This window comes from Formivibrio sp. oc-25 (assembly GCF_055810895.1).
The window spans coordinates 1-54272 of sequence record NZ_JBVVOL010000011.1; the positions used below are offsets into that span (position 1 = coordinate 1).

At 55.3% G+C, this 54272-nt stretch carries 58 protein-coding genes, 1 tRNA gene, 2 pseudogenes and 1 riboswitch (1 of these 62 running past the window's edge); of the genes and pseudogenes, 34 read left to right on the plus strand and 27 right to left on the minus strand.

Annotated features, from left to right (window positions below; translation table 11 throughout):
* A riboswitch (TPP riboswitch) is annotated at window positions 1-83 on the minus strand. This riboswitch is flagged as partial in the annotation.
* Between the two features lie 133 nt (window positions 84-216).
* From rfbB to rfbC, 5 genes are read left to right on the plus strand one after another with little or no spacing between them, the layout of a single operon-like run.
* Window positions 217-1281: a dTDP-glucose 4,6-dehydratase gene (gene rfbB, locus AC0KVQ_RS09125; protein WP_473420842.1), complete on the plus strand. Its 1065-nt coding sequence runs from the start codon at window positions 217-219 to the stop codon at window positions 1279-1281.
* Between the two features lie 30 nt (window positions 1282-1311).
* Window positions 1312-1647: a four helix bundle protein gene (locus AC0KVQ_RS09130; RefSeq protein WP_473420941.1), complete on the plus strand. Its 336-nt coding sequence runs from the start codon at window positions 1312-1314 to the stop codon at window positions 1645-1647.
* On the plus strand, window positions 1644-2561 hold the full coding sequence (gene rfbD, locus AC0KVQ_RS09135) for a dTDP-4-dehydrorhamnose reductase (RefSeq protein WP_473420843.1): 918 nt from the start codon (window positions 1644-1646) through the stop codon (window positions 2559-2561). The genes AC0KVQ_RS09130 and rfbD overlap by 4 nt, the downstream gene beginning before the upstream one ends.
* 11 nt (window positions 2562-2572) lie before the next feature.
* Window positions 2573-3484 (plus strand): glucose-1-phosphate thymidylyltransferase RfbA, encoded by a 912-nt coding sequence (rfbA, locus tag AC0KVQ_RS09140; protein WP_473420844.1) that lies wholly within the window; start codon window positions 2573-2575, stop codon window positions 3482-3484.
* A complete protein-coding gene (gene rfbC / locus AC0KVQ_RS09145) occupies window positions 3484-4029 on the plus strand; it encodes a dTDP-4-dehydrorhamnose 3,5-epimerase (RefSeq protein WP_473420845.1) in 546 nt (181 codons plus the stop codon). The genes rfbA and rfbC overlap by 1 nt, the downstream gene beginning before the upstream one ends.
* Window positions 4030-4095: 66 nt before the next feature.
* On the opposite strand, the gene AC0KVQ_RS09150 is transcribed toward rfbC, so the two are convergent.
* The 5 genes from AC0KVQ_RS09150 to AC0KVQ_RS09170 form a co-directional block, all read right to left on the minus strand.
* Window positions 4096-4842, minus strand: a complete 747-nt coding sequence (locus tag AC0KVQ_RS09150; RefSeq protein WP_473420846.1) for a cytochrome c1 — start codon at window positions 4840-4842, stop codon at window positions 4096-4098.
* Window positions 4843-4858: 16 nt separating this feature from the next.
* Window positions 4859-6163, minus strand: a complete 1305-nt coding sequence (locus AC0KVQ_RS09155) for a cytochrome b (RefSeq protein ID WP_473420847.1) — start codon at window positions 6161-6163, stop codon at window positions 4859-4861.
* 14 nt (window positions 6164-6177) lie between these two features.
* Window positions 6178-6762 carry a ubiquinol-cytochrome c reductase iron-sulfur subunit gene (gene petA, locus AC0KVQ_RS09160; RefSeq protein WP_473420848.1) on the minus strand — a complete coding sequence of 195 codons (585 nt, stop codon included), beginning with the start codon at window positions 6760-6762 and terminating at the stop codon, window positions 6178-6180.
* 255 nt (window positions 6763-7017) lie between these two features.
* Window positions 7018-7488 (minus strand): hypothetical protein, encoded by a 471-nt coding sequence (locus tag AC0KVQ_RS09165; RefSeq protein ID WP_473420849.1) that lies wholly within the window; start codon window positions 7486-7488, stop codon window positions 7018-7020.
* Window positions 7457-8209: a Nif3-like dinuclear metal center hexameric protein gene (locus AC0KVQ_RS09170; protein ID WP_473420850.1), complete on the minus strand. Its 753-nt coding sequence runs from the start codon at window positions 8207-8209 to the stop codon at window positions 7457-7459. The genes AC0KVQ_RS09165 and AC0KVQ_RS09170 overlap by 32 nt, the downstream gene beginning before the upstream one ends.
* 12 nt (window positions 8210-8221) lie before the next feature.
* Here AC0KVQ_RS09170 and AC0KVQ_RS09175 point away from each other — a divergent pair, with 12 nt between their 5' ends.
* On the plus strand, window positions 8222-9376 hold the full coding sequence (locus AC0KVQ_RS09175; protein WP_473420851.1) for a Do family serine endopeptidase: 1155 nt from the start codon (window positions 8222-8224) through the stop codon (window positions 9374-9376).
* A 56-nt stretch (window positions 9377-9432) separates the two neighbouring features.
* Here AC0KVQ_RS09175 and AC0KVQ_RS09180 read toward each other — a convergent pair whose 3' ends face one another.
* Window positions 9433-10185 (minus strand): SDR family oxidoreductase, encoded by a 753-nt coding sequence (locus AC0KVQ_RS09180; protein ID WP_473420852.1) that lies wholly within the window; start codon window positions 10183-10185, stop codon window positions 9433-9435.
* Between the two features lie 54 nt (window positions 10186-10239).
* Window positions 10240-12207: a monovalent cation:proton antiporter family protein gene (locus AC0KVQ_RS09185; RefSeq protein ID WP_473420853.1), complete on the minus strand. Its 1968-nt coding sequence runs from the start codon at window positions 12205-12207 to the stop codon at window positions 10240-10242.
* Between the two features lie 89 nt (window positions 12208-12296).
* Between AC0KVQ_RS09185 and AC0KVQ_RS09190 the strand changes: the two genes are divergently transcribed.
* The 11 genes from AC0KVQ_RS09190 to AC0KVQ_RS09240 all read left to right on the plus strand — a co-directional run bounded on the left by AC0KVQ_RS09190 (window position 12297) and on the right by AC0KVQ_RS09240 (window position 20154).
* On the plus strand, window positions 12297-13274 hold the full coding sequence (locus AC0KVQ_RS09190; RefSeq protein ID WP_473420854.1) for a KpsF/GutQ family sugar-phosphate isomerase: 978 nt from the start codon (window positions 12297-12299) through the stop codon (window positions 13272-13274).
* 19 nt (window positions 13275-13293) lie between these two features.
* On the plus strand, window positions 13294-13809 hold the full coding sequence (locus AC0KVQ_RS09195; RefSeq protein WP_473420855.1) for a KdsC family phosphatase: 516 nt from the start codon (window positions 13294-13296) through the stop codon (window positions 13807-13809).
* Window positions 13810-13817: 8 nt separating this feature from the next.
* Window positions 13818-14420: an LPS export ABC transporter periplasmic protein LptC gene (gene lptC, locus AC0KVQ_RS09200; protein WP_473420856.1), complete on the plus strand. Its 603-nt coding sequence runs from the start codon at window positions 13818-13820 to the stop codon at window positions 14418-14420.
* Window positions 14389-14889, plus strand: a complete 501-nt coding sequence (lptA, locus tag AC0KVQ_RS09205; RefSeq protein ID WP_473420857.1) for a lipopolysaccharide transport periplasmic protein LptA — start codon at window positions 14389-14391, stop codon at window positions 14887-14889. The genes lptC and lptA overlap by 32 nt, the downstream gene beginning before the upstream one ends.
* A complete protein-coding gene (gene lptB, locus AC0KVQ_RS09210) occupies window positions 14886-15608 on the plus strand; it encodes an LPS export ABC transporter ATP-binding protein (RefSeq protein ID WP_473420858.1) in 723 nt (240 codons plus the stop codon). The genes lptA and lptB overlap by 4 nt, the downstream gene beginning before the upstream one ends.
* Before the next feature lie 6 nt (window positions 15609-15614).
* Window positions 15615-17018, plus strand: a complete 1404-nt coding sequence (locus tag AC0KVQ_RS09215; RefSeq protein WP_473420859.1) for an RNA polymerase factor sigma-54 — start codon at window positions 15615-15617, stop codon at window positions 17016-17018.
* A gap of 39 nt (window positions 17019-17057) precedes the next feature.
* Window positions 17058-17381: a ribosome hibernation-promoting factor, HPF/YfiA family gene (gene hpf / locus AC0KVQ_RS09220; RefSeq protein ID WP_473420860.1), complete on the plus strand. Its 324-nt coding sequence runs from the start codon at window positions 17058-17060 to the stop codon at window positions 17379-17381.
* 93 nt (window positions 17382-17474) lie between these two features.
* On the plus strand, window positions 17475-17948 hold the full coding sequence (ptsN, locus tag AC0KVQ_RS09225; RefSeq protein ID WP_473420861.1) for a PTS IIA-like nitrogen regulatory protein PtsN: 474 nt from the start codon (window positions 17475-17477) through the stop codon (window positions 17946-17948).
* Window positions 17929-18873: an HPr(Ser) kinase/phosphatase gene (hprK, locus tag AC0KVQ_RS09230; RefSeq protein WP_473420862.1), complete on the plus strand. Its 945-nt coding sequence runs from the start codon at window positions 17929-17931 to the stop codon at window positions 18871-18873. The genes ptsN and hprK overlap by 20 nt, the downstream gene beginning before the upstream one ends.
* Window positions 18870-19757 (plus strand): RNase adapter RapZ, encoded by an 888-nt coding sequence (gene rapZ / locus AC0KVQ_RS09235; protein WP_473420863.1) that lies wholly within the window; start codon window positions 18870-18872, stop codon window positions 19755-19757. The genes hprK and rapZ overlap by 4 nt, the downstream gene beginning before the upstream one ends.
* Complete coding sequence (locus tag AC0KVQ_RS09240; protein ID WP_473420864.1) at window positions 19726-20154, plus strand: NusG domain II-containing protein; 429 nt, start codon at window positions 19726-19728, stop codon at window positions 20152-20154. The genes rapZ and AC0KVQ_RS09240 overlap by 32 nt, the downstream gene beginning before the upstream one ends.
* Before the next feature lie 300 nt (window positions 20155-20454).
* Here the strand turns inward: AC0KVQ_RS09240 and AC0KVQ_RS09245 are convergent, their stop codons facing one another.
* Window positions 20455-20646 carry a CCE_0567 family metalloprotein gene (locus AC0KVQ_RS09245; RefSeq protein WP_473420865.1) on the minus strand — a complete coding sequence of 64 codons (192 nt, stop codon included), beginning with the start codon at window positions 20644-20646 and terminating at the stop codon, window positions 20455-20457.
* A gap of 92 nt (window positions 20647-20738) precedes the next feature.
* Here AC0KVQ_RS09245 and AC0KVQ_RS09250 point away from each other — a divergent pair, with 92 nt between their 5' ends.
* Window positions 20739-21269, plus strand: coding sequence for a Gx transporter family protein (locus AC0KVQ_RS09250; RefSeq protein ID WP_473420866.1), 531 nt, complete (start codon window positions 20739-20741; stop codon window positions 21267-21269).
* A complete protein-coding gene (locus tag AC0KVQ_RS09255) occupies window positions 21266-21892 on the plus strand; it encodes a flavin prenyltransferase UbiX (RefSeq protein ID WP_473420867.1) in 627 nt (208 codons plus the stop codon). The genes AC0KVQ_RS09250 and AC0KVQ_RS09255 overlap by 4 nt, the downstream gene beginning before the upstream one ends.
* Here the strand turns inward: AC0KVQ_RS09255 and AC0KVQ_RS09260 are convergent.
* The 3 genes from AC0KVQ_RS09260 to dtd form a co-directional block, all read right to left on the minus strand.
* A complete protein-coding gene (locus tag AC0KVQ_RS09260) occupies window positions 21875-23218 on the minus strand; it encodes an MATE family efflux transporter (protein ID WP_473420868.1) in 1344 nt (447 codons plus the stop codon). The genes AC0KVQ_RS09255 and AC0KVQ_RS09260 overlap by 18 nt on opposite strands.
* 113 nt (window positions 23219-23331) lie before the next feature.
* Window positions 23332-24975, minus strand: coding sequence for a methyl-accepting chemotaxis protein (locus tag AC0KVQ_RS09265; RefSeq protein ID WP_473420869.1), 1644 nt, complete (start codon window positions 24973-24975; stop codon window positions 23332-23334).
* A gap of 179 nt (window positions 24976-25154) precedes the next feature.
* Window positions 25155-25640: a D-aminoacyl-tRNA deacylase gene (gene dtd / locus AC0KVQ_RS09270; protein WP_473420870.1), complete on the minus strand. Its 486-nt coding sequence runs from the start codon at window positions 25638-25640 to the stop codon at window positions 25155-25157.
* A gap of 87 nt (window positions 25641-25727) precedes the next feature.
* Between dtd and asd the strand changes: the two genes are divergently transcribed.
* The 6 genes and pseudogenes from asd (at window position 25728) to AC0KVQ_RS09300 (ending at window position 29849) form a co-directional block, all read left to right on the plus strand.
* The gene (gene asd, locus AC0KVQ_RS09275; RefSeq protein ID WP_473420871.1) at window positions 25728-26828 is read left to right on the plus strand and encodes an aspartate-semialdehyde dehydrogenase; all 1101 of its coding nucleotides are present in this window, start codon (window positions 25728-25730) and stop codon (window positions 26826-26828) included.
* Window positions 26829-26994: 166 nt separating this feature from the next.
* Window positions 26995-27726: pseudogene (locus AC0KVQ_RS09280) on the plus strand (methionine ABC transporter ATP-binding protein); the annotation flags it as partial.
* Between the two features lie 60 nt (window positions 27727-27786).
* Window positions 27787-28008 (plus strand): NIL domain-containing protein, encoded by a 222-nt coding sequence (locus AC0KVQ_RS09285; RefSeq protein WP_473420942.1) that lies wholly within the window; start codon window positions 27787-27789, stop codon window positions 28006-28008.
* Complete coding sequence (locus AC0KVQ_RS09290; RefSeq protein ID WP_473420872.1) at window positions 28008-28670, plus strand: methionine ABC transporter permease; 663 nt, start codon at window positions 28008-28010, stop codon at window positions 28668-28670. The genes AC0KVQ_RS09285 and AC0KVQ_RS09290 overlap by 1 nt, the downstream gene beginning before the upstream one ends.
* A 47-nt stretch (window positions 28671-28717) precedes the next feature.
* Entirely contained in the window at window positions 28718-29491 is a 774-nt protein-coding gene (locus AC0KVQ_RS09295) for a MetQ/NlpA family ABC transporter substrate-binding protein (protein WP_473420873.1), read from the plus strand.
* A gap of 166 nt (window positions 29492-29657) precedes the next feature.
* Window positions 29658-29849 (plus strand): hypothetical protein, encoded by a 192-nt coding sequence (locus AC0KVQ_RS09300; protein WP_473420874.1) that lies wholly within the window; start codon window positions 29658-29660, stop codon window positions 29847-29849.
* A 178-nt stretch (window positions 29850-30027) separates the two neighbouring features.
* On the opposite strand, the gene AC0KVQ_RS09305 is transcribed toward AC0KVQ_RS09300, so the two are convergent.
* Window positions 30028-30117 (minus strand) — tRNA-Ser (locus AC0KVQ_RS09305).
* A 112-nt stretch (window positions 30118-30229) separates the two neighbouring features.
* Here AC0KVQ_RS09305 and mltF point away from each other — a divergent pair.
* A complete protein-coding gene (gene mltF, locus AC0KVQ_RS09310) occupies window positions 30230-31678 on the plus strand; it encodes a membrane-bound lytic murein transglycosylase MltF (protein ID WP_473420875.1) in 1449 nt (482 codons plus the stop codon).
* 38 nt (window positions 31679-31716) lie between these two features.
* Window positions 31717-33108 (plus strand): glutamate--tRNA ligase, encoded by a 1392-nt coding sequence (gene gltX, locus AC0KVQ_RS09315; protein ID WP_473420876.1) that lies wholly within the window; start codon window positions 31717-31719, stop codon window positions 33106-33108.
* 70 nt (window positions 33109-33178) lie between these two features.
* On the opposite strand, the gene AC0KVQ_RS09320 is transcribed toward gltX, so the two are convergent.
* The 3 genes from AC0KVQ_RS09320 to AC0KVQ_RS09330 all read right to left on the minus strand — a co-directional run bounded on the left by AC0KVQ_RS09320 (window position 33179) and on the right by AC0KVQ_RS09330 (window position 37396).
* Window positions 33179-34819 (minus strand): methyl-accepting chemotaxis protein, encoded by a 1641-nt coding sequence (locus tag AC0KVQ_RS09320; protein WP_473420877.1) that lies wholly within the window; start codon window positions 34817-34819, stop codon window positions 33179-33181.
* A gap of 131 nt (window positions 34820-34950) precedes the next feature.
* Window positions 34951-35595 (minus strand): MCP four helix bundle domain-containing protein, encoded by a 645-nt coding sequence (locus tag AC0KVQ_RS09325; protein WP_473420878.1) that lies wholly within the window; start codon window positions 35593-35595, stop codon window positions 34951-34953.
* Between the two features lie 181 nt (window positions 35596-35776).
* Window positions 35777-37396, minus strand: a complete 1620-nt coding sequence (locus tag AC0KVQ_RS09330) for a methyl-accepting chemotaxis protein (RefSeq protein ID WP_473420879.1) — start codon at window positions 37394-37396, stop codon at window positions 35777-35779.
* 343 nt (window positions 37397-37739) lie between these two features.
* On the opposite strand from AC0KVQ_RS09330, the gene nagZ reads away from it, so the two are divergent.
* Both nagZ and AC0KVQ_RS09340 read left to right on the plus strand, forming a co-directional pair.
* Window positions 37740-39278: a beta-N-acetylhexosaminidase gene (nagZ, locus tag AC0KVQ_RS09335; RefSeq protein ID WP_473420880.1), complete on the plus strand. Its 1539-nt coding sequence runs from the start codon at window positions 37740-37742 to the stop codon at window positions 39276-39278.
* A gap of 72 nt (window positions 39279-39350) precedes the next feature.
* Window positions 39351-39671 (plus strand): hypothetical protein, encoded by a 321-nt coding sequence (locus AC0KVQ_RS09340; RefSeq protein WP_473420881.1) that lies wholly within the window; start codon window positions 39351-39353, stop codon window positions 39669-39671.
* A gap of 25 nt (window positions 39672-39696) precedes the next feature.
* On the opposite strand, the gene aroA is transcribed toward AC0KVQ_RS09340, so the two are convergent.
* The 5 genes and pseudogenes from aroA to AC0KVQ_RS09365 form a co-directional block, all read right to left on the minus strand.
* Entirely contained in the window at window positions 39697-40992 is a 1296-nt protein-coding gene (aroA, locus tag AC0KVQ_RS09345; RefSeq protein ID WP_473420882.1) for a 3-phosphoshikimate 1-carboxyvinyltransferase, read from the minus strand.
* 5 nt (window positions 40993-40997) lie between these two features.
* Window positions 40998-42020, minus strand: a complete 1023-nt coding sequence (gene waaF / locus AC0KVQ_RS09350) for a lipopolysaccharide heptosyltransferase II (protein WP_473420883.1) — start codon at window positions 42018-42020, stop codon at window positions 40998-41000.
* A gap of 56 nt (window positions 42021-42076) precedes the next feature.
* The gene (locus AC0KVQ_RS09355) at window positions 42077-42280 is read right to left on the minus strand and encodes a zinc-finger domain-containing protein (RefSeq protein WP_473420884.1); all 204 of its coding nucleotides are present in this window, start codon (window positions 42278-42280) and stop codon (window positions 42077-42079) included.
* A 64-nt stretch (window positions 42281-42344) separates the two neighbouring features.
* Entirely contained in the window at window positions 42345-43265 is a 921-nt protein-coding gene (locus AC0KVQ_RS09360) for a branched-chain amino acid transaminase (RefSeq protein ID WP_473420885.1), read from the minus strand.
* A gap of 117 nt (window positions 43266-43382) precedes the next feature.
* Window positions 43383-43529 (minus strand): annotated as a pseudogene (locus AC0KVQ_RS09365) (23S rRNA (uracil(1939)-C(5))-methyltransferase RlmD); the annotation flags it as partial.
* 196 nt (window positions 43530-43725) lie between these two features.
* Here AC0KVQ_RS09365 and AC0KVQ_RS09370 point away from each other — a divergent pair.
* Window positions 43726-43974: a hypothetical protein gene (locus AC0KVQ_RS09370; protein ID WP_473420886.1), complete on the plus strand. Its 249-nt coding sequence runs from the start codon at window positions 43726-43728 to the stop codon at window positions 43972-43974.
* 66 nt (window positions 43975-44040) lie between these two features.
* Here the strand turns inward: AC0KVQ_RS09370 and AC0KVQ_RS09375 are convergent, their stop codons facing one another.
* The 3 genes from AC0KVQ_RS09375 to AC0KVQ_RS09385 all read right to left on the minus strand — a co-directional run bounded on the left by AC0KVQ_RS09375 (window position 44041) and on the right by AC0KVQ_RS09385 (window position 46185).
* The gene (locus tag AC0KVQ_RS09375) at window positions 44041-44682 is read right to left on the minus strand and encodes a hypothetical protein (protein ID WP_473420887.1); all 642 of its coding nucleotides are present in this window, start codon (window positions 44680-44682) and stop codon (window positions 44041-44043) included.
* A 48-nt stretch (window positions 44683-44730) separates the two neighbouring features.
* Window positions 44731-45417: a PDZ domain-containing protein gene (locus AC0KVQ_RS09380; RefSeq protein WP_473420888.1), complete on the minus strand. Its 687-nt coding sequence runs from the start codon at window positions 45415-45417 to the stop codon at window positions 44731-44733.
* A gap of 123 nt (window positions 45418-45540) precedes the next feature.
* Window positions 45541-46185 (minus strand): hypothetical protein, encoded by a 645-nt coding sequence (locus tag AC0KVQ_RS09385; protein ID WP_473420889.1) that lies wholly within the window; start codon window positions 46183-46185, stop codon window positions 45541-45543.
* Window positions 46186-46552: 367 nt separating this feature from the next.
* Here AC0KVQ_RS09385 and AC0KVQ_RS09390 point away from each other — a divergent pair, with 367 nt between their 5' ends.
* The 3 genes from AC0KVQ_RS09390 to AC0KVQ_RS09400 all read left to right on the plus strand — a co-directional run bounded on the left by AC0KVQ_RS09390 (window position 46553) and on the right by AC0KVQ_RS09400 (window position 49048).
* Window positions 46553-47125: a recombinase family protein gene (locus tag AC0KVQ_RS09390; RefSeq protein ID WP_473420890.1), complete on the plus strand. Its 573-nt coding sequence runs from the start codon at window positions 46553-46555 to the stop codon at window positions 47123-47125.
* Window positions 47126-47518: 393 nt separating this feature from the next.
* A complete protein-coding gene (locus tag AC0KVQ_RS09395; RefSeq protein ID WP_473420891.1) occupies window positions 47519-48082 on the plus strand; it encodes a hypothetical protein in 564 nt (187 codons plus the stop codon).
* Window positions 48083-48115: 33 nt separating this feature from the next.
* Window positions 48116-49048 (plus strand): IS5 family transposase, encoded by a 933-nt coding sequence (locus AC0KVQ_RS09400; protein WP_473420892.1) that lies wholly within the window; start codon window positions 48116-48118, stop codon window positions 49046-49048.
* Here the strand turns inward: AC0KVQ_RS09400 and AC0KVQ_RS09405 are convergent.
* Both AC0KVQ_RS09405 and rlmD read right to left on the minus strand, forming a co-directional pair.
* Window positions 49008-49844 (minus strand): tyrosine-type recombinase/integrase, encoded by an 837-nt coding sequence (locus AC0KVQ_RS09405; RefSeq protein ID WP_473420893.1) that lies wholly within the window; start codon window positions 49842-49844, stop codon window positions 49008-49010. The genes AC0KVQ_RS09400 and AC0KVQ_RS09405 overlap by 41 nt on opposite strands.
* Before the next feature lie 339 nt (window positions 49845-50183).
* Window positions 50184-51509: a 23S rRNA (uracil(1939)-C(5))-methyltransferase RlmD gene (gene rlmD / locus AC0KVQ_RS09410; protein ID WP_473420894.1), complete on the minus strand. Its 1326-nt coding sequence runs from the start codon at window positions 51507-51509 to the stop codon at window positions 50184-50186.
* 457 nt (window positions 51510-51966) lie between these two features.
* Here rlmD and AC0KVQ_RS09415 point away from each other — a divergent pair, with 457 nt between their 5' ends.
* On the plus strand, window positions 51967-53610 hold the full coding sequence (locus tag AC0KVQ_RS09415; protein WP_473420895.1) for an electron transfer flavoprotein-ubiquinone oxidoreductase: 1644 nt from the start codon (window positions 51967-51969) through the stop codon (window positions 53608-53610).
* 86 nt (window positions 53611-53696) lie between these two features.
* On the opposite strand, the gene ftnA is transcribed toward AC0KVQ_RS09415, so the two are convergent.
* A complete protein-coding gene (gene ftnA / locus AC0KVQ_RS09420) occupies window positions 53697-54203 on the minus strand; it encodes a non-heme ferritin (protein ID WP_473420896.1) in 507 nt (168 codons plus the stop codon).
* On the minus strand, window positions 54197-54272 hold the final stretch of the coding sequence (locus tag AC0KVQ_RS09425; RefSeq protein WP_473420897.1) for a FeoC-like transcriptional regulator. Its footprint extends 197 nt past the window's final position; the window shows 76 of its 273 coding nt (coding positions 198-273); the start codon falls outside the window, past its right edge; the stop codon is at window positions 54197-54199. Before AC0KVQ_RS09425 ends, ftnA begins: the two co-directional genes overlap by 7 nt.

Below are 54272 nucleotides of genomic sequence, written 5' to 3' on the forward strand. Positions count from 1 at the left end.
CGCTTCCCTGCGCCGGTATTAACCGTATCAGGTTCGAAGGGACTCTCTCATCCGCGCAACGCGCGGAACCCCTAGCGAATGCTGGCAAGCTAAAGCACTTGCCCCTGAATTGCAAGCCATTTGCTGTCGAACGGCAGGCATGTGCGGATTACGCAGTCGGTAATAATGGCTCGGTGCTAGAATTGCGCTTTGCCTGATTTTGCGTAGAGAGTACTCATGATTTTCGTAACTGGTGGAGCCGGTTTTATCGGCGGCAATTTTGTGCTGGATTGGTTGGCCCAATCCGACGAGCCTGTGGTCAATCTCGACAAGCTGACCTACGCAGGCAATCTGGATACCTTGAAATCGCTTGATGGCGATGCGCGTCATGTATTCGTGCGTACCGATATTGGCGATCGCGAACTGGTGAGCAAATTGCTGGCCGAACATCAACCGCGTGCAGTGATCAATTTCGCCGCGGAATCGCATGTCGACCGTTCGATCCACGGTCCGGGCGAATTCATCCAGACCAACGTGGTCGGCACGTTCAACCTGCTTGAAGCCGTGCGTGGTTACTGGAGCGCGATGCCGACTGAACAGAAAGCAGCGTTCCGCTTCCTGCATGTTTCCACCGACGAAGTGTACGGTTCGCTCGAACCGACCGATCCAGCCTTTCGCGAAGACAACAACTACGAACCGAATAGCCCGTATTCGGCCTCCAAAGCCGCGTCCGACCACTTGGTGCGCGCTTGGCATCACACCTACGGTTTGCCGGTGCTGACCACCAATTGCTCGAACAACTATGGCCCGTATCATTTCCCGGAGAAGCTGATCCCGCTGGTGATCCTCAATGCGCTCGCCGGCAAACCGCTGCCGATCTACGGCGATGGTATGCAGATCCGCGATTGGCTGTATGTGAAAGACCACTGCGCCGCGATCCGGCGTGTGCTCGAAGCCGGCACGCCGGGCGAGACCTACAACGTCGGCGGCTGGAACGAGAAACCGAATATCGACGTGGTGAAAACCATCTGTGGCATTCTCGACCAACTCCAGCCGCGTAGCGATGGCAAGCCGTATATCGAGCAGATCACGTACGTCACCGACCGTCCGGGCCATGACCGCCGCTACGCCATCGATGCGACCAAGCTGGAACGTGAGCTGGGCTGGAAGCCGGCAGAAACCTTCGAAACCGGCATCAAGAAGACTGTGCAATGGTATCTGGACCATCAGGACTGGGTGCAGAACGTCACTTCCGGCGCGTACCGCGAGTGGGTGAGTAAGCAATACGGGAGCGGGGAATAGGGAGTTGGGAGTGGAAAACCGCATAAACGGCTGGATACATGGCAACAGGCTATGCTGTTGGTCAAGGCCGTTTACGATGTATCGTCCGGCTTTCCGCGTGAAGAGGCTTTTGGTCTAACTTCACAGATGCGTCGTGCGGCTGTTTCCATTCCCACCAATATCGCTGAAGGCGTGGCGCGGGGTAGCAGTAAGGAGTATGTGCATTTTCTTAATATTGCCCGTGGTTCGCTCAGTGAGCTGGACACACAATTGGATATTGCTTGCATGTTGGAATATATCCAGAAACATCACTCTGTATTTGAGCAGATCAACACCGTAGGTCGCCTACTGAGCGGACTACACAGAAAAATTAGCGAAAATCTATGACTACTTCCCATTCACTACTCTCTACCCCCCGTATCCTGATTACTGGTAAAAATGGCCAAGTCGGCTTTGAGTTGCAGCGCAGCCTGTCGATTCTGGGCGAGCTGGTTGCGGTGGATCGTGACGAATGTGATCTGACTGACGCGGACGCAATCCGTCGTCTGGTCCGTGAAGTGCAGCCGGACATCATCGTCAATCCGGCAGCGTATACCGCAGTGGACAAGGCCGAGAGCGAGCAGGCTACCGCCCAGGCGATCAATGCCACAGCCGCCCGGGTTCTGGCGGAAGAGGCCGCCGGGCTGGGTGCATTGCTGATTCACTATTCCACCGATTATGTTTTCGATGGACAGAAATCAGGCTGGTACAGCGAGATCGATGCGCCGAATCCGCAGTCGGTCTACGGCCAGACCAAACTGGCAGGCGAGCAGGCCGTGGCTGCTGCCAACCCGAAGCACATCATCCTGCGTACCAGCTGGGTGTTTGGCGTGCATGGCGTCAATTTTCTCAAGACCATCCAGCGCCTGGCACGCGAGCGCGAACACCTCAAGATCGTGGCCGATCAGTTCGGTGCCCCGACCTCGGCCTCGCTGCTGGCCGATGTCACGGCACAGATCATCGCGCGTTACTTGAACCGCCAAGACCTGACAGACTTCCCGTATGGCCTGTATCACCTGGTCGCCCAGGGAGAAACCAGCTGGCATGGTTATGCCAGCTTCGTGATCGATGCCTTGCGCCAGCGCGGTTTGCCGCTCAGGGGGGCGACGATCGACCCGATTCCAACCAGTGGCTATCCCTTGCCGGCACCACGTCCGGCCAATTCCCGTCTGTCCACGCAAAAACTGCGTGATACCTTCCAGCTGACCTTGCCATCCTGGCAAAGCCAGGTTGAACAAGTACTGACCCTGCTGAACCCATAACAGGATTGAAAATGGCCATTTCCCATTCTTCCGCTACAGCGTCCCGCCGCAAAGGCATCGTCCTTGCCGGCGGTTCCGGTACCCGCCTGTACCCGGCCACCATTGCCGTCAGCAAGCAATTGCTGCCGATCTATGACAAGCCAATGATCTACTACCCGCTGTCCGCCCTGTTGCTGGCAGGGATCCGCGACATCCTGATCATCTCTACCCCGCAGGATACGCCGCGCTTTGAACAACTGCTGGGTGACGGCAGCCAGTGGGGCATCAACCTCAGTTACGCCGTACAACCGAGTCCGGATGGCTTGGCACAAGCCTTTATCATCGGCGAAGACTTCATTGGCAATGATCCGGTCGCCATGGTGCTGGGTGACAATATCTTCTACGGTCACGATTTTGCCCGCCAGGTGCAGGCTGCCAATGCGCAACAGCAAGGCGCCACCGTGTTTGCCTACCATGTGCACGACCCGGAACGTTATGGTGTGGTGGAATTCGATGCCCAAGGCCGGGCCATCAGCATCGAAGAGAAACCGAAGCAGCCCAAATCGAACTACGCCGTGACCGGCCTGTACTTTTATGACAACGACGTGGTGCAGATTGCCAAGACCATCAAGCCATCGGCGCGCGGCGAGCTGGAAATCACCACGGTCAACGAGGTGTATTTGCAGGCAGGCAAGCTCAACGTGCAGACCATGGGGCGCGGGTATGCCTGGCTGGATACCGGCACGCACGAATCCATGCTGGAAGCGAGCCAGTTCATCCACACCATCGAGACCCGCCAGGGGCTGAAAGTGTGCTGCCCGGAAGAGATTGCTTACCGCCAGAAATGGATCGATGCCGAGCAATTGCTGAAATTGGCCGAGCCGCTGAAGAAGAACGGCTATGGCCAATACCTGTTGAGCCTGCTCAAGGAAAAGGTGTTCTGATGCGAGTGATTGATACTGCAATCCCTGATGTAAAAATCATCGAACCCAAAGTATTCGGCGATGATCGGGGTTTCTTCTTTGAGAGTTTCAACCACAAGCGCTTTGAAGAGGTGATTGGTCGCCCGGTGCAATTCGTGCAGGATAATCACTCGCGCTCGGTGAAGGGCGTGCTGCGCGGCCTGCATTATCAGATCCAGCAGCCGCAGGGCAAGCTGGTGCGGGTAGCGGTGGGCGAAGTCTTCGACGTGGCCGTGGACCTGCGCCAATCATCGCCGACCTTTGGTCAATGGGTGGGTGTGATCTTGTCGGCAGAAAACAAACGCCAGTTGTGGGTGCCGGAAGGTTTTGCTCATGGGTTTGTGGTGACGAGCGACGTGGCAGAGTTTCTGTACAAGACCACGGATTACTATGCGCCCGAGCATGAGCGCTGCATTGTCTGGAACGATCCTGACTTGAATATCGACTGGCCGCTGCAGGGAGAGCCGTCCTTGTCTGCAAAAGACAAGACGGGAAAATTGCTGGCACAGGCTGATACCTTCAGATAGCCACAACTAAATGAAAATGCCCCGCATCATGATGTCGGGGCATTTTCCAGGCAGCGTCCGCCGAGATCAGGAAACATCCTTCCAGTATTCCTTCTTCAGCATCCAAGTCACTGGCACCAGCGCAAAGATCAGGAACAGCAGCACGGCGTAGCCGATCTGTTCGCGTTTGAGCTGGGCAGGTTCACCCATGTAAACCATGTAGTTGACCAGATCCGCCACGCGCTGGTTGTAATCGCTCTGGTCGAATTCACCATTTTCGCCGGTCTTGGTAAGAAGCCCCGGTTTGACCAGCTTGAGCGTGCGTACTTCGTGATCGCCTTCTTTCTTGATCTCCAGCACCTGCTCACCTTGCAGCTCGTAGAGCGCATGCGGCATGCCTACCTTGTCGAACACGGTGTTGTTCCAGCCAGTGGGGCGGGTGCTGTCGCGGTAAAAGCCGCGCAGGTAGGTATAGAGATAGTCGGCGCCTTGGGCTCGGGCAATCACGGATAGGTCGGGCGGCGTGGCGCCGAACCATTCCTTGGCATCCTTGGCCGTCATGGCGCTTTTCATGACATCGCCTACCTTGCCGCCAGCGGGAACCAGATGTTGCGTGATCTGGGCTTCGCTCAGACCGATGTCGGTGAGGCGGTTGTAGCGCATCGAGATGGCTGAATGGCAAGAAAGACAATAGTTGGTGAAGGTCTGCGCACCACGCTGCAATGATTCGACGTTGCGCAGGTCGATCGGGGCCTTGTCAAGATGAACGGTGCCGGCTGCAAGACCGGTAACGCTGGCAGAAGCAAGGAGCAGGGCAAGCAAGGATTTTTTCATGTTGTCGCTCCTCGTCTTACATCGAAACCCGGTCGGGAACCGGCTTGGTCTTGTCGATCTTGGTGTACCACGGCATGGCCAGGAAGAAGGCAAAGTAGATGGCGGTCAGGAAGCGCGCCAGCAATACCGCCCAGTCCACACCACCCACTACCGGTACATTCGATCCGATGGTGCCCCAGATGTTGCCGGGCACGGTGCCCAGGTAGCCGAGAATCAGGAACGAAACGATGAAGATCGCGAGGATGGACTTATAGAGTCCGCCACGCTGGCGGATCGATCGCACCGGGCTGCGGTCCAGCCAGGGCAGCAGGAAAAGGATCATGGTCGCACCACCCATGGCCAGTACGCCCGGCAGTTGTGAGCCAAACAGCGGCGGCACTGCGCGCAGGATCGAGTAGAACGGTGTGAAGTACCACACAGGGGCGATATGGGCCGGGGTCTTGAACGGATCGGCCGGGATGAAGTTGTTGTACTCCAGGAAGTAGCCACCCATGGTTGGCAGGAAGAACAGAATGGTGGCGAACACAACCAGGAAAACGGCCACGCCAAAGATATCCTTCACCGTGTAGTACGGGTGGAACGGAATGCCATCAAGCGGCTTGCCGGATGCATCCTTGTGTTTCTTGATGTCCACGCCATCGGGGTTGTTCGAGCCCACTTCGTGCAGTGCCACCAGGTGCGCGCCGACCAGTGCCAGCAACACCAGCGGCACGGCGATTACGTGCAGCGCAAAGAAGCGGTTGAGTGTGGCGTCCGACACGACGAAATCGCCACGGATGAATACGGAAAGGTCCGGCCCGATGATAGGGATCGAGGCAAACAGGTTCACGATCACCTGTGCGCCCCAGAATGACATCTGGCCCCACGGCAACAGATAGCCCAGGAACGCTTCGGCCATCAGGCACAGGAAAATCATCATGCCAAAGACCCAGATCAATTCGCGCGGTTTCTGGTAGGAGCCGTAGATCAGGCCGCGGAACATGTGCAGGTAGACCACGACGAAGAACATCGATGCGCCGGTCGAGTGCATGTAGCGGATGATCCAGCCGCCATGCACGTCGCGCATGATGTATTCGACCGAGGCAAACGCGACCGAGACATTGGTGCCGGGAATCAGGCTGGCATCCGGCTTGTAGTTCATGGTCAGGAAAATGCCGGTGGTGATCTGGATCACCAGCACCAGCAGGGCGAGCGAACCAAAGTAATACCAGAAGTTGAAATTCTTCGGCGCGTAATATTCGGAAACGTGGGATTTCCAGGTGGCGGTCAGCGGGAAGCGCGCGTCGACCCAGTCCAGAAGCTGTTGTGCTTTCTCGTGCATGATTCGAACCCTCGTTATGCGTCTTCGCCAATCAACAGGCGCGTATCACTGAGATATTTGTGCGGCGGAATGACCAGATTGGTCGGCGCGGGCACCCCGGCGTAGACGCGGCCGGCCAAGTCGAACTTGGAGCCATGGCACGGGCAGTAGAAGCCGCCCAGCCAGTCCGGGCCCAGGTCGGCTGGCGCGAGATCCGGACGGAATGTAGGCGAGCAGCCCAGGTGGGTGCAGACGCCAGTGGCGATCCAGATTTCCGGTTTAATCGAACGAGCCGGGTTTTTGCAGTAATCGGGCTGTTCGCTGGCGCCGGATTGCGGGTCGGCCAATTGACTGTCTAGCTTGGGCAGGCCGGCCAGCATTTCCGGTGTGCGTTTGACGACCCACACCGGTTTGCCGCGCCATTCCACGTTGATCTTCTGGCCTGGCTCCAGTTTGGAAATATCTACTTCCACCGGCGCACCGGCAGCTTTGGCGCGCTCGGATGGGAAGAAACTGGCGATGAACGGCGTGGCCACGCCAGCCACTGCGGCTGCGCCTACCGCGCCAGTTGCCGCAATCAGAAGCCGCCGTCTGTTATTGTCGAGGGGTTGCGTGCTCATACCCTGTATCCCTGTGTGGCGATTATTCTCAGCCTACTTCATCAGGCCAGTGTTTACCGGCCAAATGATAAAGCGCATCAATTAAATTTTTGCGCAGATTGTAACTGAAAGTTGTTCGCAACGAACAGGCATACGGATAAATGTGTCGGCGGGCTTCAGTGCGGCTGACGATGCCCCTGCGGATTGGACGAATTTCGATCGGCGTGAGGTGTGCCGGGCGGAATTCAATCCGGCAACTTGTCTCCTCAGGCCATTTTATCTTGCATACATCTCCAGCTCCTCTTCGAGGTTGTCTCGCAGGCTCTGGGTGATTTCCGTGCTGTTCGTTTTGCCGTCCTGTCGAGTCAGCTGGAATACCTGGGCCGACAGGCGCAGACCGTCTACCGCGGGTGACAGGGAGTAGATCATGCGGGCTTCGGCAGGGGGGTTGGACTTGGGAATGGCAATGCCTACGGTCACGCGATTGCTCTCGCGTGAAATAACCCGCATGCCTTTTTGTGTGCGGTATTTGACGATGGCATCGAGAACCGATTTGGCGTTTTGATTGCGGATGAATACATACGGAATGGCTGTTTCGAGCGGTACTGGTGCGGGTGTCACTGCCGCAGCGGTCGGTTGTGAGGCAGGTGCCACAATATCGGTGGTGGCACAGCCAGCCAGCATGAGCATGGCCAGGCTGGCCAGCGAGGTTCGTTTAAACAGGATTGGGCAGATCGATGTGGACATGTTCAATTCCAAAAGTTTGCGCAAGATGCTCACCCAGCGCCTTGATGCCACAACGCTCCGTGGCATGATGGCCGGCGGCAATGAAACTGACTCCGCTTTCAAGTGCAAGGTGGGTAACGAATTCGGAGGCTTCTCCGGTCAGATAGCAATCTACGTCCAAAGTTGCAGCTTCATGGAAAAAGCTCTGGGCGCCGCCGCTGCACCAGGCGATGCGTTTGATGCGTTTGTTGGCTGCGCCGATAACCAGCGGTGTGCCTCCCAAGGTCATCCGGATGTGGTTGGCAAAGTCCGTCAATGCCATGGGCGTTTCCAGTTCGCCTATCCAGGCTAACTCCTGCTCGCCAAACCGGCCGGTTGCCGTGATACCGAGCAGATGGCCGAGCCTGGCGTTGTTGCCAAGTTCCGGGTGGGCATCCAGCGGCAGATGATAGGCAAACAGATTGATATCCGCCTGCAACAGCTTGGCCAAGCGTATTTTTTTGGTGCGCGTGATGCAGGGGTCTTCGCTTTTCCAGAAGTAACCATGATGAACCAGCAAGGCATCGGCCTGCCGGGTAATGGCGGCATCAATCAGGGCTTGTGATGCGGTCACGCCGCTGACGATCGTGCCGATGGTTCCCCTGCCTTCGACCTGCAAGCCGTTCGGGCTGTAATCACGGAAGCGATCTATGCCGAGCAGTTGTCCGATATAATTTTCCAATTCGCTACGCGTTACCGACATGACGATTTCACTATGAAAAAACTCTGGCTGATTTTCGCACAAACGACAACGGTTGGTCTGGCTGCCTGGTTTCTGGTCACCGTGCTCAAGCCCGATTGGCTGCAGCGTGCGCCGGAGGTGGCGCCGGTCGTATCCGTGCGCGAAAGCACACCGGTTGCATCGGCGGTGCCCGCAACGCAGTCCTACAGTGCCGCGGTCCAGCGCGCCATGCCTGCGGTGGTGAATATCTATACCGCCAAAGAAATCAAGCTGCAGCGCCCGCCCATTTTCAATGATCCGGTATTCCGCCGCTTCTTTGGCGAGCGCTTTGGCGATGAACCGTCACAAAAGGCATCCAGCCTGGGTTCCGGCGTGATCGTTTCGGACAAAGGCTATATCGTCACCAATAACCACGTGGTCGAATCGGCCGATGAAATCGAAGTGGCGCTGGCGGATGGCCGTACAGCGGAGGCCAAAATCATCGGCACCGATCCCGAGACTGATCTGGCCGTTATCCAGATCCAGCTCGATAAATTGCCGGTGATGACCTTTGGTGATGCAGACAAGGCCCAGATCGGTGATGTGGTGCTGGCGATTGGCAATCCGTTTGGTGTCGGGCAAACGGTCACCATGGGCATCATCTCGGCGCTGGGTCGAACCGAGCTGGGTATAAACACCTTTGAAAATTTCATCCAGACCGACGCGGCGATCAATCCCGGCAATTCCGGCGGCGCGCTGATTGATGCCGGTGGTGATCTGCTGGGGATCAATACTGCGATCTACTCGCGTACCGGTGGCTCGCTCGGCATCGGTTTTGCCATTCCCGTGGCGACAGTACGCCAGGTCATGGAGGCGATCATTCGCGACGGTAGTGTTACGCGCGGCTGGCTGGGGGTGGAGGTGCAGGATATTACACCAGAGCTGGCCGCCTCTTTCCGTCTGACGGAGGCGCAAGGAGCGCTGATCGCCGGCGTGGTACGCGGTGGGCCGGCTGATCAGGCCGGACTCAAGCCAGGCGATGTGCTGCTGGCTTTGGGCGGTGTCGAAATTTCGACCTCTTCTGCCATGCTCAATCAGATCGCAGCGATCAAGCCGGGCGAAAATGTGGAAATGCGCGTCATGCGCCGGGGCAAGGAGCTCACCTTGTCGGTGAAAATGGGCAAACGGCCGCGCCTCAATAATCGCTGATGCTGATCAGAAGCAAAACCGCTCTTGTTATAGAGCGGTTTTTTTGTGTCCAGCAATCAGCCGCGACCGATGAACGGCATCTTGGTGGCCATCACGGTCATGAATTGCACGTTGGCTTCCAGCGGTAGCCCGGCCATGTAAAGCACCGAACTGGCTACGTGCGCAACGTCCATCACCGGCTCGACCGCCATGTCGCCGTTGGCCTGCCGCGTACCGGTAGGCATGCGGCGGGTCATGTCGGTGGCGGCATTGCCGATATCGATCTGGCCGCAGGCAATATTGTATTTACGCCCATCCAGTGAAATCGAACGGGTCAGCCCCGTGATGGCATGCTTGGTGGCGGTATAAGGTGCCGAGTTGGGGCGTGGTACATGCGCCGAGATAGATCCGTTATTGATAATGCGCCCGCCTTGTGGCAGCTGTTCCTTCATCAGCCGGAATGCCGCCTGCGCACACAGAAACGCACCGGTCAGGTTCAGATCCACCACGGCTTGCCAGTCATCGACGGAGATGTCCTCGAACGGCACGGCCTGCGCGCTCTTGCCGGCATTGTTGAATAGCACATCCAGTCGACCAAATTGCTGACGGATCTGCTGGAACAATTCATTGACGCTGGCCGGATCACAAACATCGGTCGAAATGGCCAGGGCTTGATTGGCCGTGCAGCCGGATTCAACCACTGTGGCCTGCAATGCATCCAGGCGGCGGCCAGCCAATACGACACGATACCCCGCTTGCAACATGGCAATGGCCACGGCTTTGCCGATGCCGCTGCCGGCACCGGTAACCAGCGCAACTTTGTCTGTCATTTCGCTTCTCCTTTGTGTGGTTCTGGATTGGGTTTGCGTTCGACGTGCAGGCTCTTATATTCCCTGTAGTAGTAACTTTTCCGCAGCAGCCAGATTTTCCTGCTCGCCAAACAACACCAGAACGTCGCCAGCCTGCAGTTCAAAAGAATCAGCGGGGGCTGTGGCGGGCATGTTGCGCCGGCGAATCGCGCGCACTTCGACATCCAGTCCGGCAAGCGGGATATCGCCCAGTCGTTTGCCGATGGCCATGGCACCGACCAGCAAGTGCACGGTATGCAGGCGCGGCTGCGGCCGCTCCGGATCGCCTAGCTCTTCGTTCAGACCGCGGAAGAATCCGCGGAACAGGCTGTAGCGCGCTTCACGCACTTCGCGAATGCGCAGCAATACCTTGTTCAGTGGCACGCCCAGCATCATCAGGGTATGCGAGGCGAGCATCAGACTGCCCTCGAGAATTTCCGCCACGACTTCCGTGGCACCGGCTTGCTTGAGCTTGTCGATGTCGCTGTCATCCTGGGTGCGCACGATCACCGGCAGGTCTGGGCGCAGCAGATGGGCGAGTTCCAGGATTTTCATGGCCGAATGCGTATCGGTATAGGTGATGACGAGTGCCCTGGCACGCATCAGGCCCGCAGCCATCAGTACTTCACGCTTCGAGGCATCGCCATAGACGACGGATTCGCCAGCCGCCGTGGCTTCGCGGACCTTTTCCGGGTCAAGATCCAGCGCAAAGAACGGGATGTTTTCCTGGGCCAGTAGACGTGCGAGCGATTGCCCGGTACGGCCGTAACCGCACAGCACGACATGGCCCTGGGCCTGCATCGAGCGTACTGCGATTGCATGCAGGTTGGCTGCAAGATTCATCCATTCCGAACTGGCAAGTCGCAAGACCAGCTTGTCACTATGCTGGATGAGGAAGGGCGTGATCAGCATGGACAGCACAATGCCGGCGACGCAGGCTTGCTGCAGCGTGGCATCGACCAGCGTGTACTGAACAGCCAGCGCCAGGATGACGAAGGCGAATTCACCACCCTGACCAAGGGAAAAGCCGGTACGCCAGGCACCGCCTGCCGGAGTGCCGAACAGGCGGGCCAGGCCCGCGATCAGCGCTGCCTTGAGCGGTACCAGAAACAATACCAGCAGCAATACCAGCCACCACTGGGCAACCAGAATCTGGAAGTCCAGGGTCATTCCCACCGTGACAAAAAACAGGCCCAGCAGCAAGTCGCGAAACGGACGGATGTCGTCTTCCACCTGATAGCGGAAGTCTGTTTCCGCGATCAGCATGCCTGCGAGAAAAGCACCCAGTGCCAGCGACAATCCTGCCTGTTCGGTCAGCCAGGCAATCCCGAGCGAAACCAGCAGCAGGTTGAGCATGAACAGTTCGCTGGAGTGCTGCCTGGCAACCAGGTTGAACCAGGGGCGCATCAGGCGTTGGCCCAGATTCAGCAGCACCACCAGTACAAAGACGATCTTGAGGGAGGCGATGCCCAGAGCCATGAACATGGAATCGCTGTAGCGGCTGAGAACCGGCAATACGATCAGCAGCGGCACCACGGCCAAGTCCTGGAACAGCAGGATGCCGATTGCGTTCTGGCCGTGCGGTGAGTTGATTTCGTTGCGCTCCGTCAGGAGCTTGGAGACCATCGCCGTCGAGGACATGGCCAGCGCACCACCCAGCGCCAGTCCGGCAGCCCAGGGTAGATCGGATAGCCAGGCAATCAGCATGACCAGTACCGACACGCTGAAGACCTGCGCCGCGCCCAGGCCGAAAACAATGCGCCGCATGGCCTTGAGCTTGGCCAGGTTGAATTCCAGTCCGAGCGTGAACATCAGGAATACCACGCCATATTCGGCCAGATGGGTGGCAGCATCCGTGGAGGGAACCAGCGCCAGAGTGTGCGGACCAATCAGCATGCCGACCAGCAGATAGCCGAGCATCGCCGGCAGCTTGAAGTGACGGCAGGCCACCACGGCCAGCACGGATGCCATGAGCAGGAGCAGGAGCAGATGAAGCTCGGTCATCGTGTTTTATCTATCGGGCGAAGTCTTGATTATATCCAGCTGCGAACCCATGCGCGCTGGCATATTGCCGTCAATGGTATACTTCGTGCATGAAGAATACTGATCCCCAAAAAATTCTGCAGAATGCGCGGCGCGTTCTGACCGTCGAAGCCGAGGCGATTGTTGCGCTGGCCGAGCAGCTTGATGGTGCATTCCACGAGGCTTGCCTGCTGATAGATGCATGCCGTGGCCGCCTGATCGTGACCGGCATGGGCAAGTCCGGCCATATCGCACGCAAGATCGCAGCGACCATGGCCAGTACTGGTACGCCGGCCTTTTTTGTGCATCCGGGCGAAGCCGCCCATGGTGATCTGGGCATGATTACCAGCCAGGATGTGGTGCTGGCCCTGTCGAATTCCGGTGAAAGCGATGAACTGGTCACGCTGTTGCCGAGCTTGTCGCGCTTGGGCGTGCCGCTGATCGCAATGACTGGCAACCCGCAATCCACGCTGGCGCGCGAGGCTGCCGTGCATCTGTATGCCGGCGTCGAGCAGGAAGCGTGTCCGCTCAACCTGGCCCCCACCGCAAGCACGACGGCGGCGCTGGCATTGGGCGATGCCCTGGCTGTGGCACTGCTGGAGTCACGTGGCTTTGGCAGCGAAGATTTTGCGCTTTCCCATCCCGGCGGCAGTCTCGGGCGCCGTCTGCTGGTTCATGTGCGTGATGTGATGCATGACGGCGAGCGTCTGCCGGTCGTGGGCAGGGATGTAATGCTAAAGGATGCGTTGCTGGAAATGACGCGCAAGGGCTTGGGTATGACCGCAGTGGTCGATGCCGAGGGCGGTTTGTGCGGTGTGTTGACCGACGGCGATTTGCGCCGCGCACTCGATCGCGATATCGATGTACGTGTGGCGGGCGTGGCAGAAGTCATGACCCCCAATCCGGTGACCATCGATGCATCACGCTTGGCGGCAGAAGCTGCACAGATCATGGAAACCCGGCGCATCAACGGCTTGCTGGTGCTCGATGGCAAAAAACTGGCGGGAGCGTTGAACATGCATGACTTGCTGCGTGCACGGGTTGTTTAAAAGAACAGGAATGACGGGAATGAACGAAAAAGCCAAGGCTGTCCGCATGATGATTTTCGATGTGGATGGCGTGATGACAGATGGCAGCCTGCACTATTCCGATTCCGGCGAAGAGATCAAGGTATTCAATTCGCGTGATGGCCATGGCCTCAAGGCGCTCAAGGCCTCCGGCGTGAAGTTGGCCATCATTACCGGACGGACCTCGCGTGCGCTGGAGCGACGCGCCAACCAGTTTGCAGTCGACTATCTCTATCAGGGCGTTGAAGACAAACTGGCTGTTTTCAACGAGATTTTGCAGGATGCCGGACTGACGCCTGCTGATTGTGGCTATATGGGCGATGATGTGGTGGATCTACCCGTGATGCGACGCGTGGCCTTTGCGGTGGCGGTGTCGGATGCGCCGGAGCTGGTGCGTCTGAATGCCCACTATGTGACCGGTTTGCCAGGTGGGCGCGGGGCCGTGCGCGAAGTCTGCGATCTGGTCATGCAGGCCCAGGGTACACTGGAGCCGATGCTGGCTCATTATCTGCGTTGAGCATGGCGATGACCGCACGTCTGACGCGCTGGATGCCGATTCTGCTGGCTGCCCTGCTAGGAGGGCTGATCTGGCTGTTGAATCGCGCCACGGATTTGCCGGAAGCCGTGCGGGCCAGTGTGCCCACCCGGCCGGATCTGCTTGCCGAATCGGTGCGTGTGCAGCGTTTTGACGAGCAAGGCAATCTGGTGTCGGTATTGACTGCGACGCAAGCCAGGCATCTGCCGCAGGACGACACCATGTTTTTCGAACAGCCGCAGCTGGAGCAGACCAAACCGGGTCAGCCCAAGCTGAGGCTGACTGGCGAGCAAGCCAAAGCCATCAATCGTGCAACCGAAGTCTGGTTTTACGGTGCGGTGGAAATGCGTCGCGAGCCGGATGGCCGCAATGCCGAATTGGTCATCCGTACCCGTGACATGTACGTCGATACCCAAAAACAGATTGCACGCTCCAGTGCGCCAGTCGCTGCGGACATGGGGGCGCATCGTGCCCGTGCCGTGGGCTTTGTGGCAAACAACCGCGAAGAATCGCTGGAACTTCTTTCCCAAGTGAGCATGACTTATGTTCCGAACAAACGTAATGATGGCGCTCGCCGCAGCGTGCAGCCTTAGTCTTCCCGCCATGGCCGAACAGGCAGACCGCGAGAAGCCGATGAATATCACGGCAGACCACTGTGATTTCGACCAGAAAACCATGAAAAGCATCTGTACCAGCAATGTGGTGGTGGTGCAGGGGTCGATGACGATTCGCGCCGACAAGCTGGTGATCAGCCAGGATGCCGAGGGCAATCAGTTCGCGCAAGGTGAGGGCAAGCCGGTACGGTTTCGCCAAAAGCTCGACAAGAGCCCGGATTGGCTGGAAGCCGAATCACTCAGATTCGATTACGACGGCAAAAAGGGTTTCCTGCAGCTGTTCGACAAGGCGTGGGTACGCAAGAATCAGGATGTGGTGGTGGGCGACCATATCACTTATGACCTGAATTCCGAGCTGTATCAGGTCAAAAGCAATCCGGGCGGTCGTGTGAACATTACGATTACCCCGAAAAAGAAAGAAACGACAGACGGGAAGGCTGCGCAATGAGTGTGCTCAAGGCCGAACATCTGAGCAAAGCCTACCGCAAGCGTACCGTGGTGCGAGATGTCTCGCTGGAAATTGCCTGCGGCGAGGTTGTCGGCCTGTTGGGGCCCAATGGCGCGGGTAAGACCACCAGTTTCTACATGATTCTGGGGCTTGTGGCACTTGATGGCGGCAAGATCGAGCTCGATGGCGTGGATATCACCCGCCAGCCCATTCACAAGCGCGCCCGTTTGGGGTTGGGATACTTGCCGCAGGAAGCCTCGATCTTTCGCAAGATGACGGTCGCCGAGAATATTCGGGCAGTGCTGGAGTTGCAGGAGATCGAGCCGGAAGAAGTTGAAACGCGCCTGGATGATCTGTTGCACGACCTGCATATCGGACATCTGCGTGACAGCAACGCCTTGGCCCTATCGGGCGGCGAGCGCCGCCGTGCCGAAATAGCCCGTGCCCTGGCCGCCAGTCCGCGCTTCATCTTGCTGGATGAGCCATTTGCCGGTGTGGATCCGATTGCCGTGATGGATATCCAGCGCATCGTGCGCTTCCTGAAAGAGCGCGGGATTGGTGTGTTGATCACCGACCACAATGTTCGCGAAACACTTGGAATTTGCGATCGGGCTTACATTATTTCCAGCGGTGAAGTCATCGCGTCCGGCTCGCCGGATGATATTGTCAACAATGAAAGTGTGCGCAAGGTCTACCTTGGCGAACACTTCAGAATGTAAGCAGTAATGAAACAATCCCTGCAATTGCGCATTGCGCAGCAGCTCAATCTGACGCCACAACTGGCGCAATCGATCAAGTTGCTGCAACTCTCTACCCTTGATTTCCAGCAGGAAATCGAGCGCTTCCTCGCGGAAAACCCACTGCTCGAGCGAGAGGAGGGGGCGGCGGACAGGGAGCATGAATCCACCCAGAGCGATACGCCTGCTGCGGAATCCGAGCGCGAAGCGCCGGAAATGGAAGCGGGTGAGTTGCGCTGGGATGATGTGCGCAGCGGTAACAGTCGCAGTGATGATGACGAAAATGATCCTGCGCTCAATGTGGCACAAAGCCTGAGCTTGCGTGAACACCTGATTGCCCAGGCCGGCCTGTTGCCACTGGCGCCGCGCGAACGGGCTTTGCTTGAACTCCTGATCGATGCACTGGATGATGATGGCCTGCTGACGCAGCAGCTTGAGGAAATCCTGTCGCAGGTGCCGCTGGATGTACGCGAGGAAATGGAAATTGACGAGGACGATCTCGCCATTGCCTTGGCCTATCTGCAACAGCTTGAACCCATCGGCGTGGGTGCGCGCGATTTGTCCGAATGCCTGCGGTTGCAGTTGTTGCAGCAACCGCAAAGCCCAGCCAGGCAGTTGGCGCTTGATATCGTGCGCGATCATCTCGATTTATTGGCTGCGCGCGACTACACTAGAATCAAAAGGCAGCTGCAATGTGGTGATGAATGCCTGAGGGAGGCACAAACCTTGATCACGGGGCTCAACCCCCGTCCCGGTGCGGATTGGTCCGCAGACTCCCCGCGTTATGTCGTCCCTGATGTGATCGTTGATTGTTATCGTGGTGCCTGGCGCGTGCGGTTGAACGAGTCCGCGATGCCCAAGCTGCGAGTGAACGAGATGTATGCCCGTATCCTGCAACAGGAAAGCGGCGCAGGATTGGCGACACAGCTGCAGGAAGCTCGCTGGCTGCTCAAGAGTGTAGAACAGCGCGGGCAGACCATCCTGCGGGTGGGTCAGGCAATCGTAGAGCGGCAACGGGCTTTTTTTGAACATGGCGAAGAAGCAATGCGGCCGCTGGTGCTGCGCGATATCGCCGAACAGCTGGGCTTGCATGAATCAACGGTTTCGCGGGTGACGACCCAGAAGTTCATGCTCTCGCCGCGCGGTTTGCTGGAGTTCAAGTATTTCTTCGGCAGCCACGTTGAAACCGAAGCGGGCGGAGAGTGTTCGGCGACGGCAATCAAGGCGCTGATAAAGAAACTGGTCCAGAATGAAAACAAGAACAAGCCCCTGTCCGATGGGGCGATAGGTGAAGAACTCGCAAAGCAAGGGATCGTGATTGCGCGACGAACCGTTGCCAAATACCGGGAGGCATTGCTGATTCCTCCCGTCAACCAGCGCAAGAGCTTGTAAGTACAAGGCCTTGTCAGGCTTATCATAAGGAGACGTACCATGAACCTCAACATTAGCGGCCATCATGTGGAAGTAACCCCGGCGATCCGTGACTACGTCATTGCCAAGCTCGAACGCGTGACGCGTCACTTTGATAACGTCATCGATGTGGGCGTGATCATCTCCGTGGACAAGTTGCAGCAAAAAGTTGAGGCTACCGTGCATGTGCGCGGCAAGGATATTCATGTCGAGTCGATCGATGCGGACATGTATGCGGCCATTGATTTGCTGGCCGACAAGCTTGATCGCCAGATCGTCAAGCACAAGGAGAAAATCCAGAATCACCGTAATGAGAGCATGAAGCATCAAGAAGTTGCTGAATAATCCAGCAGCGGGCAAGGTACGGGAACGCCGCGAGTCGTTCCCGTTTTTCTTTGCGTTACAATATCTAACATTTGAACCTGATCCATTCCAGCCATGAGCCTGATCAACAAGATCCTCCCGTCCAGCAATATTTTCCTGGATTTGGAGGTCGGCAGTAAAAAACGCGTGTTCGAACACGTCGGCATTCTGTTTGAGAACAGCCACGGTATTGCGCGCAGCGTGATTTTCGACAGCCTGTTTGCCCGGGAAAAACTGGGCTCGACCGGTCTTGGTCAGGGTGTGGCCATTCCGCACGGGCGCATCAAGGGGCTGAAAGAGGCAACGGGCGCCTTTGTCCGGCTCAAGGAGCCGATTCCGTTCGATGCACCGGATGGCAAGCCGGTTTCGCTGATTTTTGTGATGTTGGCTCCGGCCAACGCCACGGATCTGCATCTGCAAATTCTCTCGGAACTGGCACAACTTTTTTCCGACAAACAGATGCGGGATCAATTGCTGGCTGTGAGTGATGCCGGTGAAGCATGGAAACTGATCTCCACGTGGGAACCTTATGCCGCAGATTACAGTTAGGCAGCTATTTATCGATAACGCCGAGAAGCTGCGGCTAACCTGGGTGGCGGGCCAATCCGGCGCCAACAACCTGCTCTCCAATGACGCATCAGAACAGAAACCGTTGCTGTCTCTGGTGGGCCATCTGAATTTTGTCCACCCCAATCGGATTCAGGTGCTCGGCGTGGCCGAGATCGCCTACCTGGCCGGCCTTTCGCCCGAGTCGCAACAGGAAGGGATGAACCGCCTGTTCGCTAACGACATGGCCGCCATGATCGTGGCCAATGGCCAGCAGGTGCCGGATGTTCTCAAGGATGCAGCGGAACGGCATCATGTACCGCTGCTGACCTCGCCGGAATTGTCGCCCTACCTGATGGAGGTTTTGCGCTTCTATCTTTCCAAGGCACTGGCGGTTTCCACCCATCTGCACGGCGTATTCCTGGATGTGCTGGAAATGGGCGTGCTGGTGACGGGCGAATCAGCCATGGGCAAGAGCGAGCTGGCGCTGGAATTGATCTCGCGGGGTCATGGTCTGGTTGCTGATGATGTGGTCGAGGTCTATCGCACCAATCCGGAAACGCTGGAAGGCCGTTGCCCGCCGATGCTGCGTGATTTTCTGGAAGTGCGGGGTATCGGGGTGCTCAATATTCGCTCGATTTTTGGCGAAACCGCAGTGCGTCCACGCAAGAATCTGCGTCTGATCATCCATCTGGCCAAGGCCAGCGGTGAAACCCTGGCACCGATCGATCGCCTGGAAATGCAGGCCGCAACCCAGGAAATTCTGGGCGTGCAGGTACGTAAACTGGTGATTCCGGTGGCTGCCGGCCGTAACCTCGCGGTGCTGGTGGAGGCTGCTGTACGTAACTATATCCTGCAACTACGTGGCATCGATTCGACGCGCGAGTTCATCGAGCGCCACCAGAAATTCATGGAAATGGGTGAATGAACACCGGGCAGCAGGTCGTGCTGGTTTCCGGGCTTTCCGGCGCCGGCAAGAGTGTGGCGCTGAAATCACTGGAAGATCTGGGTTATTACTGTCTCGATAACCTGCCTGCACCCTTGTTGACCCAGGCAGCCTCGCTACTGGATCGCGACGGTTATCCCAAGCTGGCTATCAGCGTTGATGCACGTAGTGCCCATAACTTGTCTTCCCTGCCGCAACAGATCGAAGTGCTGCGCTCAAGCGGACGTGACTTTCGTCTGTTGTATCTGGAAGCGCAGGACGAAACCCTGATCAGGCGTTATTCGGAAACCCGCCGCAGCCACCCGCTTTCTCAGGGCACCCTGACGATCAGCGAGTGCATACAGCTGGAGCGCCAGATTCTGGGTGAGATTCGCGAGGTCGGGCATGTGATCGACACCACCGGCCTGAGTGCGCGCCAATTGCATCGCTGGATACGCGAGGTGGTAGCACTGGATCGTTCGCGCCTGACCGTGATTTTTGAATCATTCGGGTTCAAGCATGGCTTGGCGCTGGATGCCGATTTCGCTTTCGATGCACGTTGCCTGCCCAATCCCTTTTATGAAATTCCTCTGCGGCCGCTGACCGGGCTCGATGCGCCCGTGATCGAATTCTTGCAATCCCATTCGCAGGTGGGCTTGTTCGGCGAGGATATCCGGACTTTGCTGGAACGCTGGTTGCCCATCTTCGAGCAGGACCAGCGCAGCTATGTCACGGTGGCGATTGGCTGTACCGGTGGGCAGCATCGCTCCGTTTATCTTGCCGAACAACTCGGGCGTCATTTCCAGACGCGCTGGCAGGTGTTGGTACGCCATCGCGAGCTGGCGCAAATTTCGCATGCACAAACCGGTGAATCCCACCCCGGCTGACTGGCAGCCAGGTCACTGGCGCGGCTGGCTGGGCTTGCTGCGGCCGGGAGACTGGCTGGTATTGATACTGGCTAGCCTGTTGGTTGTCGCATTGATTCCGCTGGCGTGGCAACACGACCGGGCAGCGCGTGTGCGCATCTATCAGGATGGCAAACTGTTTGGCGAATATGATCTTGATGCGCCGCGCATTGTTGAAGCACATGGACCGCTCGGTGCCACGGTGGTCGAGATCAATAATGGCCAGGTGCGCATTGCCAGGGATCCCAGTCCACGGCAGTATTGTGTCAAGGCCGGCTGGTTGTCTGCGGCTGGCCAGACAGCCATTTGCCTGCCTAACCGGACCAGTATTACGCTGGTGGGTACCCAGCCCCTGCCTTATGACAGTCTGAACTATTAGGCTCTGTTGACATTTGATTAATTTTTACGCGGCTGGGGTATTTTGCTCCAGTACAAGGCATTTCCCAGGCCGCGGTACGGGTACCGCAAGTGGGAAATAACGCCGTAATGGAGCAAAAGACCCAGCCGCCCGAAGGGCAAGTCCGCCAATCTTGCCGGATGCGTTGTCGCCAATGCTCGCAATACACCAGTATTGCTTGCGCTTGGCTTCTCGTCCCGGCAAGTTGGCGGGCTTGCGTAAAAGGCAATCAAACGTCAACAGAGCCTATGTTCTGCACAATCCAGCTGGCATGGCGTTTGTTCATGTGGTTGGATGTTCGTTCCGATATTTTTCCAGGTCAGCCATCAATGTCTGGATTTGCTCGCTGAGCACGGGGAGCTGATGGTAGTGTGTCCACAGGCTATCCTCGACAATGTCGTGAATCTGGCTTCCGACTTCGCTGATGATGCGTTTTTTCCTGGCAAGCGTCTTGGCAATGTCCGGATTGGTCATGATCATATCCTGCGTTGATGAATATTTAAATTTCCAGCAAGATCCATGCCGAAAATGTAATCATTTTGATAGGTATGTGTGAAAACAGCGAAGTGACTCCCAACCGAACCGATGTGGTCCGGATCAAGGCTGGTGCGGAAGATTTGCGCATTGCGCGACTGGCTGCGCTGGCGATCGTGCTGGCTGTTGCAGAGGCTGGCATTCCATCGCCCATTCCGGGGATCAAGCCCGGGTTGGCCAATATTGTCACGCTGCTGGCACTGGAGCGACTGGGCTGGCATGCCGCCGTATGGGTGACCTTGCTGCGAGTTCTGGGCGCCGGAATTGCACTGGGTGGCGTGTTCTCTCCCGGATTCGCCATGAGCCTGACGGGAGCCATGACCAGCTTGCTGGTGCTGGCTGCGGCATGCAGGTTGCCCAGACGCTGGTTTGGCCTGGTAACCATTTCGGTACTGGCGGCCTTTGCGCACATTGGCGGGCAACTGCTGCTCGCGCGGCTATGGCTGATTCCGCATAATGGCTTGATCTATCTGCTGCCCGTGTTTGCCGTGGCTGCTTTGGTGTTTGGCCTTGTAAATGGATTGATTGCGGCCCGATTGCTGGCCGGAGGAAAAACAACATGAAAACCATTACTGTGGCGTTCACCGGTGCATCAGGTCTGCCTTACGGCCTGCGCCTGCTGGAGTGCCTGTTGGCGTCTGGCTGCAAGGTTCATCTGCTGTATACCCAGGCCGCACAAATTGTTGCCCGGCAGGAGTTGGGTGAAACCTGGCCATCCAGACCGGCTGAGCTGGCCAATCAGTTGCGGATGCGCTATGCCGTGGCAGATGAAAAGCAGTTGCAGGTATGGGGCCAGCAGGAGTGGTTTGCGCCGATGGCATCCGGCTCGAATCCTGGAGATGGCATGGTGGTGTGTCCCTGTACCATGGGGGCATTGGCGGCGATCGCAGGGGGTATGTCGGAAAACCTGCTGGAGCGTGCGGCTGACGTGATGATCAAGGAGGGCAAGAAGCTCGTGATCGTGCCGCGCGAAGCGCCATTTTCAGTGATTCATCTGGAAAACATGCTCAAGCTGGCGCGCTTGGGTGTGGTGATTCTGCCGCCAAATCCGGCGTTTTATCACCATCCCCAATCGATTGCGGATCTGGTCGACTTCGTCGTGGCGCGGATCCTTGACCAGTTGGGCGTGCCGCATCGCTTGATGCAGCGCTGGGGCGATGATGGTACGTCAAGTGTTTATGTGTAGTTGGCGCAGGCTTTCCCGGCGATAAAGCCAATACAGCAGACTGGAAAGGGCTGCCAGCGCGAGCAGCAATGATTGCCAGAATCCGGCCGCTCCCTGATGGTGGTGAAATGCCAAGGTATAGCCCAGTGGCAATCCCAGAATCCAGAATGCACCGATAAAGATTAACAGTGGCCATTGGGTGATCTTATAGCCGCGCAAAATTCCGGCAATGATGACCTGAGTGGCATCCCCCAGCTGGAATATGGCGGCATAGAGCAAGAGCTGGCCTGCCACAGCGCGTACGCTGGCATCGTCGCTATAGAGCGCGGTGATGGGTTGGCGCAATCCGCTGATGAGCGCGGCGGAGAACAACGCATACACAATGCCCAGGGCAATGCCGTTGTTGCCGATCTTGCGCGCCAGGTCAGCCCGGCCTGCACCTAGTGACTGTCCCACGCGTACGGTCAGGGCATGGCTGAGGCCGGAAGGGATCATGAAGACCAGGCTGGTGAAGTTGAGTGCGATCTGGTGGGCTGCAACCGGCACCGTGCCCAGTCTGGCGATCAGCAGCGCTACCAGGCTGAAAGCACTGATCTCGACCAGAAACACAAAACCGATGGGCAAGCCCAGGTGCCAGAGTTGCTTTTGCCGCGACCAATCCCATGGGCGCCAGTTTGCGAGCGGCATTGTCCGCCGGTAGCAAGGTGTCAGACGAATCCACAGTGCGAGCATGATGGCGCTGATCCACATGCAGATTGCCGTAGCGTAACCGCAGCCCACGCCACCCAGTTCCGGGAAGCCGAATTTGCCGTAGATCAGTATCCAATTGACCGGGATGTTGAGTGTCAGGCCAAACAGTGCAATGAACATCATCGGCCGGGTTTGATTCAGGCTGGCGCTGTAACCGGCCAGTACCCGATGGATCGCCAGTGCCGGCAAGCCCCAGACCACGGCACGCAAAAAACTGCCGGCTTTTTCTGCGCTTTCCGGCTCTAGTCCGGAAAGATGAAAGTAGGGGGCCACCAGCCAGCCGATGGCAATGCCGCAGACTGCAAAAAACAGGTTCTGCCATAAACCTTGCTGCACGATGCCAGGGATTTCATCAAGCGTATCGGCACCCACGCAATGCGCCACCAGCGGATTGACTGCCAGGGTGAAACCGATCAATGTCAGCATCAGTGCAATCCAAACCGATCCACCGACCGAAATCGCGGCCAGATCAAGCGCCGAGTAGTGCCCTGCCATGGTGGCATCGACAAAGCCGGTGCCCACCTGTGCCAATTGCGTGACCATGATCGGCCAAGCGAGCGCGAGTGTGGCGCGTGCGTCGGACAGGCGCGGGTTCATCTGCAACTCCGTATTGGGCAAGGTGCTGATTGTACCGGCAATGCCATGTGCTTTTGCAGGCAGAAAAAAGCCGGCGTCACTCGGACGCCGGCTTGGGTTGAATGCCCGGATGTTCAGATCCGGTATTGCGCGACCGTATCCTTGATCTGGTGTGCCATGCCGGCCATACGGTCAATCGAGGCAGCAGAGTTGTCGGCCGAGGCAGAGTTTTCTTCGGCCATCTGGGCGATTTTTTCCACCTGCCCGGCGATGGTTTCGCTAGCCTGTGATTGTTCACGAATCGACTCGGAAATTTCCATGACCACTTCGGCAACCTTGCGGGCGCTGGACTGGATTTCCTGAATGGCATCACCGGCGATACGTGCCTTTTCAACACCTTGCTCAACTTCCATTACGGCATCACCCATGCCATCGACGGCCTGTTGTGCGCCTTGCTGCATGCGCTGGATCAGTGCGGTGATTTCCTGGGTCGAGTTGGCGGTGCGCTCTGCCAGCTTGCGCACTTCATCGGCAACCACGGCAAAACCGCGCCCCTGTTCGCCGGCGCGGGCGGCTTCGATGGCGGCATTCAGTGCGAGCAGGTTAGTCTGTTCGGCCACATCCTTGATCATGTTGACCACGGTGGAGATGTTCTCGCTATCCTTGCGCAAGCCGCTGATACGTTGCGAAGCAGCCTGAACCTTGCCCGAAATGGTCTGGATGTTGTCGACCGTGCCCAGAATGATCTGCGCGCCCCGGCTGGCAGTCTCTTCCGAATCGTGTGTCAGCTGGCTGGCCTCGCGTGCACGGTCTGCAACCACGTTGATGCTGACGGTGACTTGTTCCACTGCGGCGGCCATGCTGGATGCTGCATCACTTTGCACGCGCGAGGTCTGGGCGATTTCGCCGGCCATCTGGGCAACTTCCTTGGCGTTGTTGCCCAGTGCGGCTACGTTGGATTGAACTTCGCGGAAGCTGGAGCGCAGCTTTTCCTGCAATGCGTTGTATGCGGTGAGTGCCTGGCCAATTTCATCCTTGCCCTTGACCGGAATATCCTGAGTGAAATCAAGATTGTCGGCCGTATGCGTCAGTGAACGCTGCATGGACTTCATCGGGCCGGCAATCGAGCGTGCGATCAGCGTACCAACGATGCCCGTGACCAGAATGCCGGTCAGCGCGGCGGCAATGGTCAGAATCAGCGTCAGTCGTGCCGCACTTTCTGCGGCCTTTGATGCGGCTTCGGTGCCTTCCACGCTAGCCTTTACCAGCTTGTCGAAAACGGCTTCCAGTTCCTTGTGGATAGGCAGAATCTGCGTGCCCATCACTTCCAGGGCCATGGGTACCTCGCCCAGCTTGGAAAGGTTTTTAACTTGATGAATCTTGGCCAAATATGATGCCATTTTCATTTTGGCTTCTGTCAGCACCGCCTGAATACCCTCGTCGGTGATGCTGGCCTCATAACTGGTAATGCCTTTGAATACTTTGTCCTGCAGTGCGGCCAGCCGCTTCTCGACTTCGGCGGATTGGGTCGCATCACTGGTCGATGCCAGTTCATAGGTGGTGCCATGCATTTGCATGTACTGTGCCCGGATATCACCCAGCATCATTACCTGCGGGAAAGAATTATGGGCGATGCTGTCGATGGTTTTCTTGAGTTGATTCAACCCATAAAACGTCATTCCGAACGAGATGCCAAAGGTAATGACTACCAGGATGACCAGAATCCAGATGCGCAAGTTGATGGTCAGTGAAAGGCGTGGTGCCGTTTTTTTGGCCATTTTTGAAGGACTCCTCTTCTCCGTAGTAATGATCCGGCATTGATCTGGCTGCGGCATGGCTGCGGCATTTCCAGGAACTGTCCGGGCTGGGTTTCTGTAATTTTGATCCGCTTGTTTGATTTTTGGGTGCCGAGGCTAAGCGTGATCAAATATAAGAAAAAGCTTAATCAAATGGGATATTACTTGCTTTTACCTGAAAGATCACTCGGTGGTCGGACCAATTCGCATGAATCCAACAGCAGGGTGACCGGCCCATCATTAATCAGGTGGACCTGCATGTCGGCACCAAAGATACCGCAGGCCACCGCTTTTCCAAATTGCCTGGACAACTCCACAGCAAACTGCTCGAAGAGTGGGCGCGAAATATCGGCGCGTGCCGCTCGTGACCACGAGGGGCGGTTTCCTTTGGTGCAGTCGCCGAACAGGGTGAACTGCGAGACCGCCAGAATATCGCCACCTTGTTCCAGAATGCTGCGGTTCATCACGCCATTTTCATCCGCGAAAATACGCAGCTTCAACAGCTTGTCCGCCATCTTTGCCAGATCGGTCTGGATATCGGCTTGCTCAAAACCGACCAGCAACAGTAAGCCCGGCCCGATTGCGCCGATAACATTGTTATCGACCTCAACCCGGGCTTCTTTAACCCGTTGCAATAATATGCGCATTGCAATCCTTTTGCGTTTTCTCGCCAAGCTGAGGATTTTTCAGTATTCTCAAAGCTTTCGCAACGTGGTATTCGGGAAGGAACAGCAATGAAGAAAGTAGGCCTCGTCGGCTGGCGCGGCATGGTGGGCTCGGTGCTCATGCAGCGTATGCAGGAAGAAAACGATTTCGCGCTTATCGAGCCAACCTTTTTCACGACTTCGCAAGCCGGGCAGAAAGCGCCGGACTTCGGCAAGGATGCCGGCACTTTGAAAGATGCCAGCAGTGTTGCCGAGCTGTCGGCCATGGACGTCATTATTTCTTGCCAGGGCGGCGACTACACGACCGAAATCTTCCCGAAGTTGCGCGCTGCGGGCTGGAATGGCTACTGGATTGATGCGGCTTCCACGCTGCGCATGGAAGACGATGCCGTGATCATCCTTGATCCGGTCAATCGCGACGTTATCGATGCCGCGCTCGCAAAGGGCGTGAAGAACTTCATTGGTGGTAACTGTACCAACTCGATCATGCTGATGGGCGTGGGCCAGTTGTTCAAGGAAGGTCTGGTCGAGTGGGTTAGCTCAATGACCTACCAGGCGGCCAGTGGCGCAGGTGCCAACAACATGCGTGAACTCCTGAAAGGCATGGGTGCGATCCACAAGACGGTGGAAGCCGAACTGGCCACGCCGTCTTCTGCGATTCTGGACATCGACCGCAAGGTGGCGAAGGCCATCCGCGAAGACGTGCCGACCGAATTCTTCCCGGCACCGTTGGCGGGTAGTCTGATTCCGTGGATCGACAAGCAGCTCGATAACGGCCAATCCAAGGAGGAGTGGAAAGGCCAGGCCGAAGTCAACAAGATTCTCGGCAATGCCGAGACCGTGCCGGTTGATGGCTTGTGCGTACGCATCGGCGCGATGCGCTGCCACAGCCTTGCGCTGACCATGAAGCTCAAGAAAGATCTGCCGCTGACTGAAATTGAAAAACTGATCCAGTCCGGTAATGAATGGGTGAAGTGGGTGCCGAACGAGCGCAGTATCACCGAGAAGGAACTGACTCCGGTTACCATCACCGGCACGCTCAAGGTCGGTGTCGGTCGTGTGCGCAAGCTCAATATGGGCCCGGAATACATTAGCGCCTTTGTCTGTGGTGACCAGCTTCTGTGGGGCGCGGCCGAACCGCTGCGCCGCATGCTGCGCATCCTGCTGTAAATCTGTTGATGTATGCAAACCCTCGCCTTGTGTGAGGGTTTTTGCTGGGCTTTAAATTCCAAATTGATCTAAAGAAATATCATTCAATAAGATTGGGGAATACCAGTATTGCCCGCTGGCGGATTTGACCGCACTATTTCGGCTCATTCAAAAGGCATGCCAAACCGTGATCAAGCTGGAGTCACTGCAAAAAACCTATCGCACCGCGCAGCGCGATGTTGTTGCGTTGCGAGATGTCAGCCTAGAAATTGCTGCCGGAGAAATATTCGGCGTCATCGGTCATTCCGGTGCGGGCAAATCCACATTGATTCGTCTCCTCAATCGTCTGGAAACGCCGGATCAAGGCCGGGTAGTCATTGATGATACGGACGTGCTGGAACTGGATGATGCGGGCTTGCGCGCTTTCCGGCAGCAAGTTGGCATGATTTTCCAGCATTTCAATCTGCTTTCCTCCAAAACCGTGGCCGAGAATGTAGCCTTTCCGCTCAAAATCGCGGGTGGAAAAAACGATGCCGAAATTCGTGCACGCGTGGTGGAAATGCTGGAGCTGGTCGGACTGGCGGATCAGGGTGACAAGTATCCGGCGCAGTTGTCTGGCGGGCAAAAGCAACGCGTGGGCATAGCGCGGGCGCTTGCCAACCGGCCTCGGCTGCTGTTGTGCGATGAAGCAACCAGCGCACTCGATCCGCAAACCACGCAATCCATCCTGCAGCTTTTGCTTGATATCAACCAGCGCCTGGGTCTGACCATTGTGCTGATTACGCATGAAATGGATGTAATTCGCTCGATTTGTGATCGCGTGGCCGTGCTTGATGGCGGCCGTATTGTGGAATCCGGTCCGGTGACGCAGGTGTTTCTGCACCCGCAGCATCCGACCACATGCCGCTTCGTGCAAGAGGCCGAGCATATCGACGAGAGCTCGCAGACCGATGATTTTGCCCACGTGGCTGGCAGAATCGTGCGCCTGACTTTCATTGGCGACGCAACCTACGAGGCGGCGCTGAGCCGGGTTATTCGTCAGCATGCGCTGGAGTTCAGCATCCTGGCGGGCCGCATTGAGCGCATCAAGCATACGCCGTGTGGACAGCTGATGCTGGCGTTCACAGGTGAGGCAACGGATATCGATGCCGCACTGGCTGAGCTTTCCCGCCAGAACGTGACTGTGGAGGTATTGCGCTGATGGAAATGTTTGCCAATATCGATTGGGCCGAGATTGGCCTGGCCTCGCTGGATACGCTGGCCATGCTGGGTGGATCCTTGTTGTTCACCATGTTGCTGGGGTTGCCTCTCGGCATTCTGCTGTTTCTGACCGGGCCGCGTCAGCTATTGGCGCAGCCGCTGTTGTATGCCGCACTTTCCTTCGTGGTGAATGTGCTGCGTTCCGTACCGTTCGTGATCCTGTTGATCGTGATGATTCCATTCACTGTGCTGCTGGTGGGAACCTCGCTGGGCGTGGGGGGGGCGATACCGCCTCTGGTGGTGGGAGCTACGCCATTTTTTGCCCGGTTGGTGGAAACTGCCTTGCGGGAAGTTGATCGCGGCATCATCGAAGCGAGCCAGGCCATGGGGGCAACCACCCGCCAGATCGTGCTGGGCGCGCTGCTGCCCGAAGCACTGCCGGGCTTGCTGGCAGCATGTACGGTTACCGCCATCACACTGGTTTCCTATGCTGCCATGTCGGGGGTGATCGGTGGCGGAGGTCTGGGTGACTTGGCTATCCGTTTTGGATACCAGCGTTTCCAGACCGATGTGATGGTCGTAACCGTGTTGTTGCTGCTGATCCTGGTGCAGGTGCTGCAGATGATTGGCGATCGGCTGGTGATCAAATTCAGTCGTAAATGATCCACAAGGTACATGCGTACCTGTTCGTTATTAAAAAGGAGATGACAATGAAAGCACTGTTGACTGCTGCTTTGGCGGCCCTGGCACTGAATGTTCATGCCGCAGATAAATTGAGTGTTGGTGCAACGGCTGTGCCACATGCCGAACTCTTGGAATTGGTTAAGCCAATGCTGGCCAAGCAAGGCGTTGAACTGGATATCAAGGTATTTACCGATTACGTGCAGCCAAACGTGCAAGTGGCTGAAAAGCGGCTGGACGCTAATTTCTTCCAGCACAAACCTTATCTGGACGAGTTCAACAAGGGCAAGGGTACCAGCCTCGTATCCGTGGCCGGTGTGCATGTTGAACCGTTTGGTGCTTACAGTCAGAAGGTGAAAAAACTGACCGACTTGAAGGAGGGTGCAACGGTTGCAATTCCGAATGATGCCACCAATGGCGGCCGTGCCTTGCTGCTGCTGGCCAAGGCTGGTGTGGTTACACTCAAGGATGCCAACAATATCCTGGTGACGCCGAAGGATATAGCCAGCAACCCGAAAAAGTTGAAATTCCGCGAGCTGGAAGCTGCCACGTTGCCGCGTATTCTTAATCAGGTCGATCTGGCCCTGATCAATACCAATTACGCGCTGGAGGCCAAACTCAATCCGGCCAAGGATGCGCTGGTGATCGAGGGTGGCGAATCGCCGTATGTGAACATTCTGGTCAGCCGCGCCGACAACAAGGATGCTCCGGCCATGAAGAAGCTGGCTGCTGCACTGACTTCTCCGGATGTGAAGAAATTCATCCAGGATAAATACAAGGGTGCGGTGGTTCCTGCATTTTGATTGCCAGCGTCGGGTGGTTGCAGGTATCTTCTCCCCACGCGTTGATCATGCCCGGCAGTCGTTGTTGGCTGTGCAGCATGGATAACATGGTTTAACGCTTGTGTTGAATTGGAGTCGCTCGGTGCTACAATTTAACCGGGGAGAGTCATTAACGCGGAGGCATGCCATGTGGGGTATTTCATCCAGCCTGACCAGTGGCTTTAATAAGGCGGCGCTAGCCTATGCCGGTATGGTTGCCCTGACTGATGTCGCCTCTGCCGTAGGCAAGGGGGTCGCCAATGCCATTGAGGCTGTCATGCCTTCCGGTAGCTACAACAACCCCTCGCATCTGGGTAACAAGATCGATACCCGCGCCTGAATAGTCGATCCCTCCCCAGTCAAAAAAGCCGCTGCCAAAAATGCAGCGGCTTTTTTGTTGTAATGCGGCCTGGCATGTTTCAACCGCTGCAGACATTTTCGTGCTGGCTATATCGGGCAAACTGGACGGGAGCTGAAAAAACAAAAGCCTTGATCATGAATCAAGGCTTTAGGTGATCTGGCGGAGAGGGAGGGATTCGAACCCTCGGTAGGCTTACACCTACGCCTGATTTCGAGTCAGGTACATTCGACCACTCTGCCACCTCTCCGCGTAGAGGCGGGATTCTAGCGCATTGCAAAACAAACTGCCAAATCTTTTTGTTTGTGTTTTGGGCGAGTTGAGGCAGAATGCCGACTTTTCCAAGATTATCAAAGGGTTCCATGAAGCGATTGTTGTCTGGATTGCTTTCTTTGATGCTGGCAGGGTGTGGTGACTGGATGTTGAGTGGTGTGACTCCGGTTCGTCCCTGGCAGGAGACTCGCGAGCTGGTGGCTCTGGTGCCGAACGGGCCGACGACCTTGTATGTGAATGCTTTTGGTGAGCAAGCAGGTCTGGAGTACGATTTGTTGCGCAAATTTGCTGACCAGCATGGTTTGAAATTGCGTTTTCTGGTGGCCGGTACACGGGCTGAGGCGTTGGTGCGTCTGCGCCGTCGCGAAGCACATCTGGCTGCGGGCGTATGGCGTGATGATGCTCATGATTTTGCATTCGGTCCGGTATACAAGACGGTTGAGCCTGTTATTGTTTACCCGGCGGGGAGTTCTGGCGCGCAAGTGCTGCAACAATTGGCTGCCGGTGAGAAAAGACTCAGCATCCTGCCCGAACATGCACAAGTCCTTGATCGGCTGCGGCGGCAGTGGCCGGCGCTGGATTATGCGGTCGATTCAGAAGTGGATGGCGAAGCGTTGTTCGAGCAGGTTGCCGGGGCCGAAATTCCTGCTGCTCTGGTAGATGCACGTACTGCTGAGGTGATGCAGAACTACTATCCGCATATAGCGATCCAGCGTGGAATCAGTGATGCGATGTCTCTGGCATGGGCGTTCGATAAACGGGATGTTGCGCTGTCCGACGCGGTTTCCGGTTTTATCCATGGTGCGGTGAAGGACGGTATCGTCAGCAGGTTGGTGGAGCGCTATTACGGGCATGTCAACCGCCTGCAACCGATGGATGCCACTGCTTTCTTGCGCAAGCGTGAACGGATCTTGCCGGAGTATCGTGACTGGTTCCATCAGGCGGAAGTCGAAACCGGACTTGATTGGCGTCTGGTTGCTGCGTTGGGATATCAGGAGTCACACTGGAATCCAGCAGCCGTTTCACGCACTGGTGTGCGGGGCCTGATGATGCTGACTGAAGATACGGCGAATTATCTCGGGGTCAATCGCCTGGATGCTTACGAAAGCATCATGGGTGGTGCCCGCTACATGCGCATGCTGATCGATCGCATCCCGGCGCACATTGCGGCTGCGGATCGTATCTGGTTGGCCTTGGCTGCCTACAATGTCGGCATGGGGCATCTGGAAGATGCCCGCATTTTGGCCAGGCGACTCAACAAGAATCCGGATAGCTGGACTGATCTGAAAACCGTTTTGCCGCTACTGCGTAAACCGGAATATTTCTCGACGCTGAAAAATGGCTTTGCCCGAGGTGGTGAAGCTGTGGTGTTCGTTGAATCGCTGCGAACCTATTTCGATATTCTGGCCCGTTTCGAAGCCCCCTATGCGCCGGCTCAGAATTCGCTGGCAAGTGTCGGAAATCGCCTGCGTAAGTCCATAAGTGGTAGCGCGTTTTTGCGACGCAAAGATTCATTGCAGCCGATGCCGGCGGCCTGATCCGTTAGAATAATGCTTTTGCCTGATTTGAAATCATCATGACATCCATTCGTACCCGTTTTGCTCCCAGCCCAACAGGCCTGCTTCATATCGGTGGCGTGCGCACGGCGCTTTTTTCCTGGGCATATGCCCGCAAGCATGCCGGCAAATTCGTGCTGCGCATTGAAGATACGGATCTGGAGCGTTCAACGCCGGAATCGGTGGCGGCTATTCTGGATGGCATGCACTGGGTAGGTCTGGATTACGATGAGGGTCCGTTTTACCAGATGCAGCGAATGGACCGGTACAAGGAAGTCATCGGCCAATTGCTGCAGAACGGCCATGCCTACTATTGCTACACCAGCCGCGAAGAGCTAGATGCCCTGCGTGCAGAGCAGGAATCTCGCGGTGAAAAGCCGCGTTACGATCGCCGCTGGCGCCCGGAAACCAGCAAACAGTTGCCGTCAATACCAAATGGAGTGCAGCCGGTAGTACGTTTCAAGACTCCGCTGGATGGTGTGATTGCCTGGGATGATGCCGTGAAAGGGCGCATTGAAATCAGTGCAACCGAGCTGGATGACCTGATCATCGCCCGCCCGGATGGGACGCCGACCTACAATTTCTGCGTGGTGGTTGATGATTGGGATATGGGTATCAGCCATGTCATTCGTGGCGATGATCATGTTAATAATACGCCGCGTCAGATCGTGATCTATAAGGCTCTGGGAGCGGCTGTGCCAACGTTTGCCCACCTGCCGATGATCCACAACGATCAGGGGCAGAAGATGAGCAAGCGCCGCGATGCCGTGAGCGTCGTGGATTACGACAAGATGGGTTACCTGCCTGAAGCCCTGCTTAATTATCTGGCGCGCTTGGGATGGGGACATGGCGATGACGAATTTTTCACCATGGATCAGTTCGTCGAATGGTTCGATCTAAAGGATGTCAGCCCCAGCCCCAGCCGATTTGATAAGGAAAAGCTGCTCTGGCTCAATGCCCAGCACATGAAGGCGGCTGACCCGGTACGCTTGGCCAAGCTGGTCCGGCGTTTCCTTGACGAAAAAGGCGTGGATACTGCAGCAGGGCCGGTATTGGCCGACGTGGTGGTTTTGCTGCGTGACCGGGTGCAGACACTGGTCGAGTTGGCCGAGCAGGCAGAATACTTCTACCGTCCGCTTGATCCGACTGCCGATGTCGTGGAAAAGCATCTCACGCCGGATGACGAGGCGCGTTTGCAATTCTTTGCTGAAGGGGTTTCACAGTTGGCGATCTGGGATCAACCATCGCTGTCGCAGTTCATCAAGGATTTCGTAAAGGCGCAGGGCGTGAAGATGCCGCAGGTCGGCATGCCCTTGCGTGCCAAGATTTGCGGAACAACCAGCACACCGTCCGTGGATGCCGTATTGGCGTTGCTGGGGCGCGAAGAGGTGCTCAAGCGCTTGGCCGCCTGAACGTAGCATTCAGTGGATAAAGCAAAACGGCGGGTCTGATGACCCGCCGTTTTGCTTTATCCGGGTAGCTTCAGATACGGTAACTGGCAATGATTTTCTGCATGCGTTCGGCCAGTTGGTCCAGTTCGCGTGCGGCCCGAGCGCTTTCAGACGAAGCAGCACTGCTTTGTTCGGCCATCTGGGCGATTTTCTCGACCTGGATGGCAATGTTGTTGGTGGCAGCGCCTTGTTCCCGGATCGCGCTGGTGATTTCACCCACCATGGCAACTGCTTCCCGGCTACCGCCGCCAATCTTTTGAATGGCATCACTGGCGTGGTTGGCGCGTTCGACGCCGAGCGAGACTTTTTCGACCGCTTCCTGCATGCCTTGTGCCGCATTGCTGGCAGTGGATTGCATGGTACCGATGGTGCTGGCGATTTCCTGTGTCGACGTGGCGGTGCGTTCTGCCAGCTTGCGCACTTCATCGGCCACCACGGCAAAGCCGCGGCCCTGTTCGCCTGCGCGTGCCGCTTCAATGGCAGCATTGAGTGCGAGCAGGTTGGTCTGGTCGGCAACTTCCTTGATCACGGCCACGACCTCGGAAATCTTGCCGCTTTGTGTTTCCAACTCGCGAATGCGTTCAGCCGCCCTGCTGACCGTTTCGGCGATTTCCTTGATATCGGCAACGGTTTGGCTGATAACACTTTCGCCTGATTTGGCCAATTCGCCCGAGCGCGTGGAAATGGTGTTGGCTTCAGCGGCACGATCTCCAACGTGGTTGATGCTGACCGTCATTTCTTCGACAGTAGCAGCCATGGCCGAGGCGGCCGTACTTTGCTGTTGCGAAGCCGTGGCAACTTGCTCGGATGTTTCAGACATCTGTGCCGAGGCTGTTGCAACCTGATCGGCATTCTGGGCGATGGTTTTCAGATTGCCTTGCAGTTTTTCCAGCAGGCGGTTGAGCTGGCCGGCCATTTTGCCCAGTTCATCCTGCTTGCTGGCATCGGCGCGCACTGTGAAATCCAGATTGCCTTCAATCCGACCGATCACGGATTCCATGTCTTGCAGCGAGCGGCGTATGCCGCGCAGCAAGAAATATCCAATTGCGCCTACGGCAATGATGCTGACGGCTACGATTACCATGGCCAAGATCTCGGCAATGCGTTTGGTCGCATGCGATTCGTGCTCGATCTTGCGTGCCAGTTCCTTGTTGTAGGTGACATGTTTGAAGATTAGTGCTTCCAGCTCGGCACCGATTGGCGTGATTTCCATGGTGGTGAGTCTGATCAGGGTCTGGATCGTGTCCGGATTTTTATCCGGGCTACGCGACATGCTCAGCCCCTTTTCAACTGCCTCGCGATAGCGTGTGAGCAGTTCCTTTTCCTTGGTGACCAGTTCCTTGTCCTGCTGGTCACTGACAAGATTTTTGTCGTAATCATCAAGTTTGGCGTTGAGTTCTTTTTCAATGTCCGCGATGGCCTTGTCCAGTTCGGGCATCTTGGACGCGTCATCATTCTGGATATGGCGCAGAATAGCCAGCCGGTATTTGGCAAACAGTGTGGCCACGCCCCCCATGGCCTCGATGCTGGGCAGAGTGTTGGTCTGGGTATAAACCAAGGCATGGGAAAGGGCCGTTATGCCGTAAAGGCCGGCACCTCCCACGACAAAAAGCGCAATAATCGCGCTGGCAATCATGATCTGCAGTTTGCGGGCGATGCTGAACGTAAACATGGTCATCCTCTACGCTTGGTTTTATCGTTTGCCTGCATGAGGCAAGCCTTATGATCATAGACAGTAAGGCGATGTTTATCTAATTGCATCTTTAACTGTATCTTGTATGACGCAATGCGCATGAGGATGGGTCAAGTGGAAATGCCACGTTTGACCAGCCAGCCGATCAGTACGACAAAAATGACAGCGGCCAGGGTTGCCAGCAAGGTCAGCATCGAGTTGCGCTGCCCGGTATAGAGCGACTGACGCACCAGCTCATCCGCCAGCCTTTCCTTGTAGCGGGTGTGTTCGGTAAAGGCCGCGGTCAGCCGGTCTCCGGCCGGTTTCCATTCGTTCTCGATAACAATCACCGCAGCTTCACGATCATTGGCGCGCGAGTTCTCCAGTACCTTGTCCAGCGCGATCAAATAGTTCGACCAGAGTTGCTTGTCGTTATTGAGCAAGGTGCGATCCACATCGTTGACCACCAGATCTTTTTCATACTCTTCCAGTCGCAACTGGACTTCCCGGATTTTTTCCTTGATGGTGGTTTCGTGCGGGTCTTTCTTGGATTTTTGCGTGTAGGAGAGGTGATACAGCGCATTGACGCGAATCAGCAGGAAATCCCGCTCCGCGCTGGAAAGAATGGCAACGCTGCGGATGATATTTTCGTCCGTGTATTTCAGTTCATTGGTCATGGTTTGTGCACTGAAAAAACCAATGAGTCCGATCAGGGCCAATGCTGCGACCGCGCCGGCAATGATGGCCATCAGTCTTTGGTTGATCGTAAGATTCATGGGGGATTCCTTCCGGTTTGATGGGTTCAGTACACTGCGATTGGCTGCGATAAGCGCAGGGAAGATACGGTTGCGAGTCGACCGTAATACTAGAGCAGCAGGGCTCCGGAAAGCAAAAAAGCGGGTGCGTCAGGCCCGCTTTTGTTGCGTGAGATCAGAAGTGGTTGTGCTTGGCGGCGTGCTATACCCGGTAGGCGCCCACCATTTTCTGCATGCCCAAAGCCAGCTGATCCAGCTCTTGTGCGGATTGTGCGCCTTCGTGGGCGGCACCACTTCCTTCCTCGGCCATCTGGGCAATTTTCTCGATCTGCTGGGCGATGCTGTTGCTGGCACTGCCTTGCTCTCGGATGGCATGCACGATTTCATCGACCATGGCGACGCCATTACGGCTGCCTGTGCCGATTTTCTGCATGAGCTGGTTCGCTGAGTCCACCTGCGTGACGCTGCTGGAGACCTGTTTGACAACTTCATACATCCCTTCCACTGCACTGCGTGCGCCAGCACGCATGGATTCAATGGTCCGCGAGATTTCGCTGGTGGATGCCGCCGTGCGTTCCGCCAGTTTGCGCACCTCATCGGCCACCACGGCAAAGCCGCGACCCTGCTCCCCGGCGCGTGCTGCTTCAATGGCTGCGTTGAGTGCCAGCAGATTGGTTTGGTCTGCGACATCACGAATCACCGAGATGACCCCGGAAATTTGCTCACTCTGTGTTTCAAGCTGGCGAATCCGGTCGGCAGCCTGATTGACCGATTCCGCAGCGATGTTGATCTCCTGAACAGTCTGGTTGATGACTTGCTCGCCATTGCCGGCCAGCTGGCCGGATTCACTCGAGAAGCGATGAACTTCTCCGGCACGATTGCCGACGTGCACGATGCTGACGGTCATTTGTTCAATCGTTGCCGACATACTTGATGCTGATTCGCTCTGGTTCAGCGAGGCTGCGGCAATCTGGGCAGAAGCCTGGGCAACCTGGCTGGCGGCGACGGAGACTTGCTCGGCGCTGGTGGCAACGCTGCGGATATTGTCTTGCAGTCGATCCAGCAGATGGTTGAATGCATCGGCGGTTTCGCCGATTTCATCTTTCCCGTCGATTTGCGCGCGCGCGGTGAAATCCAGATCATTGGCGACATGCAGCATCGTGGCTTTGATGTGCTGCAATGAATCGTTGATGCGTTTTCTTGAAATAAGTCCGATCAGGGCGGTAAGCAAGACGCCCACGCCTGTCGCAATGGCCATGAGCAGGCTGCTGAATTGGCCATCTTCGATGGCCCCCTGTTCGGTATTCTCGGCCAGCTTTTGATTGTATTGACGGTGTTCGTTCAATGCTTGCGTCAGCTTTTCACCTGCTGGCTTCCATGCATTTTCCTGCAGCTGATAGGTACCCTCGCGGTCGTTTTCCCTGGATTTGGCAAGTATCTGATTCAGCGCATGAGTGTAGTTGGCAAACAATTTCTTGTCGGTTTCAAGCAATTGCAGATTGTTTGCATCAGTTGTGTTTTTTGCATACTGGTCAAACAAAGACTCGATGTTCTGTACTTTCTGTTTTATCACTACTTCATGCTGAGATTTCTTGCCTGGGTCGTCATAGGAGATGTGGTAGAGGCCGTTGACCCGCAGCAGCAGATATTCACTTTCCGCCTTTGACAAGATTTCGAGGTTGGCGATGATGGTGTTATGGGTGAATTTCAGGTCTTGGGTCAGCTTCTGCGTATTTGAATAACCAACCAGTCCGACGCAAGCCAAGGCACTGGTCGCAATCAATATCATCCAGATCAAGCGCATTGAGATGGTGAGCCGCATGATTTCTCCTAATTAGTAATTATTTGTGAATATTGTGAAAGTTAATAATAAGAAATATAAAAATAAATGTAATTATTTTGGCTGGGATAAATGGTTACAGTGTGTGAATGGTCTGATTTCACCAGTGCAGCTTTGTCTTGGCCGTTGGTGTTTATATTGGGTTTTATAAGTGCCTTGCCGAAAATTCTATGCTGCGTCGCAATAATTCAGACGAGCGGAATTTTATGTGTAAGGAATATTTTAATTTTGTAAGTAATGGTGGGCCGATGCAGAATGGTGACAATTTGCCGTATCTCGAACGAGCCACTATGCTTCCTGTCCTTTAATTGCATCGTTGCCGCCCATGACACAGCAGCATCTATCCAGTTTGCGCCAGAAGGTCGGCCAGCTTTTGATGGTGGGGTTTGACGGAGAGATACCCTGCGATCATGTCAGGCGCCTGATCGAACACCATCATGTCGGCGGTGTGATCCTTTTCCGGCGCAATATTGCTTCACCTGGCCAGGTCAGCACTCTCAATCGGCAGTTGCAGGCGATCAATGCCGAGAACTCAAGTGTGCCGTTGCTGATTGCAGTCGATCAGGAAGGCGGAGTGGTGGCACGGCTGGAAAATGGCGTGACGCCACTGCCTTCCGCGCTGGCGTTTCGTGCAGCCGGCAAGGTGGCAGACTGCGAAGCGCTGACCCACATCGGCAATGAGGAATTGCGCCTGTTGGGCTTCAACGTGAATTTCGCGCCGGTGCTGGATGTGAACAATAACCGGCGCAATCCGGTGATCGGCGTGCGAGCCTTTGGTGAAACGGTGGCGGAGGTCTGCGAGTATGGTCTGGCCGCGCTGCGCGGCATCCAGGCAGCCGGCATTGCCGCCACGGCCAAGCACTTTCCCGGACATGGCGATACTGACGTGGATTCGCACCTCGGCCTGCCGCGCGTGCCACATGATCGTGCACGGCTGGATGCCGTGGAGCTGGCGCCATTTCGTGCCGCCATCGCGGCGGGCGTGGATGCGATCATGTCGGCGCATGTGGTATTCCCGGCATTTGAGCCCGATCCCGATACACCGTCGACCCTGTCGCATGCGGTGCTGACTGATCTGCTGCGGCGGGAACTTGGCTTTTCTGGCGTGGTCTTTACCGATTGCCTGGAAATGGCGGCGATCGCCGAAGGCATCGGCGTGGTCGAAGGCGCGGTGCGGGCGTTCAAGGCCGGCGCAGACATTCTGCTGGTTTCTCACCGCGAAGACAGGCAGGTTGGCGTGATCGAAGCGCTGGTGAAGGCGGTCGAAAGCGGCGAGATTGCTGAATCGCGCATCGATGAGTCGCTGGCGCGTATCCTGGCTTTGAAGTCACGCCTGCCGGATTGGCGCGGCTTGCCGATGGATGCAACGGCGCAGGTCGCCAGCCCGGCAAGTCTTGCGCTTTCGCGCCGCGTTCATGCCGCGTCGGTAAGCTGGAGTTCGGAGATCAGGCGGCTTGATCCGGCCAGGCCTGTGCTGGTGATCAGTTGCGAAGTTCGCGCACACACCGAAATTGATGTGGTTGCCACGGGTGCGGATACCCTGGGCGGGGTCTTGGCATCGCTCGGCGTGCAGGTTGAAGAAATCCGCCTGCCGCTGGCGCCTGCGGCTGTGGATATCGTGCAGGTGCAATTGAGGGCGCGGGCGGCGGAGCAAATCGTCTGCGTGACTTACAATGCGGTGCTCAAGCCGGAACAGCAGGCATTGCTGGCAGCCCTGCCGCCACAGAAAACCTGTCTGGTGGCCGGCAGGTTGCCCTATGACCTGGATTTGCTGCCTGGTGCATGGGGGCGGCTTGCTGCCTGTTCCAACCGTCCAGCAGCGCTGACGGCTTTGGCCGATGCCCTGCTGGGGCGACAGGTATAATCCCGGATGAATTGTTGCGTCGCTGCTGCGGCGATAAGGAATGGATGGATGTTTTTGAAATGGATGGCTGGCATGTTGCTGGCCGCATCGCTGAGCCTGCCTGCCGTGGCAGAAGAAAAAGACGCGCCGCTGCCGTTTGATGAGCCGGCTGCTGCACCCCAGATTCCGCGAAAGGCGCCTGCGGCATCGGCCCAGAAAACCGTAGCACCAAAGGCCATAGCCAGAAAAATGACGGCAAAATCCAAGCGGCCGGTTGTAGCAAAAAAGGTGGCGTCGACCAAGAAGGCTGTTGTGGCAAAAAAATCGACGACGGCCAAGCAGACCGCCAAGAAACCGTCAGCCAGTTCGCGCAAGTCGGCACCCACCAAAAAAACGGCGGCGAAGTCCAAGTAACTTTGCCGCCGGCTGGGTTTGCAATTCAGCGTGTGGAAATACGCGCCAGTTCGTCGAAGTAGGTCGGGAAAGTCTTGGCCGTACAGCCCGGGTCCAGAATGCGGACGGGTACACCGCCGAGTGCTACCAGCGAGAAGCACATTGCCATGCGGTGATCGTCGTAGGTGCCGATCGCAGCATGCGGGGTGAGCTGCGCTGGCGGAGTGACGCGGATGAAATCCTGGCCCTCCTCGACCGTGGCGCCGACCTTGCGCAACTCGGTTGCCATGGCGGAAAGGCGATCGGTTTCCTTCACTCGCCAGCTTTCGATATTGCGGATCGTGGTCGTTCCCTCGGCAAACAGTGCTGCGATGGCGATGGTCATGGCCGCATCCGGAATGTGGTTCAGGTCAACATCAAGCGCCTTGAGCTTGCCCGATGCCGGTGGTGCCGCCTCGATATGGTTCGCGCCCCAAGTGATCCGTGCTCCCATTTGTTCCAGAGTTTCGGCAAAGCGTTTGTCGCCCTGAATGCTCTCGGCCCCCACGCCTTCCACGCGTACTACGCCACCGCCGATTGCACCGGCTGCGAGGAAGTAGGAAGCGGAAGAGGCATCGCCTTCCACATGGATCACGCCGGGGCTCACATAGGTCTGGCCGCCGGGGATAAAGAATTCACGCCATTCGCGGCGCTCGACCTTCACACCGAACTTGGCCATCAGGTTCAGCGTGATTTCGATATAGGGCTTGGAAATTAGCTCGCCCACGACTTCGATGGTTACGTCTTCACCTGTCAGCGGCAGCGCCATCAGCAAGGCAGTCAGGAACTGGCTGGAGACATTCCCCTTGACCGGCACGCGCCGGCCGGCTTCGATCCGGGCGGGCTTGATCGAAAGCGGCGGGAAGCCTTCATTGCCCAGATAGGTGATATCCGCGCCGACCGCACGCAGCGCATCGACCAGATCGCCGATCGGGCGCTCGTGCATGCGTGGTACACCGCGCATCTGATAGCTGCCGCCGGCCAGTGCCAGCGCGGCAGTCAGAGGGCGGAAAGCGGTGCCGGCGTTGCCCAAGAACAGGCCGGCCTCCTTGACCGGAAACAGGCCACCGATGCCGGGCACAGTGAAGTCGCGCGAGTTGCCTTGCTGCACCCAGTTCACCCCAAGCGTTTGCAGCGCTTCGAGCATGCGCAGGGTGTCGTCGGAGGCCAGCAGTCCTTTGACTTCGGTGGTGCCTTGCGCGAGCGCCGCCAGCAGCAGAATGCGGTTGGAAATGCTCTTGGAGCCGGGCAGCACCACGGTGCCATTGATGTGGGAAATCGGGGCGAGGTCGAGGTATTCCATGCAAATCACCTGGTAAATAATTCAGGAGCGAGGTCGTTGAGCGCACTTTTCACACGCTCCGGCCCCAGTTTGTTCAGACAATCCAGATGCCCGAGCGGGCAGGTGCGTTTGAAGCACGGGCTGCAGGGCAGATCAAGCGTGATGATGCGGGCTTGGTCGGACAATGGCGGTGTGAATTGCGGCGAGCTGGACCCGTAAGTGGCGGCAATCGGCCGGCCGAGCGCCGCAGCGACATGCATCAGGCCGGAATCATTAGTGACGACCGCCGCTGCCAGCGAGAGCAGGTCGATGGCCGTACCGAGACTGGTTTTGCCGCACAGGTTGATGGCGCCCGGTGCGAGGGTGACGATTTCTTCGGCCACTGCCGCATCCTTGGCCGAACCGAACAGCCACACCTGCTTGTTGTCAGCCAGCAATTCGCGCGCCAGTTCGGCAGCATGCTGCACGGGCCAGCGCTTGGCCGGGCCGTATTCCGCACCAGGGCAGAATGCCACCATCGGGCGCTCGGCATTCAATCCCAGTGTCTGCAGGGTTTCATTGCGCGCGGTAATGTCGACGATCAGGCGTGGGTAGGGTATCGGGCGCGTGATCGGCTGGTCGGCATCTTCGCCCAGCGCGGCAAAGCGTTCGACCATCTTGGGCAGGCATTGCGGATCGAGCAGGCGTGCATCATTGAGCAGGCCATAACGCATTTCGCCCACGAAGCCGGTGCGTTTTCTGATACCGGCAAAAAACGGAATCAGCGCGGACTTCAGCGAATTGGGTAGCACAATCGCCTGATCGTAACCACGTTGCTTGAGCTCGCGGCCAAGGTGCCAGCGCGCGCCGAGCTTCAGCTCGCCATGGCCGAACGGGTTGTCGAATGTCTCACTGACTTCCGGCATGCGTGCATGTACCGCACGTGTCCAGGCCGGGGCGAGGATATCGAGTTTCAAGCCCGGATAACGCGCATGCAGGCGTTGATAGAGCGGTTGCGCCATCACGGCATCGCCAATCCAGGCCGGCGCGACGATCAGAATTTTTTTCATCGGGTTCCAAAAATGCAAAGCGGCACAAGGCCGCTTTGTTCATGCGAATCGGTCACTCAATGCTGCTTGATGACTTCGCCTGCCTTCAGCCGGTATTTCGTGCCGCAGTAAGGGCAAAGCGCCTCGCCAGTACTGGCAATATCCAGAAACACGCGCGGGTGGCTGTTCCATTTCACCATGTCGGGCATCGGGCAATGCAAAGGCAGATCGGCTGCCGTGACTTCGATTTCGCGCTGCGTATTTTCTTTGAGTGCAGTCATTATCGTGATCTCCGGTGGCGGCAGGCGACGTCGGTCGCCTGCCTATTGAGCTGGTTCTTGTCGGTCAGACCAGGGCCAGCCAGTCGGCGTGCTTGTCATCGCGCCCCTGCACGATATCGAAGTAGCGTCGCTGGACTTCGGTCGTGATCGGGCCGCGCCGGCCTTCGCCAATCTGGCGGCGGTCGAGTTCGCGAATCGGCGTGACTTCGGCGGCTGTGCCGGTAAAGAAGGCTTCGTCGGCCACGTAGACTTCATCACGCGTGATGCGCTTCTCGATCAGTTCCAGACCCATTTCCTTCACGATCTGGAAAATCGTGTTGCGGGTGATGCCATCCAGGCAGGAAGTCAGATCCGGGGTATAAACCTTGCCGTTGCGGATCACGAAGATGTTCTCGCCCGCACCTTCGGCAACATAACCTTCCACGTCCAGTAGCAGGGCTTCGTCGTAGCCATCGGCGGCGGCTTCTTCGTGCGCCAGGATCGAGTTCATGTAATTGCCGTTGGCCTTGGCCTTGCACATGGTGATGTTGACATGATGACGCGTGAAGCTCGAAGTCTTGACGCGAATGCCCTTTTCCATGCCCTCGGCGCCAAGGTAGGCACCCCACGGCCAGGCTGCGACGATTACATGCACATCTTTTTGCGGTGGCGCGATGCCCAGCTTTTCCGAGCCATAGAAGGCCATCGGACGCAGGTAGCAGGATTTCAGGCCGTTTTCACGTACCACGGTGCGCTGGGCTTCGTTGAGTTCATCCCTGGAGAATGGCAGCTTCATGCCGAGGATGTGGGCCGAACGGAACAGGCGATCGGTGTGGTCCTGCAGGCGATAGATTGCAGTGCCTTTCGGGGTTTCGTAGGCGCGCACGCCTTCGAATACGCCCATGCCATAGTGCAGGGTGTGCGTGAGCACGTGGGTGGTGGCTTCACGCCATGGCACCAGTTTGCCGTCATACCAGATTACGCCGTCACGATCCGCCATCGACATCTTGTTTTCTCCTTGATTTTTACAATCACAAATGGGTCTGGTTAATTGTCCTAATTGCGGAATTGTAGCCCAAAGGCCTCGCATACGGGAAAACCCGGCTGTCAGTATATTCCTGCGTCACGCTTCCTTTTCAAACCACGCCATGCTTTCCACATGCGCGGTATGCGGGAACATGTTCACCACGCCGGCGGCCTTGAGCGTGTAGCCCTTGACGTTGACCAGCACGTTGGCATCGCGCGCGAGCGTGGCGGGGTAAATTGCTACGCAATTTCAAATTAACCATTAAAAATCAAATGGTTAATTTGTTGCAACGAAACAAACCATAATGGCTAATGATACCAAATCCTAGCTTGTTCAAGGTAACACTATGATCTGATGCCGTGGAAATTGGGTCAGGATTGGGTCAGCCGAGTGCTATAAAGCAATGACTGTGTTTTCCTCAAACCCCAAGGAGTTGATCATGTCGTCGCATCTGACCCGAGAAGAACTTGAAGCTGAATTGTTGGTGCTGCAGGGGAGGTTAAACGGCTTGTCTATGTTTTGCGCATATGCAATCGACTTGCTGGGAGCTATGCATGGTATTGATAGGAAAAAATTTATAGAAATAGTGGAGTCAGGAAATATTGACCCCAAACAAACGGATGTTTTTCCTAGTGCAGCAAGATATCAGTTTGCTCAATGCTGCGACAATATGAAAAGTTTATTGTGAAAATAAAGCCCCATAAGATGGGGCTTTATTTTATTTTGTGTTAAGTTTTTAGTAATTACGGATTTTCTAGTTTGAGGCTGAAGATGTTTTTATGGATGGTTGCTTGCTTAGATAACGTGGAATAAATTCTTTCTCGAGTGTGTCAAACATTACTAGTCTATATTTTTCGATAAGTCGTTTATATGATTCTTCAATTGTTGTTGGTGTTAAGGCGCTTCCGTCGGCTATTTCTATTTTTCTGGTAAACGGATAGGTTTTTAAGACTTGACCGTTTTCTTCGACTTCAAATATTGCGCTAATATCAAAGGTGAATGGGTAATTGACCGCAAAGGTGGTAATCAAGCCGACAAATGGTATTGTGTTAACTCCGGGATTCTTCCAGTAGGCGTCGGCATTTTCGATGCGGGCAACTATTCTTTTCTCGTTATCTTGCCTATCCGTTAATTGCCCGAAGAACTTTTTAATATCTTTCTCTAGAGTATCCTTTGGCTTTTCTTCAGTCATCATTCTAAATGTGCTTGTTCCAAAGAGTCTTTGGTTGTGATCTTTTTCGGATGCGTTGTTTAATACGACTAGCTTGTAATCATAGTGTTCATTGTTTTGAGGTTGGCGACTAACTAGACGCTCTGAGCCTGATAGGTCCACTACCATTGGCGCACATCCTGACAAGGTAATTGCTGAGATGGTTGCGAGTATTATCTTTTTCACTTTGATTGTCTTTGTGTGGTTAATTTGTAGGGTGTATTTCTAATTGTATTAGAAATCTAATTTCAGTTTGATGTTTTCGCCGTGGCGGATGATTTCAATTGGGATGGAGTCGCCAGCGCTAACGCTCGCCATGAAATCATTAATATCTTGCCCTGATTTAATTTTTTTGTCACCCATTCTTATTAGTGTATCGTATTGTGTGATTCCTGAATTTTGTGCGCGGCTATTGTTCTCAATCGCTATAATTCTAACCCCTATAGATTCGGCGATTATTCTTGTTTGTTCGCCAGCTTTATTTATAGGGGTGGATTGTATGCCTATTTTAAGTGGTTCATATGGCTCAGCGCTATGTGATACATATTGATTAAATGCAAGAATTGCTTCGTATGAGTCTGGGACGCAGCCAAATAGATTGTTACACCAGACTCGCATTCCTATGGTGTATGTGCCATTGGGTATGGGGTTTTTAGTGGCTCTACATGCTATTCTTGGAGATTCAGGCATTGGATTGTATGTTTCAATAAATGAATCACTAATGTTTTGAATTTTCATGCCGCAGTTGTTGTTTATCCAAGTCCGAGCGGCAGACCATGCGGCTTCACATTGCTTTGTGTTTCTGCATGCGGGGACAGTTTCATTGATCTTTCTTTGTGCGTCCATGCGTTCTTGAGTGGTTGCACAGCCAATTAATACAATAGCAATGGCAGGAATAATAATAAAATTTAAAGATCTCATGTTTTCCCTTTTTAATATTATTTTTTTGCCTCAAATAAACCTGTTTCCATGAAGTGGATACCGTAGTCCATTGATTTTAAGTTGGCTTTATTTTTAAAAGTGTTGTTTCGATGTGTCTTGAAGTTAAAATGGATTTATATGGCTTAACTCTTTTTCTGTCGGAGTAATTTTAATTAATACGGTTTTTATAAGCAGTGGAGAAGTTCTTGGGCTATTGAGGCTTGGTGGGCAACTATCATAAATATCATCTGAAATTACGGTTTTAATATTTTCTGTTTGTGAGAATGGTTGAAGCCAAATTTTATTAATTTCGCCGGTGGTAATTTTGAAGTTTGCGCCATTACGATAAATACACTGTTCCTCTTTTCTGTTATTGATGTTTTCACCGGGTCCGTATTTTTCCGTTATTTGTGATATAACTTTGCCTATCGTTAATTCGTTTAGTCCAAAATTTAGAGAAATAAGTATGCCATTCTTGAATCCAAAGTAAGTCCTGATGGATGTGTCTGAAAACGGCGTAGTAATTTGGCCTTGGAGTAACTCATCATAAAGATTGGGACTATTATTCTTAGCTATGGTTAATTGTCCTTCGATGTGTATGTCGCCTGTGGTTGGCAAGGATTCTATGTTTTCTCTAGTCATTCCTAGTTTGAATGGACCAAATCCAGTAGGCCCAGTCGACTGAATGGTCGGAGTTTCTATCTTGGCCTGTTTTGCTGAATTTTTGAACTTTTGTTGCTCTTGTGCAAATGCAGATATTGCAATCATGGATATGGTTGTAATAAAAAAATCTTAATTTTCATTAGTGTGACTCCAGTTTTTTTGATATTCATATGGGGGTTATTTTATAGTTATTGATATTGTTTTGTTTAATTTGCTGAATTTTCTTTATTTCTATTTTTGTCTATCCAATTTTATGCTGTTAAACCCATCTTCAGCACTGGGTAGACTGTTTGTAAGCCGTCTAATCTTTAAATTAGAGAAGCTTGCAAACGTTACTATTCGAGTATCGAATATGACCGATTGTGATACGGCTTTGCAAGCCTTAAAAAAGTGTATCGAAAATATACTGATTGAATTATGATACACTTTGTATTATGATACGGGTATTCGATACGATATTGGAGCCAGCATCATGTCACGCACTTTCGCCTACTGCCGCGTTAGCACACAGACACAAACAACAGAGAACCAAGTGCTTGAAATTGCATCGGCTGGGTTCAGTGTTGCAGCGCGTCATGTTTATTCTGAATCTATCAGCGGCAAAATTCCAGCACTAGATCGACCTGAGTTCAAGCGTATGTATGAAAAGCTTGATGAAGGTGACGTTTTGATTGTCACAAAGCTTGATCGGCTTGGAAGAAATACAAGTGACGTTTTAGCAACAGTAGCCATGCTGGCGCAGATGGGCGTGAAGGTGCATTGCCTTGCCTTGGGTGGCATGGACTTAACCAGTGCCGCAGGACGGATGACTATGAGCGTATTAAGTGCTGTGGCTGAGTTTGAGCGTGACCTGTTGGTTGAACGCACTCAGGCTGGTTTGGAACGTGCCAAGGCCGAAGGGAAGAAGCTAGGACGCAAACCGACCTACACAGATGAGCAGGCATTGCTGATTAAGCAAAATGTTTCAGCAGGTGTTTGGAGCATTAGAGAGGCTGCTAAGCAATGTGGATTAAGCGCCGGAACTGTGCAACGAATTTTGTCATAGCTTCTTTAGTGTATTGATTTACATTGATATTTTGAAAATCCTGTTTCCTTGGCCTATCGCCGTGGATAGTTGCTTGACCGAGTGCGCAGAGAAGGTTATCTTAATTTTAAAGAAAGAAATTAGTAAGAAAGCTTGAAATTTATACGGTGATTATGTTATAATGTAAATAGATCGAAAAATTTATATATCTGCGGAATTTAATTTTCAGGTAGGTAAATTTTTCATCTGGATGTCTCCGTAAATTAGCGAGGAAGTTGATGGTGTTTTAATTAAAAATTATTTTTTAATGGTTCTAGCCGAAGCCGCATTAGCGGCTATTTTTACGCCTATGCTATTCCATGATTAACTTTAAGGATACTAAATACCTCATAAATTTTTAATAAAGGAAAAAAGTTGGAAAATTATAAATTGAGTATTGTTGGAGATGAATTATTCGTAAATTGTATTCCCTTGCTGTTTCCTGCGCAAAATTTTGATGATTTGATAAGTGATGGAGGTGGGGTATCTGAAGTAAAAATAAGGAAAAAAAGAACAAACAAAAATGATCCATACAAAGCAACGGTGTGTGGTGTTGGTTATAGAGGTGAAGGGCCTTATTTTTCGGAAAGCGATTTTTATAAAATATGGGCATCTATGCTTGATCGTGTATATGGTGGGTGTCTTACTAAATATAAAAGATTTTCTGGGTATTTGGAATGCTCCGTTGGTGATGACTTTAAATGTTTAAATGTTTTTTGTGAGTGGGCTGCGACACAAAAAGGAAGCACCCAGAAAGATCGCAATGGGAAAAACTTTTGCTTGAATCATGACATACTTATCCCTGGCAATAATGTATATACGGCCAAGGCTTGTTGCTTTGTTCCACAAGAAATTAATATTTTCTTTAGTAAGTCTGCTAAAGCAAAAGGATATACCGCTGTGGCTTTGTTGCATAAATCAGGCACGGTAGCTGCTTGAGTCTGTCCCTCCAAGCCAGACCTCCAGTTCCCGATGACCAAGCCTGCCCCACCGAAGTACCGCACCACCAATTGGTCCGCATACAATGCAGCACTGAAGGCACGCGGCTCTTTGCTGATCTGGTTCGATAGAGACATGGCATGGTTTGCCGCCAAGGGCGGCAAACGTGGCCGCTCCCAGACCTTCTCCGATGCCGCCATCCAGTTTTGCCTCAGTATCAAATGCCTGTTTGGCCTGCCGCTGCGGCAGAGCATTGGTATGGTCGAAAGCCTGTTAAAGCAGGCCGGATTGGATTGGCCGGTACCGGACTTCAGTACGGTATCCCGTCGGCAGAAATCGCTGAACGTCTCAATTCCGTATCGGCCCAGCAGCGAAGGGTTACATCTGTTGGTCGATAGCACCGGCATCAAGATGCTGGGTGAAGGCGAATGGAAGCGTAAAAAGCATGGTGCCGACTATCGTCGACAGTGGCGCAAAGTCCATATCGGGGTGGATGCCCAAACCCTGGAAATCCGTGCGATCGAAGTGACCAGCAGCTCTGTGGGTGATGCACCCATGCTGCCTGAATTGCTGATGCAAATTCCGCCCGATGAAGCCATCGCCACTGTCAGTGGTGATGGTGCCTATGACACCAAGGGTTGTCATGCCGCTATTGCTGCGCGAAACGCGGCCGCCATTATTCCCACACGTAAAAACGGACAGCCCTGGAAAGAGAATACGTCAGGCGCCAGAGTGCGTAACGAGACTTTGCGAGCGACACGCCACCTCGGTCGGACTCTCTGGAAAAAGTGGAGTGGCTATCACCGACGAAGTTTGGTGGAAACCAAGATGCGTTGCTTCAAGCTGCTGGGTGAACGAGTCATGGCGCGAGACTTTGATCGTCAGGTTGCAGAGTTACAAGTACGCGCAGCGCTGCTGAACCAGTTTACGCAGCTCGGTACGCCGGTGACCGAGCGCGTGGCATAAATCCGTCTGGGGTTTGGGGTAACTCAGACCCCAACGGAGTTATGCAACAAAGCCTGCGCATAGTGTGGGCTGAGAATGCTATGCCCGTTGCTTTGCTAATAATGCTGGCGTGATTGCGTATCCCTTGGCTGAATAAAGGCGCTGTAGGCGCTTTTCCTTCGCACATGGGTTGTATAACGGATTCCAAGGCTGTAGATAGCGGCAAGGTGTGTTTGCGGCCATTCTTGGTAGTGTGCAAGGTGATGATCTTTGCTTTGTTGTCTATGCTGCTCGGAGTGACCTGCGCCAGCTCCCCTATACGAAAACCAGTCATCAAACCAAGCAGGATAAATTGCTGGTGCTGGATAAACAGATCAGGCATGGCTTTGCCAAGTAAGTTGATCTGGCTTTCTGTCAGTACATCATCGCGTTTGGGGGTGGCCTGCTTTTCACCTGATACCACAAGCACCCGGAAAATGTCAGGCAAAGACAATTCATGCACTGCATTAGCCCAGTTGTAGATCGCCTTGAACAACCCCAGTGAGCCGTTAGCTTTGGCTGCTGAGGTACTTTTGCAAAGACTGGCGTATAGCTTGCGGATGTCATTGCTGGTGAGGGCATCAAGCTGTTTGTCATGCAGCGTATGTAGGTATAGCCGCATCTGCTTGCCATAGGTCTTGAGGGTGGTTTCTCTTAGCTGTTTGTGTTCAATGTATTGCTGATAGGCTTCCTGCAGCGTAGGGCAGGCTTTCTTTGTTGGCGCTGATGGTGGCGCATAGGTGTAGATGCCTTGTCCGTTTTCATGCAGCCATGCCATGCACTGTTGTCTTGCTGCATTGGCTGTTGTGGTAGGCCATACACCAAGATTTACCCGGTATGCCTTGTTGTTGATCTGACCATGCCAGCACCATGCGAGCCTCCGCTTGCCAACACGCAAGCAGAAGCCCGCTATTTGGGTGTCACGTATTTCTGTGCGATCAGATCGTTTTGCTTTGACGCGGTTAACCAGAGATTCCGACAAAAACGCTCGCATACTATCCTCAAAAACTGGGTCAGTTTTGGGTCAGTACGTTGCAGAAAATTGCGTTTTTAGCGGTTACCCTGAAGCATGAGTGCTTAAATTGATTTATTTTAAATACTCAATATAAACAAGTAGTCACGCTTCCTTTTCAAACCACGCCATGCTCTCCACGTGAGCGGTATGAGGAAACATGTTCACCACGCCGGCGGCCTTGAGCGTGTAGCCCTTGACGTTGACCAGCACGTTGGCATCGCGCGCGAGCGTGGCGGGATTGCAGGAAACGTAAACGATACGTTTGGGGCCATTCATTTCCGGGATCGATTTGCACAGTTCCATGGCGCCATCGCGTGGCGGGTCGATCAACATCTTGTCGAACTGGCCCAGTTGCGCCAGCCAGTGTTCGGTCATCTCGAACAGGTTGGCCATCTGGAACTGGGTGCGATCACCCAGGCCGTTCTTTTGCGCGTTTTCCATGGCGCGCTCGACCAGTTGCTGGCTGCCTTCCATGCCCAGAACCCAGGCACCGCTGCGGGCGATCGGGAGGGTGAAGTTGCCCAGGCCGCAGAACATGTCGGCAATACGCTCGCTCGGTTGCGGATCAAGCAGGCGCATGGCGCGTTCGACCATCACGCGGTTGATGTGCGGGTTGACCTGGGTGAATTCGGTCGGCTTGAACGGCATGGTCACGCCGTATTCCGGCAGGCGGTAAGTCAGCGCCGGGGCATCGAGCGGATAGAGCGGATAGGCTGTATCCGGGCCTTTGGGTTGCAGCCAGATCTGCACGTTCCATTGATCGGCATAGGCCTTGAACAGCGCTTCGTCGGCGGCGGTGATGGCTTCCATATTGCGGAACACCAGGACATCGACCTGATCGCCGGCGGCAAGCTCGATCTGCGGCATTTTTTCGCGGATCGACAAGTGCATCACCAGTTCGCGCAGGGCTGGCAACTGGGCAGATATTCGCGGTGGCAGGATATGGCACTCGCTCATGTCGGCAATGAAGCTGGAGCGTTTTTCGTGGAAACCGACCAGTACCGTGCCTTTTTTGGCGACGTAACGGGCCGAGAGCCGGGCACGGTGACGATAGCCCCAGGCCGGGCCGTAGATTGCCGGCAGCAGGGTTTGCGTTTCCACGTTGCCGATGCGCTTGAGGTTTTCTTCCAGCACGCGCTGCTTGGCGGCGACCTGTGCTGTGAATTCCATGTGCTGCATCGAGCAGCCGCCGCATACGCCGAAGTGCGGACAGCGCGGCGTGGCGCGTACAAAGCTCTCTTTGTGGATGGCAACGGCTTGCGCATTTTCAAAGTTGGGCTTCTTGCGGTAGGTCGAGTATTCGACGGTTTCGAATGGCAGTGCACCATCGATGAAGATGGTTTTGCCGTCGATATGCGCCACCCCGTGGCCCTCGAAATCAAGTGATTCAATCTGGGCAAGACGCGGCGGATATTTTTGCGTGGACATGGCGGGTTGGTGCTGGGAAAAGGGGGCAATTATACCGGGATCGACCATTGCTGTCGGGTACATGGCGCGCCCATTGGTCGCTACTGCGGGCAAAAAAACGCCCGATCACGCTTTTCACGCCGATCGGGCCGAGGAGGAGGAGAAGAGGGTTCGATTTGCGTAAACCGCAGAATCAAACTTGCAGTACAACCACCCATGCAGCTGGGTGATGGGCGTACTATACCCCAACTCAAATTGATGTCCAACTATTTGCGTAGTTTAGTTACCTTTAAGTTGATGTTAATTTTCACGGAAACTACATTTTGCATGGCGTGTCACGGGCGTTGGCCAGCTTGCAGGGCTTGAGTTGTCTTGATTTTGGTTCCGTTTGTTTATGTAACATTGTGTAATGTTTGAGGGGGCTGCTGTCCATTGTTCTGGTCATGCGGTCTGACCTCCCTGGTGCCGGAAAAAACGCATGGAACGTGAAACACTGGAATATGACGTATTGATTGTGGGGGGCGGGCCGGCCGGTTTGGCGGCGGCTGTACGCCTGGGGCAGTTGTATCGCGACAGCGGTCGCACACCCAGCGTTTGTGTGCTGGAAAAGGGTGCCACGATCGGTGCACACATTCTGTCCGGTGCCGTGATCGATCCGGCCGGGCTGGATGCGTTGTTGCCGGCCTGGAGGGAGCAGGCGGGATTCGCCTTTGCCGAAGTGGATAAGGAACAGTGGCTTGTGCTGGGTGAAGATAAAGCCTGGTCATTGCCGCTGTGGCCATTGCCGCCAGCCATGCGTCAGCACGGCGGGATCGTGGCCAGTCTTGGCGAGGTTTGCCAGTGGCTGGGGCGGGAAGCCGAGGCGCTGGGCATTGACGTCGTGACCGGTTTCGCTGCCGTCGAACCGATTGTGGAAAACGATGTGCTGGTTGGCGTGCTCACCGGTGATATGGGACGAGACCAAGACGGTCAGGCACGCGCGGATTTTTCGCCCGGCGTTGCCATTCGCGCCCGCCATACTCTGGTGGCTGAAGGTGCCCGCGGCTCGCTGACGCGCCAGTTGGAACAAGTATTTGCGTTGCGCCCACCGGATAGGCCACAAAAATATGCCTTGGGATTAAAAGAGTTGTGGCGGCTGGATCCGGCCCGCCATCAGCCAGGCCTGGTGATGCATGCGGCAGGGTGGCCCTTGGGCAGGCAGGCGCATGGTGGCGTTTTTATGTACCACTTGCCGCAAGGTATGGCCGCGCTGGGTGTGGTCGTGCATCTTGATTATCACAACCCTTGGCTGGATCCCTTCGCGGAATTTCAGCGTGCCAAGACGCACCCGGCATTGCGTGCATGGCTGCAGGGGGGTGAACGCCTGGGGTTTGGCGCGCGGGCACTGGCCTGCGGTGGCATACAGTCCTTGCCTGACCTGGTTTTCCCGGGGGGTGCTTTGCTCGGATGTGCGGCAGGGCTGCTGGATGTGGCGCGTACCAAGGGTATCCATACGGCAATGTTGTCCGGCATCGCCGCCGCCGAGACCGTGTTTGCCGCGCATCCGGCCAAGTCAGGCTTGCGGCTCGATCCCTACCCGCAGGCCATGACAGCGATGCCTTTCTGGCAGGATTTGCAGGCGGCGCGCAATTTCAAACCGTGGCTCTCCCGCATGGGCACTGTGATGGGCGGCATGCTGGCCGGTGCCGAGTTATGGCTTGGCCAGCGCGGGATTCATGCGCCCTGGACATTGCCGCATGCAGGTGCCGACCACGAAGCCTTGCAGGTGGCCAGCACGGTGCTGCCGATCGATTATCCCGCGCCGGATGGCGAAATCAGCTTTGACCGTCCTTCATCGCTTTATCTGGCCGGTGTTCAGCACGCCGAAAACCAGCCCTGCCATCTGCGCATACAGGATGCAGCGTTGATCGAATCGCGTAATTGGGCGCGTTTCGCCGCGCCGGAAACGCGTTACTGCCCGGCGGGGGTGTATGAAATGGTGCAGGACAATGGCCGGGCGCAATTGAGAATTCACGCAGGGTTCTGTCTGCATTGCAAGGCTTGCGACATCAAGGATCCCAGCCAGAATATTGTCTGGATGCCGCCGGAGGGGGGCAGTGGTCCGAATTACCGCGGGATGTGAGAAGGGTGTAATGCAGGGTGGGTTTGATTGATTGCGCCATGGGTTCAGGCCAGTGCCGGAACCCATGGATGCCATGATGGAAACGATCAGCTAGCGCTGGTTTGTCCGGCCAGTTTGCGGATTTCCTTGTCGAGGAAATAGATGCCCTTGCCATCCAGCCCGATCACGGCAATCTTGTCGAGGATGCTCTTGAACAGGCGTTCTTCTTCATGCTGTTCGGCGACATACCACTGCAGGAACTGGAAGGTGCTGAAGTCTTCTTCGGTTAGCGCAAACGATACCAGTTTGTTGATCGCGGCCGTGATCTTGATTTCATGCTCGTAGGTCATTTTGAATACTTCGCCAAGCGAAGCAAAGCTGGTGGGGGCTGCCGGTACCGCACCCAGCGTGGCCAGCGCACCGGTTTCGCACACATAATCGAACAGCTTGTACATGTGCTTGAGTTCTTCCGTAGCATGTTCACGCAAGAAGGTGGCGCTGCCGGTATAGCCCTGATGGTCGCACCAGGCGCTCATCTGCAGATAAAGATTGGATGAGAATTGTTCAAGGTTGATCTGGTGGTTCAGGCGTTCAATCATTGAAGGCGTCAGCATGTTGGCTCTCCTTGGCGGGTGGGCGGTACCGGTTTGAGTGGAATAACGGGACGCTGGTTTTGCTGCCAG

Excerpts from the sequence above, each read along its gene's own strand:
- nagZ (WP_473420880.1), top strand. The coding sequence starts at position 37,740 with ATGACACAGCAGCATCTATCCAGTTTGCGCCAGAAGGTCGGCCAGCTT.
- AC0KVQ_RS09265 (WP_473420869.1), bottom strand. The coding sequence starts at position 24,975 with ATGGCCAAAAAAACGGCACCACGCCTTTCACTGACCATCAACTTGCGC.
- AC0KVQ_RS09415 (WP_473420895.1), top strand. The coding sequence starts at position 51,967 with ATGGAACGTGAAACACTGGAATATGACGTATTGATTGTGGGGGGCGGG.
- AC0KVQ_RS09300 (WP_473420874.1), top strand. The coding sequence starts at position 29,658 with ATGTGGGGTATTTCATCCAGCCTGACCAGTGGCTTTAATAAGGCGGCG.
- AC0KVQ_RS09295 (WP_473420873.1), top strand. The coding sequence starts at position 28,718 with ATGAAAGCACTGTTGACTGCTGCTTTGGCGGCCCTGGCACTGAATGTT.
- rfbD (WP_473420843.1), top strand. The coding sequence starts at position 1,644 with ATGACTACTTCCCATTCACTACTCTCTACCCCCCGTATCCTGATTACT.
- AC0KVQ_RS09360 (WP_473420885.1), bottom strand. The coding sequence starts at position 43,265 with ATGTCGATGGCGGATCGTGACGGCGTAATCTGGTATGACGGCAAACTG.
- lptA (WP_473420857.1), top strand. The coding sequence starts at position 14,389 with ATGATGGCGCTCGCCGCAGCGTGCAGCCTTAGTCTTCCCGCCATGGCC.
- asd (WP_473420871.1), top strand. The coding sequence starts at position 25,728 with ATGAAGAAAGTAGGCCTCGTCGGCTGGCGCGGCATGGTGGGCTCGGTG.
- AC0KVQ_RS09355 (WP_473420884.1), bottom strand. The coding sequence starts at position 42,280 with ATGACTGCACTCAAAGAAAATACGCAGCGCGAAATCGAAGTCACGGCA.
- lptC (WP_473420856.1), top strand. The coding sequence starts at position 13,818 with ATGACCGCACGTCTGACGCGCTGGATGCCGATTCTGCTGGCTGCCCTG.
- rlmD (WP_473420894.1), bottom strand. The coding sequence starts at position 51,509 with ATGTCCACGCAAAAATATCCGCCGCGTCTTGCCCAGATTGAATCACTT.
- hprK (WP_473420862.1), top strand. The coding sequence starts at position 17,929 with ATGCCGCAGATTACAGTTAGGCAGCTATTTATCGATAACGCCGAGAAG.
- AC0KVQ_RS09370 (WP_473420886.1), top strand. The coding sequence starts at position 43,726 with ATGTCGTCGCATCTGACCCGAGAAGAACTTGAAGCTGAATTGTTGGTG.
- AC0KVQ_RS09255 (WP_473420867.1), top strand. The coding sequence starts at position 21,266 with ATGAAAACCATTACTGTGGCGTTCACCGGTGCATCAGGTCTGCCTTAC.
- AC0KVQ_RS09405 (WP_473420893.1), bottom strand. The coding sequence starts at position 49,844 with ATGGCATGGCTGCATGAAAACGGACAAGGCATCTACACCTATGCGCCA.
- AC0KVQ_RS09260 (WP_473420868.1), bottom strand. The coding sequence starts at position 23,218 with ATGAACCCGCGCCTGTCCGACGCACGCGCCACACTCGCGCTCGCTTGG.
- AC0KVQ_RS09180 (WP_473420852.1), bottom strand. The coding sequence starts at position 10,185 with ATGACAGACAAAGTTGCGCTGGTTACCGGTGCCGGCAGCGGCATCGGC.
- AC0KVQ_RS09245 (WP_473420865.1), bottom strand. The coding sequence starts at position 20,646 with ATGACCAATCCGGACATTGCCAAGACGCTTGCCAGGAAAAAACGCATC.
- AC0KVQ_RS09400 (WP_473420892.1), top strand. The coding sequence starts at position 48,116 with ATGACCAAGCCTGCCCCACCGAAGTACCGCACCACCAATTGGTCCGCA.
- AC0KVQ_RS09325 (WP_473420878.1), bottom strand. The coding sequence starts at position 35,595 with ATGAATCTTACGATCAACCAAAGACTGATGGCCATCATTGCCGGCGCG.
- AC0KVQ_RS09175 (WP_473420851.1), top strand. The coding sequence starts at position 8,222 with ATGAAAAAACTCTGGCTGATTTTCGCACAAACGACAACGGTTGGTCTG.
- gltX (WP_473420876.1), top strand. The coding sequence starts at position 31,717 with ATGACATCCATTCGTACCCGTTTTGCTCCCAGCCCAACAGGCCTGCTT.
- petA (WP_473420848.1), bottom strand. The coding sequence starts at position 6,762 with ATGAGCACGCAACCCCTCGACAATAACAGACGGCGGCTTCTGATTGCG.
- waaF (WP_473420883.1), bottom strand. The coding sequence starts at position 42,020 with ATGAAAAAAATTCTGATCGTCGCGCCGGCCTGGATTGGCGATGCCGTG.
- AC0KVQ_RS09290 (WP_473420872.1), top strand. The coding sequence starts at position 28,008 with ATGGAAATGTTTGCCAATATCGATTGGGCCGAGATTGGCCTGGCCTCG.
- rfbA (WP_473420844.1), top strand. The coding sequence starts at position 2,573 with ATGGCCATTTCCCATTCTTCCGCTACAGCGTCCCGCCGCAAAGGCATC.
- AC0KVQ_RS09190 (WP_473420854.1), top strand. The coding sequence starts at position 12,297 with ATGAAGAATACTGATCCCCAAAAAATTCTGCAGAATGCGCGGCGCGTT.
- AC0KVQ_RS09150 (WP_473420846.1), bottom strand. The coding sequence starts at position 4,842 with ATGAAAAAATCCTTGCTTGCCCTGCTCCTTGCTTCTGCCAGCGTTACC.
- AC0KVQ_RS09340 (WP_473420881.1), top strand. The coding sequence starts at position 39,351 with ATGTTGCTGGCCGCATCGCTGAGCCTGCCTGCCGTGGCAGAAGAAAAA.
- mltF (WP_473420875.1), top strand. The coding sequence starts at position 30,230 with ATGAAGCGATTGTTGTCTGGATTGCTTTCTTTGATGCTGGCAGGGTGT.
- AC0KVQ_RS09155 (WP_473420847.1), bottom strand. The coding sequence starts at position 6,163 with ATGCACGAGAAAGCACAACAGCTTCTGGACTGGGTCGACGCGCGCTTC.
- AC0KVQ_RS09320 (WP_473420877.1), bottom strand. The coding sequence starts at position 34,819 with ATGTTTACGTTCAGCATCGCCCGCAAACTGCAGATCATGATTGCCAGC.
- AC0KVQ_RS09385 (WP_473420889.1), bottom strand. The coding sequence starts at position 46,185 with ATGATTGCAATATCTGCATTTGCACAAGAGCAACAAAAGTTCAAAAAT.
- AC0KVQ_RS09215 (WP_473420859.1), top strand. The coding sequence starts at position 15,615 with ATGAAACAATCCCTGCAATTGCGCATTGCGCAGCAGCTCAATCTGACG.
- ptsN (WP_473420861.1), top strand. The coding sequence starts at position 17,475 with ATGAGCCTGATCAACAAGATCCTCCCGTCCAGCAATATTTTCCTGGAT.
- ftnA (WP_473420896.1), bottom strand. The coding sequence starts at position 54,203 with ATGCTGACGCCTTCAATGATTGAACGCCTGAACCACCAGATCAACCTT.
- hpf (WP_473420860.1), top strand. The coding sequence starts at position 17,058 with ATGAACCTCAACATTAGCGGCCATCATGTGGAAGTAACCCCGGCGATC.
- rapZ (WP_473420863.1), top strand. The coding sequence starts at position 18,870 with ATGAACACCGGGCAGCAGGTCGTGCTGGTTTCCGGGCTTTCCGGCGCC.
- AC0KVQ_RS09185 (WP_473420853.1), bottom strand. The coding sequence starts at position 12,207 with ATGACCGAGCTTCATCTGCTCCTGCTCCTGCTCATGGCATCCGTGCTG.
- lptB (WP_473420858.1), top strand. The coding sequence starts at position 14,886 with ATGAGTGTGCTCAAGGCCGAACATCTGAGCAAAGCCTACCGCAAGCGT.
- aroA (WP_473420882.1), bottom strand. The coding sequence starts at position 40,992 with ATGGAATACCTCGACCTCGCCCCGATTTCCCACATCAATGGCACCGTG.
- rfbC (WP_473420845.1), top strand. The coding sequence starts at position 3,484 with ATGCGAGTGATTGATACTGCAATCCCTGATGTAAAAATCATCGAACCC.
- dtd (WP_473420870.1), bottom strand. The coding sequence starts at position 25,640 with ATGCGCATATTATTGCAACGGGTTAAAGAAGCCCGGGTTGAGGTCGAT.
- AC0KVQ_RS09240 (WP_473420864.1), top strand. The coding sequence starts at position 19,726 with ATGCACAAACCGGTGAATCCCACCCCGGCTGACTGGCAGCCAGGTCAC.
- rfbB (WP_473420842.1), top strand. The coding sequence starts at position 217 with ATGATTTTCGTAACTGGTGGAGCCGGTTTTATCGGCGGCAATTTTGTG.
- AC0KVQ_RS09390 (WP_473420890.1), top strand. The coding sequence starts at position 46,553 with ATGTCACGCACTTTCGCCTACTGCCGCGTTAGCACACAGACACAAACA.
- AC0KVQ_RS09330 (WP_473420879.1), bottom strand. The coding sequence starts at position 37,396 with ATGCGGCTCACCATCTCAATGCGCTTGATCTGGATGATATTGATTGCG.
- AC0KVQ_RS09380 (WP_473420888.1), bottom strand. The coding sequence starts at position 45,417 with ATGAGATCTTTAAATTTTATTATTATTCCTGCCATTGCTATTGTATTA.
- AC0KVQ_RS09165 (WP_473420849.1), bottom strand. The coding sequence starts at position 7,488 with ATGTCCACATCGATCTGCCCAATCCTGTTTAAACGAACCTCGCTGGCC.
- AC0KVQ_RS09195 (WP_473420855.1), top strand. The coding sequence starts at position 13,294 with ATGAACGAAAAAGCCAAGGCTGTCCGCATGATGATTTTCGATGTGGAT.
- AC0KVQ_RS09170 (WP_473420850.1), bottom strand. The coding sequence starts at position 8,209 with ATGTCGGTAACGCGTAGCGAATTGGAAAATTATATCGGACAACTGCTC.